Raw genomic sequence first — 57,671 nt, forward strand, 5'->3', positions numbered from 1 at the left:
ATGCCATTAGTTTACTTCACGACAAAGAAAATAACAGTGGATTAGTGGAAGCGAAACGCCAACTTGATGAAGCAACGGCAGAACAAGATCCAACACCAGGAATGACGCAAGCAACAGCAGATAATTATAGAGCGAAAAAAGCAGAGGCAGAACAAGTAAGCAGAGACGCACAAAAAGTGATTGAAAATGACAATGCAACATCTGGGGAAATTGCGCAAGCAATAGCTAAAGTAAATGAAGCTACAGTTGCATTAAAACAAGCTAAACATGATTTAATTCCAGACAAAACTTTATTGAATAATGCTAAAAACAATTTAGAAACAAGCATTAATCAGGTGCCTGAAACTAAAAATATGACTAGTGATTCTGTTGAAAATTATAGAGATAAATTAAGTCAAGCAAAAGATACATTAGCTAATGCACAAAAAGTTATTGATAACCCAACTTCAACAGTTGATGAAATTCATAAAACTATCGAAAATGTGAAACGTGCTAAAGATGAACTTGAACAAGCTAAACATGACTTAATATTAGATTATGATGCTGTCATTAAAAAAATTAAACAACAAACTGATTTAACAGAATCACAGAAGGATAAATTAATAGAAAAGACAAAAGCTTCTACAACTTCTGATGAATTAGAAAATATTAAACATAATACTGATTTATTAAATGATGCGATGAAACAATTAAAAGAAAACATCGCTGAAAAAGATAAAGTCAAAGCAAGTATTAATTATACTGATGGAGATAAAGATAAAAAAGATACCTATGATGATGCTCTAAAAGAAGCTGAAAAACTAATTAATGATGCAAAAAATCCTATTATTGATCCTAGCGTGATAAATCAACTTAAAGATAAGATAATTGATGCTAAAAATAATTTAAATGGTGTAGAAAAATTACAAAATGCTATAAATAATGTTAAACACATATTGGAAAGCTTAAAACATTTGAACAATGCGCAAAAAGATGCGTTTAACAATATGATAGATAATGAAAATTCACGTGATAATTTAGATATAATTATTAATAAAGCTAAGGAAGTGGATAAAGCTATGAAACATTTAATTGATGAAATAGCTGATAATTTAGATATCAAGCATTCTGTTAATTATTCAGAAGCTTCACCAGATAAAAAATCCGCTTACGATGAACTTATTAAAAAAGCTGAAGACTTAATAAATAAAGGTATTGGCACAAATGCATCACTTGAAGAAATTAATAAATTAATTCAAGATATTAAAAAAGCAAAATATGATTTAGATGGAAAACATCAAGTTGAATTAGCTAAACAAAAAGCTTTAGAAGAGTTAGAAAATGAAGTTAACCGATTGAAAGATGAAATTGACAACAATCCTAACCTTTCTAAAGAAGATAAAGAAAAACTTAAATCTAAATTAGAGCGTCTTCTTGAAAATGCAAAAGGTCAGATTAATAATGCAACTACATTAACAGACCTTAATAAGATTAAAGATAATACTCAAAAAGAAATCGATAAATTAAAAGCATTAATTGATGCTAAAACTTTGGCTAAACAAGAAATTATTGATTTTGCTAATAAAAAACATCAAGAAATTCTAAATAATTCTAACTTAACTGATGCTCAGAAACAAAAAGTGGTAGCTGAAATAGATAAAGCTTTACAAAAAGCGCTTGAAAACATTGATAACGCCAATGACATCAATGAAATTAACCGTAAACTTAAAGAGGGCAAAGATAATATAGCGAAAATTGTTGCAAAAGAAATTACTAATGCGTTAATAGATAATAAAATTAAAGAAATTAACGCACGCAAAGATTTAACAGATGAACAAAAAGCTAAATTAATTGATTATCTTGAAAAACTTAGACGTGATACGTTAAAAGAAATTGATAAATCACATATTGATGATATCGGTTCAATTATCCAACAATTAATGGACAAATTGAATATGCTTGATATTGATAAAATTGAAAACATCTTAAGTCATAACAATAAAGACAATAATCAAAATCAATCAAATGTTGACGGTATTCAATCTAATAACAGTCATTTATCTAAATCACATAGATTACCTGATACTGGTTCAGAAAGTACATCTATTCAATTAGAGATTGAATTAATGACACTATTAGTTGGTCTAGGATTAGTATTAAAAAATCGTAGAAAAAAACAAAAAAATAACAAGAATAAAAGATAAAAAAGATATAACTTAGTATCTTTAAAAATAAAGAGCAGGAAACCACTATAAACTGGGTTTCTTGCTCTTTTTTATTAAATAAATATGAACTATGCTTCAAAATCTATAATAATTCTTCCAGCGTTCTCATGATTAAGTACTGTCTCAATAGAATGTTTTAAATCTTTAAAAGCAATTGTATTTTTAATTTCATGTAATTTATTAGATTTTAAATCAGTTGCTAATCTTCTCCATACACGTTGACGTAATTTCATTGGTGTCATAACTGAATCAAGTCCAACGACGCTTACACCACGAAGAATAAATGGAAATACTGAAGTTTCAAAGTGGTTACCTCCAGTCATACCAATTAATGCAACACCACCACCATTTGTTAGATGCTTTGCTATATAAGGTGTCCCAGGACCACCGCAAGGATCAATAGCAGCTTGCCAAGTTCTTTTTCCTAATATTTCATTACTATCTTCAGAAATACGATCGATAACTTCTCTTGCTCCTAATTCTTTTAATTTATTCGTAGCTTTTTTATTTCCAGTACTTGCTACAACTTTATAACCAAGTTCATTTAACATCATTACAGCTAAAGACCCAACACCACCAGAAGCGCCACGTACAAGTACTTTATCGCCTTCAAGTGTCATAAAGTTAGCTTTTTCTAATTTTTCTATTGCTAAACCAGCTGTGTAACCAGCAGTCCCATAAATCATCGCTTCTTCAAGTGTTAGATTTTCAGGACATTTAACAATCCAATCTGATTTAACACGGGCATACTCACTAAATCCGCCGTAATGATTGACACCTAAATCATAGCCAGTAATAATAACTTCTTCACCTTTTTCGATTGTAGGATCATCAGATTCTACAACTGTACCTGCTAAATCAATTCCAGGAACCATTGGATATGATTTAAGTACACCGCTATCTTTAACAGTGGCTAAGGCATCTTTATAATTAATACCAGAATATTGAACTTTTATTAAAACTTCACCTTCAGGTAAATCATTGATTGATAAATCTTTGAAATCACTTGTGACAGTGCCATCATTATCTTTTTCAACCATAAACGCTTTGAAATTTACACTCATAAAATCGTACTCCTTAAAAATAAAAAATTAGATGTTAATTGCATATCCTAAATAACCATACCACATTTTAAACGAGTCATTAAGTTAAAAAGTTTATATAAATTAAATATAAAATAGTCTATATTTTGATAAAAAAATAATTACATTGACAGTAAAACAGCATAAATATATAATTTTACTGATAATGATTATCACTTGATAATAATCATGTTGATAGAGATACAAAACTGTAATTTTAAAATTTAGATGTAGAGAATATACATTTTAAAATATTTAACATCAAAAGATAATCACTAAATTTTAATGAGGTGAATTTATTATGAAGAAATTACCAACTATTTTACTAACATCATCACTACTATTAACAGCTTGTGGTCATAATAATCACGATAATGCTAATGAGAAAACTTCAAAAAAATCTACAAATGAGAATAAAGTAGCATTACAGAAAGCAGCTAAAGAATATAGAAAATATACAAATGAACAGTTAGATCAGTTTTTAAAAGGAACTGAAGAATTTGTATCTGCAATAAAAGCAGATGATATTGAAAAAGCAAAATCTTTGTATCCTAAAGTACGCATGTATTATGAACGTTCTGAACCCGTAGCTGAAGCATTTGGCGATTTAGATCCTAAAATCGATGCCCGCCTAGCTGATATGAAAGAAGAGAAAAAAGAAGATAAGTGGACAGGGTATCATAAAATTGAAAAATCTCTTTATCAAGAAAATAAAATAGATGAAATGACTAAGAAGGATGCTGATCAATTACTAAAAGATGCTAAAGAATTAGATGCTAAAGTAGATACATTAGATATTACACCTAAGTTAATGCTACAAGGATCAGTGGATTTATTAAATGAAGTATCTACATCAAAAATTACTGGAGAAGAAGAGATATACTCTCACACCGATTTATATGATTTTAAAGCAAATATCGAAGGTGCTCAAAAAATTTATGAATTATTTAAATCTGAATTAGAAAAGAAAGACAAAAAATTGAGTTCTACAATTATGGATAATTTTAATAAAGTGAATCAATTACTTGATAAATATAAAAATAATGATGGTTATAAAGATTATAGTGCAGTAACTAAAGAAGATAGAAAAGCGTTATCAGATGCAGTTAACTCACTAGGAGAACCATTAAGTAAAATGGCTGTGGTTACAGAATGAGTAATATAAATCATAAAAATCACCCTCAAATGACTAGACGTTCATTTTTAAAGTTACTAGGTATAGGAAGTGCTGGTGCTGTTATTGGAGCAAGTAGTGTAGGCAGTATCTTTTCATTTAAATCTATGTTTGATACTCCTGAAAGTGAAGAAAACGATTCATATGAATTTTATGGACATATTCAAGCTGGTATTACTACACCAACTCAAAAAAATTGTAATTTCATTGCATTAGATTTAAAGTCCAAAGATCAAACATTAATTAAAGATATGTTTAAAAAATGGACTCAAATGTCTGTTAGTATGACTGACGGTGCTATTATTGGGGAAAATAGTAACAATACACTATTACCACCTGTAGATACTGGTGAATCAATAGGATTAGATGCTAGCAAACTCACTTTAACATATGGCGTGAGTAAGTCTTTTTTGAAAAAAATAGGATTATCATCTAAAATTCCATTTGATTTTAGAGATATACCTCATTTTCCTAATGATCAATTAGATGAAGAGTATAGTGATGGAGATATTATGATTCAAGCTTGTTCAAATGATCCTCAAGTTACTTTTCATGCCATACATAACTTAATACGACCTTTTAGAGACATCATTAAAATTCGCTGGTCACAACATGGTTTTATTTCTACTAAAAAAAATGAAACACCGAGAAATTTGATGGCATTTAAAGATGGTACAGTTAATCCACGAAACAATAACGACTTAAAAAAATATGTATTTATTGATAATGGATGGGCAGAAAATGGGACGTATTGCATTATAAGACGAATCCAAATTCATATTGAGACATGGGATCGTACTGCATTAGAAGAGCAAGAAGCAACATTTGGTCGTAAACGTTCTACAGGTGCCCCTCTAACAGGTAAGAAAGAATTCGATAATATTGATTTAAAGGCTAAAAATAATAAGGGTAAGTATATTATCGATGAGAATGCGCATACCCGTTTAGCTCGTGAAGTAAAAACTTCTATTAAACGTAGAGCATATAATTATAATGATGGTACAAATGCTAAAACAGGTGACTTAGATACTGGACTCATGTTTATTTGTTTCCAAAAATCTATTCAACAGTTTATCGATATTCAAAATAATTTAGGACACAATGATAAATTAAACGAATATATCACACATCGAGGTTCTGCATCATTTCTTGTATTACCAGGGATACAAAAGGGAGGCTATATCGGTGAAGCACTATTTAGTTAAGATATCGATAATTACTCTCTTAATCATTATTACACGTTTGTTTTCATTGACTTCAGTTAGTGTTGCAAATGATAGTCAATTAAATGATGCGTATGTAGCTATCTCTGATGCGAAATCGACATTAGAGCACAAACAATTAAATTATAACGAAAAACAAAACGTGTTGAATGAAGTAAAACATAAAATAATGTCTTTAAATATTAAAGAAAATAAAAAAGGAAAAGATGTTAAATCGAAACTTCATATGATTGATCAAGCAACGACTACAAATAAACAAATCGACTCGTTATCGGAGTTAACAAAATCTCTCATCGTTTATGAAAGTTCTGTATCGACTGATGATATTGATAAAGATATTAGAAATTTAAAAAAACAAATTAACGCAAAAGATAATATCATGCAAGAAGCTGTAAAAAATAAAGATAGATCAAAATTACAGTCTATTAATAATATGTTAAATCAAATTTGGAAAAAACATGAAACGGCCATCAGAAATTATGATGAAAATAAATATGGACAAATAGAAGTATACTTGATGCAGTTACGTGTAGCTATTCAAAAAGAACCATTAGACATAAAAAAAGTAGATAATGCTTGGAAGACATTTAAAACAAGTATTGATACTGTTGATAAAAAGCAATCCAATACTGAAAAAAATCAATATAAAGTTACCCAACTTAATATTGAATTAGAGAAAGCAATCAAAGGTATCGAGAGTCATCAGTTAAAACAATCAGATGAGGCACTGACTAAATTTATACAAATATGGCCTTATGTTGAAGGCAAAATTCAAACTAAAAACAGTAGTTTATATACAAAAATTGAAGATAAAATTCCATATTATCAAAGTATTTTAGATAGTAGTAATAAAGATCGTATTAAAGAAAGTTTAATAAAAATAAATTCTGAAATTAAAGATACTGTAAGTGAAGACGCATATTCATCCATAGATGTAATGATTATATTTTTACGTGAAGGATTAGAAGTATTATTAATCATATTGACATTAACAACTATGACAAGAAAGGTTAGAGACACTAAAGGGACAACAAGTGTCATTGGTGGCGCTATATTAGGTTTGATTTTAAGTCTCGCATTAGCACTTATCTTTATTCAAGTACTAGGAAATAATGGATTATTACGTGAAGGTATGGAAGCAGCACTAGGAATAATAGCAGTTGTTTTAATGTATATTGTGGGTATATGGATGCATAGACGTTCAAGTGCTAAGCGATGGAATGATATGATTCAACAAATGTATCACCATGCAATAAGTAATCGAAACTTAGCATTATTAGGTACAATTGGATTAATATCCGTTTTGAGAGAAGGCGTTGAAGTCATTATCTTTTATATGGGAATGATGGGAAGTATAAAAACTTTAGATTTTGTTATAGGAATTATACTAGCCATTGTTATATTAAGCATATTTACATTGGTATTCAAAACAGTTATACGATTGATACCTATATATTTTATTTTTAGAGTACTTTCTATTTTAATATTTATTATGGCATTTAAAATGTTAGGAATTAGTATTCAAAAATTACAATTACTTGGAATGATAACACAACATAGTATTGAGCATATTCCAACACTTAATATCATTGGTTTTTATCCAAGTATTGAAACGATGAGTGCACAATTAATTTATATACTATTAATTGCTTATTTCACTTTAAAACATACTAAAACAAAGCATCATATCTAAATTGAAAATAAAGTCTCAAACGAGTAGATTAATTTACTCGTTTGAGACTTTTGCATTTGATTCGAATTCATTAATGTCGAGTAGTTATTTTAGTTAAAAGAATGCTTATTTCAAATAAAATAATGAGTGGTAAAGTCAAAAATAGATTCAAAGTGATATCTGGTGGTGCAAGAATACTAGCAATAATGAAACAAGTAAAATAAATATATTTGCGATATTGGTGTAATTGTTTAATATCTATTACATCCATTTTAACTAGTCCCATACAAAACATAGGTAATTGAAAGACGACACCAAATATAAATAACCACCTTATTAATTCATGTAAATAAGCATTAAAACCAATCATTGGTTGAATATACATTGTTTTCGATAATGTTAATGAAAATTTTATAATTAATGGAAATCCGATAGTATAGGCGAAACCGACACCAATGATAAATAACGCAGTACATAATAAACTATATTTATAAATAAAAAAACGTTCACGTCGATGAAGCCCTGGTGATATAAATGCCCATAATTGATAGAAAATAATAGGAAGAACTAAGCACAAAGTTACAAAACTAATGATTAGTATATAGATTTGAATCATTTCAGTGAATGAAAAAGTATGTAAAACAACTTGAGTGCGTTTAATATGGTAAACAAAAGTTGTGATCCACCATTTAGATGATATGTATACTAACGGCAAAGTAATTAAAAATGAAATAAGTATATTAATTAAACGTCGCCTTAATTCTTCAAAGTGTTCGAGTAAGGTCGAACTAGTTTGATTTGTCTCGCTGTTGTTTAGAATGTTTACTGGGTGTTTCCTCCACCTCATCTGAATCAATGTGTTCAGCTGCAGACTTAAATTCTCTTAAAGTACTGCCAATTGCTTTACCAAATTGTGGTAATTTTTTAGGACCAAAAATAATTAATGCAACAATACTAATAATGACTAAACTGGTAGGTCCAGCAATACCTAATATAAATAACTCATGAAACATCTTAAACACCTCACTTTAATATAGTCTATCTTTACTTTATACTTATTGATAATTATTATCAATACATATTTTAATTTATAAAAAAATAATTTAATATAGTGTTTGAAATGTGTTTGATAAGGAATAAGATATTATCTGGTTTTGAGAAAAATAAGTACAATAAAAAGAGGGAAAATATGAAAGAAAAAATTGAAGAAATTAAAAAAGATAATGTAAGTGAGTTAAGAAAAATTGCAGAAAAAACGTTTTATGATACTTTTAAAGGTAGTTATACTGATGAAAACTTTAAAAAATTTTTTAAAGAAAACTATAATGAAACGAAGTTATTATCAGAAATCGAACATCACCAATCATTTCACTATTTCTATAAGGTAGATGATGAGATTGCTGGTTATTTAAAATTAAATATTAATGAAACACAAACTGAACCAAAAGGTGATCAATATTTAGAAATTCAACGCATTTATTTTGATAAGGATTACCAAGGTGGAGGAAGAGGAAGTCAATTTATTCAATTAGCTATTGATAAAGCAAGGGAGTATAATAAATCAAAAATATGGTTAGGTGTTTGGGAAAATAATCCTTCTGCCATTGACTTTTATAAAAAGCAAGGATTTGAAATTACAGGACACCATGACTTTATTAATGGTAATGTAATAGACATGGATTTAATTATGGAAAAAGAAATTTAAAATAACACAATAAAGCACTAAGAGGACAGAAAAGTTCTGTCCTCTTAGTGCTTTATTATTTATCTAAAATATCTCTCATAAGTTGAGTTAGTTTTTTTAGAGATTGATTATTACGATTTATAAGTGCATGTCGATGAATGGTAGGAATCGTATCATGTATTAAATGATTTAGTAACACTTCTTCGTTTGTGTACCAAACTTTTGCTAGACTGTTCAGCACATCAATATAGACGCCACGTTCTTCTTTATATTCTTTGTGATTAGGAGTATATAAACAAACTTTTTTATCAATAGTTAAGGCATCAAAAATGATAGAAGAATAATCAGTAAGCACAATGTCTGATATTAAGATTAAGTCTTGTGTTTCGATATCTATAGGAGCCTCAATGACACCTTCTGGAATAGCATCATCACCTTCAATATGCCCCTTATATATCACATAGTATTTTTCTAGTAACTCTGGTGTCATCGTTAAAGGTGTAAATGATTCTGTATTTTTATGCCATGTTGGCGCATATAATAAAACAGGTTTTGTATGATTAAGTTTTAATTTTTCACGTATTTTTCTTTGCTGATTTTGATTATCTTTATAGTTTAGTAAATAACTTACTCTTGGATAACCAAAAGGAAGAAATTGAACCGTTTCATTAGGAAAAGCAGTCTCAAATAAACCTTCTGAAGCTTTTGAATCTAATAAGACATATGATTGGTGTTTCCATTTATTATATTTTCTTGCTCTGTAATTATAAATATTTTGATTTTGATAGGGTTCTTTACTATCTAAAAATAATTCTTTAATAGGCGTACCATGCCATAATTGAATGACTGTACCATTAGGTTGATATGCTTCAGGCATATAACTTTCAATGACTACAATTTTTGCAGTTTCAATAAGTTCTTTATTATGTTCTGCATCAATGGGAAGGAAATATGGTCCATGTCTATCGTCTGTAATGTAATAAGCTTCTGTTGTTGGATTTCGTTTTACAAAGTAATTAAAAAGGTATTTAGAGTTACCTCTATAGCCATAATCGAATCCTAAAAATACGACATGATTTTTCAATTTGGATGTATCTTTAGTATAGACATAACTTAGTTTTTTATGATTTTGAATCGCACGTTGATGAATTTTATTGTACATCCATTTAGGCAATTTAAATTTTGTTGTTACAAGCCAGCTATCAGCAAAACGAAGAGTTTCGTCAGCTAATGGATGCTTATATTTAGGAAATGGAATCGAATGGCCGTGGATATAAGCTAGTTTATTTAAATCAAAGTGATTGGTAATTTTAATTTCTCTTGTATCTAACGAATTCCAAAATGAACTAGATGTCTGTAATTCCTCAATAAAATCAAAAACAACATGTCCATCTATATCAACCTCATTTTTTAAAATAGTGATGACTGCTAGGTCCATAATAGATTGAATTTGATATTTTGAGAGGTAAATCAGCGCAGTATCAATATTATAAATGATATTTGGATAATGATTAATATTATTCATCCAAGCGAGAAAACTTAATTTATCATTCCCAAAATAACGACAATCATTAAGATAAACACCATGGATTGTGTAATCAACTGCAATAGAATGTTCACCTAATGAGACAGCATTAAGCATGTCTTGATTAATTTTTATTTCGTTAGAATAGGGGATAAAATGTGAATACCCTGCAGATTTAGCTTTATTAAGTTGTATATCTAGATGTGACATATTAGATATATTTATTTGTTTAATCATTATGCATTATCCTTTAACTCCTAAATTTCATATTTTTATTTTACCATGCACTTTTAAAAAATTCATATTTACATGAATGATAATATAAAATCATATGTTTATGAAAATTCAAATAGATCTTACTACTATTGTTGACATAAATTATTTTTACAGTATTGTCAATTGTGATAAGAAATGTTATATTATTTTTGTGAAAATATTCACAAAAATAAAAAGTGTAATATTCTAATTTTAACTTGATTACAATATGTTAATTTTTGTGAATACCTGTTAAAATTAGAAAAGTGAATTTTTAGTTGTTTAGCTAGATAATTCATCAATATAATAAAATATTAAGGAAAGAAGCGTTTAAACTATGTTAGTACATTCTTTTAACCCTTTTGGTAACTTAGCGTTATCTAGTTTAATTGCAGCAATTCCAATCATTTTATTCTTGTTATGTTTAACTGTGTTTAAAATGAAAGGGATTTATGCAGCAATCACTACTTTAGTAGTTACTTTACTTATTGCATTGCCATTCTTTAAATTACCTGGTGGTATTGCTACAGGTGGTGTAATAGAAGGATTCTATCAAGGTATTATCCCAATTGGTTATATCGTTATTATGGCCGTTTTATTATATAAAACGACTCAAGAATCTGGTCAATTTAGTACAATTCAAGATAGCATTATGAGCATTTCACAAGACCAACGTATTCAATTATTATTAATTGGTTTTGCTTTTAATGGCTTCTTAGAAGGTGCTGCAGGTTTCGGTGTGCCAATTGCAATTTGTGCATTATTACTTGCACAACTAGGTTTTAAACCTTTACAAGCAGCAATGTTATGTTTAATTGCCAACGCTGCTTCAGGTGCATTCGGTGCAATTGGTATTCCAGTTGGTATTGTGAATACACTTCATTTACCAGGACATGTTGAAGCAATGAGCGTGTCTCAAGTGTCTACACTTACTTTAGCAATTATTAACTTTATTATTCCATTCTTATTAATCTTTATTATTGATGGTTTTAAAGGTATTAAGGAAACATTACCACAAATTTTAGTAGCTTCAATTACTTATACAGTATTACAAGGCTTAATTACAGTATTTGTTGGTCCAGAATTAGCTGACATCATTCCACCATTAGTGACTATGGGTGTGTTAGCAGTATTCTCTAAAAAATTCCAACCTAAAAATATTTTTAGAATACAAAAAGATGTTAAACCAGAAGCAGTTACTCCACATAGTGGTAAAGAAATTTTATATGCATGGAGCCCATTCATTATCTTAACTGTAATTGTAATGATTTGGAGTGCAACATTCTTTAAAAACTTATTTGCACCAAATGGTCCTTTATCAGCATTGGTATTTAACTTTAATTTACCAGGAACATACAGTGATGTAGCACATAAACCTATTACATTAAGTTTTAATTTTATTGGTCAAACTGGTACAGCCATTTTACTTACAATTATTATTACAGTTTTAATGTCTAAAAAAGTTAATTTCGGTGATGCAGGACGTTTGTTCGTAGAAGCATTCAAAGAACTATGGTTACCAATTTTAACTATTTGTTTCATTTTAGCAATTTCTAAAATCACTACATATGGTGGTTTAAGTGCTGCAATGGGTCAAGGTATCGCAAAAGCAGGCGGCGTGTTCCCAATTTTATCTCCAATCCTAGGATGGATTGGTGTGTTCATGACTGGTTCTGTTGTAAATAACAACTCATTATTCGCACCAATTCAAGCTTCAGTTGCCCAACAAATTGGTACAAGTGCACCGTTACTTGTTGGAGCGAATACTGTTGGTGGTGTGGCTGCAAAACTTATATCTCCACAATCAATTGCGATTGCAACAGCAGCTGTAAAACAAGTGGGTAAAGAATCAGAATTACTTAAAATGACATTAAAATACAGTGTTGCTTTATTGATATTTATCTGTATTTGGACATTTATTTTATCAATGTTTATGTAGTTATAATAAAAAGGATTGCAATTCGGAGAATTGCAATCCTTTTTTTATTTGAAAATAGAATAAAAAGCATTATAGATTTTATCTGGAGAATAGCTTTCAAGAGTTTGATGACTCGATTTAATCATATTTTCTGAATGCGTTCTCTTTTGAATAGCAAGATCAATATATTTTGCTAATGATCGTGCATTCGCATAGTCTGCTAAATAACCATTTTGATTATGTTGAATCAGTTGTGAAGGTCCAAGTGTATCTTTAAAACTAATAACAATATTGTCTTGAGCCATTGCTTCTAATATGACCATTCCAAACCCTTCATTTCGTGAAGGAACGACAGTCATTCGACTTTGCGCTAATTTTTCATTAAGGTGTTGAGTGGCTGGATATATAGTTATTAAGTCATTAAGCTGGTAATGATTAATAGTTTCTTGTAAATTTTGATGTTCTTGACCTTCACCATATATCTCGATGTTATAGTTTTTCTGTCTAAGCGTATCTTTAATGAGTTGGACACTTTCGATTAAAATATCATAACCTTTTTCATATTCTAGACGTCCGGCACTTAAAATAATATTTTTTTTAGGTAGATTTAATTTTTTAGTTCGAATAATATTAGGAACGACATATACAGGTGTTTCAATGAATGATTCATAATGGTTTTTATCAGTATGAGTTAAAGTGGTTAGTGCGTCTAGATGTTGATAAGCATCTAATATTTCTTGTCGATACGCTTTGGGATAGGCATTTAAATTCATATGTTCCATACCTATTGTCATTGCATGTCCATGATAATATTTAGAAATAAATATATTAAAACTTGCTCTTGTACCTATGAGTACATCGGTATCTATATCATTAATTGCACGTATCAGTTTATGTTCAATATACTTGGAGAATTGATTTAAACCAGGCTCATGTTTTGAAAGGTAGATAGGCTTTAATAAAGGAGTGTATTTATTCAATCGATTCATAAAGATAGAAATCACATTTTGTGGTTTTAATCTATAATCAACTAAGGACTTTATTTTAATAGAAGAATTAAGTTTGAAGTAAGGCATATCTTTAGCTCTAAAAATAGAGATAATTTCAACGTTATGACCTTTGTCCGCTAAGGTATTTGCTAGTTCAGTCATTGCTTTAACTGTGCCACCTAAGGCGTATATATTATGCATTAAAAAAGTAAATGATTTCATGATTGTACCTCGTTATTAATAATATTATAAAAATTATAGCATGTAATAAACCAACTGTATAAATATTGTAAGCTTTATAATAAAATTAAAATATTTTTGAAAATAGAGATAAAATAATGTGATAATTCGTGTAAATACTTTTTTCAAAGAGAAATTATGTATATAATTACTATAGTAATTAAAATTTTATTTACGCTTTTAACGTCAAATTAATATTTATTTTTTTATCGATAAAAGAAAGCGTTTTAAATTAAAAATGGTCGTGTTTATTTCGACTGAAGATGTGATTATAAAAGGGGGACTGGGTTGTTATGAGTATAGAACATAGCAAAACAGATGTCATCTTAATCGGTGGCGGAATAATGAGCGCAACATTAGGAACATTACTAAAAGACTTATCTCCAGAAAAAGAAATTAAAATTTTCGAAAAATTGGAACAATCAGGTGAGGAGAGTTCTAATGTATGGAATAATGCTGGAACAGGACATTCAGCTCTATGTGAATTGAATTATACAAAAGAAAATAAAGATGGCAGTATTGATGTAACAAAAGCAATTAAAATTAATGAACAGTTCCAAGTATCTAAACAATTTTGGGCTTATCTAGTTAGAACTGGTCAACTAGAACATCCAGGTAATTTTATTCAATCTGTGCCACATATGAGCTTTGTTAAAGGTATTTTAAACGTAGACTTTTTGAAAAAACGTGTAAAAGCTTTAAAAGAAAATATTTTATTTCAAAAAATGGAAATCACAGAAGATCGAGATAAAATTGTTGAATGGGTGCCGTTAATGGTAGAAGGTAGAACATCACCCGTTCCTATTGCATTATCTCGGGATGAAACTGGTACAGATGTAAACTTTGGAGCACTTACTAAAAAATTAATTTCTAATTTAAAAGAACATAAAGTAGATGTTACGTATCATCAAGAAGTTCAAAATATTGAAAGATTAAATAATGGTTATTGGAAAGTGACTGTCAAAGATTTGAAGTCTAATACAATTCACACGTTTGAATCTGAGTTTGTGTTCATTGGTGCTGGAGGAGCAAGTCTTCCACTTCTACAAAAAACTGGAATTAAGCAGTCTAAACATGTAGGTGGTTTCCCAGTAAGTGGTCTTTTCTTACGTTGTAAAAACAAAGACGTTATTGAACGTCATTATGCAAAAGTATATGGTAAAGCAGATGTTGGAGCACCGCCGATGTCTGTACCACATTTAGATACACGATTTGTAAATGGAGAACGATCTCTATTATTTGGACCGTTTGCAGGCTTCTCACCTAAATTTTTGAAAACAGGATCCAATTTAGATTTAATTCGTTCTGTTAAACCGAATAATATTGTGACGATGTTAACAGCAGGAGTTAAAGAGTTTAATTTAACTAAATACTTAGTTTCTCAATTAATGCTTAGTCATAAAGATCGAATGAATGATTTAAGAATCTTTTTACCGAATGCTAGAGACGAAGATTGGGACGTTGTTATTGCTGGACAACGTGTTCAAGTGATTAAAGATACAGAAGATAGTAAAGGAAATTTACAATTTGGTACAGAGGTCATTACTTCTGATGATGGATCACTTGCAGCATTATTAGGTGCTTCTCCAGGAGCTTCAACAGCTGTCGATATCATGTTAGATGTATTAAAACGCTGTTACAAAAATGAATTTGATGCTTGGATTCCAAAAATTAAAGAGATGATCCCATCATACGGACTTAAACTTAATGAGCACGAAGAAGTTTATAACGCAGTAAATAAAGAAGTAAGAAAATATTTAAATGTGAAATAATCGAAAAAACAGGTAGTGTCATTTTTAACACTGCCTGTTTTTTCGATTAAGTTAAAATAGGATATGCGGAAATAGAATTTTAAATGTCGTGCCATTTTTAGAATCACTAGATACACATATTTTACCGTGATGTAAATCAATGATGGACTTAGTAATTGCTAGTCCTAAACCATTACTATTATCACTAGCATTGAGTTTATAAAAACGATCAAATAGATGTGGTATCGCTTGTTTAGAAATAGTTTGTCCTTCATTTGTGACCGCAAAAATAATATGATTATTTTCTTGATTCAAAGTAATATCGATAATGCCATTTATATCTGAATATTTAATAGCATTTTGAATTAGATTCGAAAATGCTTGATGTAAAAGGCGACGATTTCCCTGGAAATATATTTTATGCATATCAGATAATAACATCAATGATTTATCATCAATCGTGTATTGTTCATGTCGAATGATATCAGTAATGAGTGAAGATAATTCTAAATTATCGTCAACAGATAAGTGATTCGCATTATCTAATTCAGATAGTAATAGTAGTTCTTTTATTAAGTTACTAAGACGTGTAATTTCTAAATGAATATCATTGATTAAGCTATGACGTTCATCTTCTGAATGCGCAAATTGTAATTCAGTTAATAGTCTTTCAATATGTGTAAGAGGTGTTTTAATTTCATGTGAAACATTTTGAACAAAATGTTGACGCATGTCATCTAATTGTTTTAATGACTGACGCATGGTATCAAAACGAAACTGTAAAGTTCCAATTTCATCATGACGGGTATGAGAAATGGGTGTTTCAAAATTCCCATTCATTAATTGTTCGGTCGCCATTTTTAACTTTTTAATAGGTTTAATGATCGAGTATGTTGAAGCAATAACAAGTGAAATAGATATCAGCAATAAGAAAATGAGTAATACAAATAAAAATATTCTAAACTCGCCGAATGTTTTACCTATATCTGGCCGCATAAATACTGCTATAGGTTCATGGTCTTCATAAAATCTTATGCCCACCGTGTTATCTGTTTCGTTATCAAAGAAACCTGTCACAAATAATTCAAAAGGTTTGTTTTTTATACCGTGATAATCATGACCACGCATAACTTGGTTAATAGATGATGAGGACAGTGTATCTTTTCTAAAAGGTTCACCATAAAATGTTTTTTGTCCTTGTTTATCGACGGTAACGATTTGATAATTCATTTGTCCTAAATGTTGAAAATAAGACTTTACGTATTTTGAAGGAAGTTGATGTTCGTAAGTACGAGCTTCTTTTAACGTACGCATAATTTTAGTGTCATTATTTTCTTTGAGATTGAAATGATAATATATATTTGCTATGAAAAAACTAACTAATGCACTAAAAATAATCACAGTAATAGTATAAATCGCAATGCGACTATATAATGTTTTAAACATCTTTATTCACCTTGTATCCCTGGCCCCTTACTGTTTGAATTTCAATAGTTGCTTCTAATTTTTTTAAGCGTGCTCTTAAACGCTTAATATGAACGTCTATTGTTCTTTCATCGCCTGTATAATCGAAACCCCAAATTTTTTCAATAATAGACTCTCTTGTGAAAATTTGTTTTGGATGAGTACACAATAAAAATAGAAGTTGGAATTCTTTAGTAGGAAGATTCATTTTTTTAGATTCTACACTTACCTCCATAAATTCATCATTTAAACTAACATTTCCTATTTCAATCTTATTTTGTATATTAATTTGATAACGACGCAAAACGGCACGAATTCTAAATAATAATTCTTTAATTTCAAATGGTTTAGTTACATAGTCATCTGTGCCACTGACAAATGCGCGTTCTTTATCACTTAATGCATCTCGTGCTGTAAGCATAATAACTGGTAATTGATAGCGATCTTTTAATAATTGACATAATTCAAATCCATCCATACCTGTCATCATAATATCTACAACTGCGATATCCACAAGATGATGATTAAGATATTTTAAAGCTTGTTCTCCACTCGAATGTGTCACTGTTTTTATATGATCCGCTTCTAAATGTTTAGAAACATAATGCAAAAGTTTTGGATCATCATCTACAATTAAACATTTTATCATTTACTTTTCGCTCCTTTTCTTGTTATTATACGAATCTTTAAAATCTAAGACAATTTTCTTTGTTGTTCATATTCAGTTCATATTTACTCTCTATACTGTTTAATAAAGATAAATAGGGAGGAAAAAAGAAATGAATTTAGCTTGGAAAGAAATAAAATTTTATAAATTTCGATATATATTAATTATGCTAATCATCTTCTTACTAGGGAGTATGGTATTATTTATTAATGGTTTAGCTCAAGGTTTAGCGAGAGAAAATGTGTCATTTTTAAACAATCAAAATGCACAAACATATATTATTGAAAAAATGAAAGAACCTAAAATTGAAACATCACAACTTGATTCAAATCAACAAAATAAGATAGAAGATATTATAAATCAACAAGCAACACATCTTGGACCTCAAACATTAAAATTAAAACAACAAGATCAAGATATTCTTACTTTCTCTACCTCTAAAGAAGGTCGTCCCCCTTTAAAAGAAGGTCGATATCCTAATCACTCACATGAAGTTGCAATAAATGATAAATTAACAGGACAAGATGTAAAAAAAGGGGATACGATTAAGTTTAAAGGTCATAAAGAAGATTATAAAGTAAGTGGTATTATTGAAGATACAATGTATTCTCATAGCTCAATGGTTATGATGAATCATTCAGATTTTAAAGCACTTAATAAAAATTATTCTACATTCTATCCAGTTAAAGAATTAAGTAAAAAAGATAAAAATAGAATAAATGATATTTCTAATGTAACAACTGTTAATGAAAAAACATTGACTGATAACATTGCAAGTTACCAAGCAGAACAAATGCCATTGAATTTAATGATAATTAGTTTGTTCGTGATTACAGCAATTGTATTAAGTGCATTCTTTTATGTTATGACCATCCAAAAAATCTCACAAATAGGTATATTAAAAGCAGTAGGAATTAAAACGAGACATTTATTAAGCTCATTAATTATAGAGATTATTTTAACTACTATGGTGGGTGTTATTTTAGCCACAATACTTATTTTAATATTAAGTTTAATTATGCCAGTGACTATGCCATTTTATTTAGGTTACGGTACAATTTTATTAATGATTGTTATTTTTCTTATTGTAGGATGTATCGGTGCCTTACTATCATTTATCAAAGTATTAAAAGTGGATCCAATTGATGCTATTGGAGGTATGGAATAATGACATTAAAACTCGAACATATTAGTAAAACATTTGGAGAAGGTTTAGCGAAGACAAACGTATTAAAGGATATTAATTTAGAAGTTCAACCAGGAGAGTTTATTATTTTAAATGGTGCATCAGGTTCAGGTAAATCGACACTATTAAATATATTAGGTGGGTTGTTAACACCTACTGATGGTAAGATATTATATGAAGGTCATGATTTGTATTCAAATTATAAAAATAGTACAGAATTAAGACTTAATGATATTGGTTTTATTTTTCAAGCATCACACCTTGTTCCTTATCTAACTGTTGAAGAGCAACTCACTGTTATTGCTAAGGAAGCGGGAGTAAATAAAAAAGAAGCTGCTTCAAATGCTAAATATTTATTAACAGAAATTGGTCTCAAAGATCGTTTGAATGCATTTCCACATATGTTATCAGGAGGAGAAAAGCAGCGTGTAGCAATTATGCGTGCCTTTACAAATAATCCTAAAATCATTCTTGCTGATGAACCAACAGCAAGCTTAGATGCAAGTCGTGCTACGAAAGTAGTAGAGATGATTAGGGAACGTATAAAATCTGAACAGATGGTAGGTATTATGATTACACATGACGAGCGATTATTTGACTATGCTGATCGCGTCGTAAAATTAGAAGACGGCAAAATACTTAATTAAAAAGTGAGTAGTATGAATATGATGGAAAAGTCTGGGTCATATAAGAAAATGATCCAGACTTTTTATATATTAAAGTAATATCCAAATTGATACTATAAATAGTCCAACTAAATACAAAGTCAAAAGTAATTTATATTGATACATAAGTGCAAGGAAATCTCGTAAGAGCGCTTTATCTAGAAAATGATAAGGCGTTGAACTTCCTAATCCTATTACTTTTATATTTAACTTTTGTGCAAAACGTAAGGCTCTTAAAATATGAAATTGACTCGTCACGCATAAAATACTAGGGACATTTTCAAACGATGTATTAATGAAAGATTTAGAATATAAAAAGTTCTCATATGTACTGCTTGATTGTGATTCCATCAATATTGAAGAAGATGATACACCACATTTAATGAGATAATTCTTCATTGCTAAGGCCTCTGAAATTGGTTCGTCAGGACCTTGACCACCACTTACCAATATGTTGCAATTATGCGACTGTACTTTATAGATTTTTAAAGCTCTATCCAGTCTAGAGGCTAGCATAGGAGTGATTGTTTCAGTGAATATACCTGCGCCAAGTATAAGAATCACATCATATTGTTTATGGGTTTTAGCACGTCCAAATGCAGAAGAAAAAATTAAATATATAATGAAAGTGTAACAAGCACTAAATAAAATTAAAGCAATCCATAAAAACATGCCATTTAAAATAGATAATGGTATTGTACTAAGATATATAAATATACCAATAAATAAGACACCATTTATTAATCTACGAAACATTTTGTTTAAGAAACGGGTTCCTTTTTTTATTTTAAATAGATGAGAATGTTTGACAAGCAAACCGATGGTAGAAATGATAATTAATATAAACAATCCAGTTGGTAGAGTCATGGTCATGATATTAATGAGATTAATGGTGAAACATAATATCACGCTTGTAATAAAAAAAGAAAGGGAGATAAAATGTCTTATATTAAACAAAACACTTAGGATAATAATTAAAACAATAAATAATAAAATGATTGCTAGCATATTTAATAACCTCATATCTATTTATATATTTAAATGTAATGAAAGGGTCACAATTTAGCAACTATTATATTTTTCTATTTGTTTTCAACGTGGAAAATTATTGATATTATTTAACAGAGTATAAAAATTAACTACATAATATATGAAATTATTTAAGTAAGGAGATTTGTAATGAATAGAATCTCAAAAAATCATATTGAATTTATGAAACATTTCATAGACGATACAAATACATTAACGTCTAAACTTTTAAAAGATCAACAAGTAAAATATGGTGTTTCTACTGAGCAATCGAATGTACTACGATTACTTAGTCATCATCAAGCTTTATCTATAACAGAAATTACTGAAAAACAAGGGGTTAATAAAGCGGCAGTAAGTCGTCGTATAAAAAAATTAATAGAAAGTGACTTTGTTGCATTACAGAAGCCTAACGATAAAATAGATCAACGTTTAAAGTATATTGTTTTAACAGAGAAAGGGCGCCAATATACGGAAGAAAATAACGAAATTATAAGTCAAATTGTGAATGATATGGTTAAAGACTTATCTAGTAGTGATATAGAAAAAGCTCTGAGTGTGCTTTATATTATAGATGAACGTGTGAAGCAGTTTAATGCTAAGGTAAAATAAACGTTAATCGGAAGTTATCTCCACAAGAAAAAAGGGTTATAATATTTGTGTGAAAAATATAAATGACATTGCATCTTATGAGAGGAAGTTGATGAGAAAATGAAACAATGTCCTTATTGTGGACAAGAATTAAATAAAAGTGATAAGCAATGTTCTAATTGTGGAAATATGATACCAAAAGAAAAAAATAAAGCAACATCGTCCTCTCAATCAGAACAATCTAATTTAAAATTTAAAAAGTTTATTCCGTGGGTCATTATAGCTTTCATTGTTGTTTTAATTGGTATTGTTTTCATACTATTAAGAAATTTCAATTCCCCCGAAGCTCAAACTAAAATTCTTGTAAACGCAATTGATAACAACGATGCTCAAAAAGTAGCTACGTTAATTAGTACTAAAGATGTTCCTGTAGATGATGAAGAAGCAAGTGTTTATATTCAATATATTAAAGATGAAGTTGGAATGATGAAATTTATTCACGATGTCAAACACACAACAGATAAATTAAATAAAAGTAATCATGATTCTGCCTATATACAAACAAAAACAGATAAAAATGTATTAAAAATTAGTAAAAATGGAACGCGTTTTTTAATCTTTAATAATATGAGTTATAGACCACCTACAAAAACGGTTATTGTTAAGCCGAAAATAGATACAAAATATAAATTTAAAGCTGGTGGAAAACGTAGAGTCATTCATGCAAAGGCGAATCAAGCAACTTCTATTGGCAAATACATTCCAGGTGTTTATGCTATCGATGCTGAAAAAGACACGGAATATGGTCATTTTACAGGTCAAATGAAATTTGATTTTAGATATGCTAAAGGAAATACTGTGGATGTTAATGAGAACTTTAACGAAGCTGCACTTAAAGTTAAATTAAAGGGTAAAAGTGACTTAGATAAAAACACATTAAAAGTAACTATTAATGATAAAGAAATGAAATATGATGCATCAAAAATATATGGTCCATATCCTCAAAATAAAGACATTAGTGTTTCAGCTACAGGTATGGTTAAAGACAAAACATTTACGTCTACAAGTAAAACAATAAAAGCAAAAGATTTAGGAAACATTAATAGTGCCATACTGGACTTTGATGAAGATAAAATTTCTGATTATGTTTCAAAGAAAACTGAAGAAGAAAGTATACTTAGAGTTACGTTAGAACCATTTTTTAATCAATATGCTTATGCTCTAAATAATGCTATTAATCAACAAAATTTTGATATAATAAGTCCATTTCTAAAAAATAAGTCTGATGCATATATAGATATAAAAAATCATTTAAGTGATTCAAAGCATTTTGAGTTCTCACAGTTGTTAAGTGCAACTCAAAGTGGAGATATTATTAAAGCTAAAGTACAACAAATTAATCAACGCGGAGAAATAGAATATGTCACTTATGAAATAGAAGAAAATAAAGATAATGGAATATTACAAATTATAAACATTAAATAGATACTAAGGAGAATATTTAAATGGAACAAAGACATAACCAAGATAAGCATTCCTTGTTATTTATTATTATTCTAGGTATGTTGACTGCTATAGGACCTTTAGCGATTGATATGTTCTTACCCGGTTTACCTGAATTGAAAAATGATTTCAACACTACGACAGCTCATGCTCAATTAACACTATCGTTTTTTATGATTGGTCTTGGAATTGGTAATTTATTTGTAGGACCGATTTCCGATAGTTTGGGGCGTAAAAAACCTTTAATTATCGTTATGACCATTTTTACTCTTGCAAGTCTCGGAATCATATTTGTTCATAACATATGGCTTATGATTATCTTAAGACTTTTACAAGGTATTACTGGGGGAGGCGCGGCAGTTATTTCAAGAGCCATTGCAAGTGATTTATATAAAGGTAATGAATTAACTAAATTCCTATCTTTATTAATGCTAGTTAATGGTGTTGCTCCGGTTATTGCGCCTGCGCTTGGAGGTATCATTTTAAGTGTAGCAGTTTGGAGAGTCATATTTGTTATATTAACTATCTTCGGTATATTAATGGTAATGGGGAGTCTAACAAAAATACCAGAATCGTTAAGTTTAGAGTATAGAGATAGCAGTGGTATCAAAGTGATATTTCAGAATTTTAAAAGCTTATTAGGTACACCACGATTTGTGCTACCCATGCTCATACAAGGTGTTTCATTTATTTTATTATTTAGTTATATTTCTGCTTCACCGTTTTTAGTTCAAAAAATTTATGGTGTCTCTCCACTGCATTTTAGTTGGATGTTTGCTGGAATAGGAATAACATTAATCGTCTCTAGTCAATTAACAGGAAAATTAGTAGATTATATTCATACGCAAACACTTTTAAGGTTATTGACATGTATCCAAGTTATTGGTGTATGTATTGTTTCGTTAACGCTCATCCAACATGGATCATTCATTTTTTTAGTGATTGGTTTTATAACATTAGTAGCTCCAGTTACAGGTGTAGCTACTTTAGGGTTTTCTATTGCGATGGAGGAAAGTACCACTGGTAATGGTAGTGCTTCAAGTTTATTAGGACTTGTACAATTTTTATTTGGAGGTATTGTTACACCTTTGGTAAATGTAAAAGGAGAATATAACAGTATGCCTTATCTAACAATCATTATTAGTGCAATTGTAATCCTTGTTATTTTACACCTTATTAATTTTAAAGTGTTTAAAACAAAAAGATAAATAAAAAGGAGCAAAACAGAGTTTAATTTGATTCTGTCTTGCTCCCTTCTTTATTATCTCTGTAACTTAATTGTATTGGATAATAAAGAATTTGCTACTTCTTTAGGACTTTCTTGGCAACCACTTCTTAGCCAATAAAGAATTACTCCAATTTGACCGCTAACGGTATAAGAAATAAAAAGTTCTCTATTTTGAATTAAAGTTTCATTTTCAACTAAAATCTTAGCGTAATATTTCTTTGTAATATCTAAGTAGTCCATAGTTAAACTTTTATTTGGATTTGAGATGAAAATAGCGTGGAAAAAAGATTTCTTTCTATATATATATTTGAGAATAATATGGAAGAACTTAAATACTTTTTCAGGCTCTTTTTTTATATTGTGAAAATTATTAGAAAGTGCTTTTAATAATTTTTCATACTTATTTAAATGGTAACTTTGGATTGTAGACAATAAGTCGTATTTATCCTGAAAATTATCATAAAAGGTTGAACGATTAATTTTACATTTTGCACATATCATTTTAATTGAAATTTGTTCGAAAGGATAATCTTCTAGCAAATCGATCATACTTATTATAATTTTATATTTCGCTTTTAATTTCATGTATGTCACCTAAATTAAAAAGAATAACCGACAATTTTTTAAGTTTTGTTGGTGTTTTTTTTATTGATATGTCTTTATAATATATAAAGTGATTTTTAAAAGCAAATAGGAGGAAAGTTCAATGAAGAAAATGGTGTTAATCAATATCATTACTATCGTTGCTTTAGTTATTATCGGAGTAGTTGGATTTTATTTCTATCATAATGCAACTAGCTATGTAACAACTGATAATGCTAAAGTTGACGGTAATCAAATTAAAATTGCGAGTCCAGCATCTGGACAAATTAAATCTTTTGACGCAAAACAAGGCGATAAATTGAAAAAAGGTGACACAGTGGCAGAAGTAACTGCTCAAGGTCAAGATGGTCAAACTCAAGATCAAAAAATTAAAATGCCACAAGATGGTACAATTGCTAAAACTGATGGAATGGAAGGCTCTATCGCTCAAGCAGGTTCACCAATTGCTTATGCATATAATTTAGATGATTTATACATTACAGCTAATATCGATGAAAATGATTTAAGCAGCATTGAAAAAGGCGATAAAGTTGATGTAACAATCGACGGTCAAGATTCTAAAATCGATGGTAAAATTAAAGAAATCGGAAAAGCAACTGCAAATAGTTTCTCATTAATGCCATCATCAAACAGTGACGGTAACTATACTAAAGTTTCACAAGTGATTCCTGTGAAAATTTCTTTAGATTCACAACCATCTAAAAATGTTGTTCCTGGAATGAACGCTGAAGTTAAAATCCATAAAGACTAAGGAGGTCATAAAATGACAGTGACCTTCATTATTGGATATATCGTTTCAGCGGTCATTTTAGTTGGTTTAATTAATTTATTCGTGTTGAAATCACGTCATAAATCTAAATTAAATCAATCAAAGGGACAACAAGTAAATGAAGAATCTAAGAGTCAAAATAATCCATCTAAATTTAAAATGAGTGACTTAGAACAAAATAACGATGCAAAGAATGCATCCTCTTCTCAAATCAGTGAAGAGAAAAAACGTTACTTTAATAATGATCAATCTCATTATAAGGAAGATAACGATATCAATAATGATAAAAGAAAAAATCATTTTGAAGAAGAACAAGAGCAACAAGATTCATCTTCAGAACAAATTCATCCTGAGCAAAAACAAACGTCACATTCCTTACACTACTCAGATGATGAACAACGCAATACGCATTCTGAAGATACAGTAAATCATAATGATAGAGATGTTAATAATCAACATCTTTCCAAAGATTCTATTTATGAACCTATTAATCCTGATTCACAAGAAGGACGTGTGAACGAACGTATAAAAGACCAAACACAAGATTTTGTCTTCGGTGCAGGGATTACAAGAGGTAAAATTTTAGCTGCTATGTTGTTTGGTATGTTTATCGCAATTTTAAACCAAACATTACTTAATGTAGCTTTACCTAGAATTAATACAGAGTTCAATATTTCTGCTTCAACTGGGCAATGGTTGATGACAGGATTCATGTTAGTAAATGGTATTTTAATACCAATAAGTGCGTTTTTATTTAATAAGTATTCATATCGTAAGCTATTTTTAATAGCGCTTTTATTATTTACAATCGGCTCATTAGTTTGTGGTATTTCAACTAACTTCCCAATTATGATGGGAGGACGTGTTTTACAAGCAATTGGTGCAGGTATATTAATGCCATTAGGATCTAATGTAATTGTTACTATTTTCCCACCTGAAAAACGTGGTGTGGCAATGGGAACAATGGGTATTGCAATGATTCTTGCTCCAGCGATTGGACCAACATTATCTGGTTACATCGTCCAAAATTATCATTGGAATGTTATGTTCTATATGATGTTTATCTTAGGATTACTTGCTTTCTTATTTGGATTAGTATGGTTCAAAATCTATCAAAAAACAATCAATCCAAAAGCAGATTATCGTGGTATCGTCTATAGTACAATTGGATTTGGTGCTTTATTATATGGCTTTAGTGAAGCTGGTAATAAAGGATGGGGTTCAACTGAAATCATTATAATGTTTATAATTGGTGTTGTGTTCATCATCTTATTTGCTATTCGTGAATTAACAATGAAAGCACCAATGCTTAATTTAGAAGTGCTAAAATCACCAACATACACGCTTACTACTATTATAAACATGGTAGTAATGATGAGTTTATTTGGAGGTATGATTTTATTACCATTATATCTTCAAAATTTACGTGGTTTCTCAGCATTAGATTCTGGTTTACTATTATTACCAGGTTCATTATTAATGGGTGTATTAGGACCTGTTGCTGGTAAATTACTTGATACTATTGGTCTTAAACCACTTGCTTTATTCGGTATTGCAGTGATGACTTACGGAACGTATGAATTAACAAAACTGAATATGGATACTTCTTATCTTCATATTATGAGTATTTATGTAATACGTTCACTAGGTATGGCATTTGTTATGATGCCGTTAATGACTGCAGCTATCAATGCCTTACCACCTCGCTTAATTTCTCATGGTAATGCGTTCTTAAATACGATGAGACAATTAGCTGGTTCAATTGGTACTGCGATTCTCGTTACTGTAATGACAACTCAATCTACAAATCATCTGAATGCATTTTCAACTGAATTAGATAAAACTAATCCAGTCATTCAAGATCATGTACGTGAAATGGCAGCACAATATGGGGGTCAACAAGGCGCATTACAAGTTATCTTGACTTATGTAAATAAATTAGCCTCAATCGAAGGGATCAATGATGCGTTTTGGATTGCTACAGCATTAAGTGTCTTAGCATTCGTTTTAAGTTTATTCTTAAAAGGTAAAAAAGGTGCTAAAGCTGAACATGACAGATTGATGAGTAAAGAAAGTAATAAATTTTAATAAATAAAAAAGGTATTGGACATATAAAATGTTCAATACCTTTTTTTATTTTATTAAATATAAAATGAGATTACATTTCTATTTGATTCTAGGATGACGATTTCTAAAGAAAAAGCTTATAAATAATAACGCTAAACTACTTGAAAGTAAGATCAGTGCATTGTGAATAGCATCTGCTTCAGTAATAATTTGATTTGGTGGTAAATCTAAGAAAAAGTGATGCAAGTTCTGAGAGATTTGCTTTCCTAACATTTGAATTGTATAACTAAAGGAAAAAGCAATCATTAATGCAACAGCGATAATGATGAAATTAATCACTTTTAAAATCGTTCTATTAAATACAATGGTTAAAATTGAAATAATCATGCTGCCAATACATAAAACGAAAAATATATTAAAGGCTAGAATAAATTTATCGATTACACCTTGTAAGTTAGCGACTTCACTAATATTAATATTGAGTGGTCCAATCTGAGTAGTTGTATTTTGAAAATTTTTAATCTCAGAGAAATCAATCGCTTGATTTGCAAGAACAAAATTTAGAATAGGCTGTTTATACATGCTATAACAAGTAATCCCTACAAGTATAAGAATGATGATATGTATAATTAAACTTATCCACGAATTTTTCTTTTTACCATAATAAGCTTGTTGGTTAACACGATCATATGGGGGGCGGTTTGTTTGATATCTATTAGGATTTTGCATTATTATTACTCCTTTGCCGTCATTCATTTGTTTTCTATAGTTGACTCATTTATACTGAATTTAATATGCAATAGGCAATTATATGAACTAGATTGCTCATTTTTAATCATATAAATAGTATTATATCGTTTTTTAAGCTTTCTGTAATAAAGTTTGATTAATTTTATAAATTTATAAGGTAGGTAAAAATTTTATGAAAACACGTATGGTAAATAGAATCGTTAATAAATATTTACTACATAATCGCTCAATTCAGTTTAAGAGTAAAGACGAATTTGAATCGTTTATGGAGCGTAGAAAAGATATTAATAGAGCGAAACATAAGCAACCTCCAACTTTAAATGTGAAAGCAAATCTTGATAAATTATCTTTAGGAGATATGCAAGTGTTTAGATTTAATTTTCGTCACGAAACTAAAAAGAAAATTTTGTATATTCATGGTGGATACAACACATTACAACCTTCTCCATTCCATTGGAGATTAATGGACAAACTTGCACTCAACACTTTATATGAGGTCGTTTTACCGATATATCCTAAAGCACCAGAGTTTCATCTTAAAGATACATTTAAAGCAATTAATAATGTATATGAATCGTTATTAAGTGAAGTTAATAATGAAAATATTGTTATTATGGGTGATGGAACTGGTGGAGCACTTGCACTTAGTTATGTACAACAATTAGTAGAAAATGGCAAAACGTTACCATATAAAATATGTTTAATTTCTCCGATGCTTGATGCAACAATGATAAATCCTCAAATTACTGAAAATTTGGTTGAAAAAGATCGTTTTGTTAATATTCAAGGACTTCAAAATATAATGAATGTGTGGAGCGATAAAGAACCATTATCAAATCCTTTAATTTCTCCGATATATGGAATAAAACAAGGATTGCCACCAATTATAATGTTTGGTGGTGGTAAGGAAATTTATTATCCAGATATGCAACGTTTGGCATATGAATTGGAAACTTATAATCAATCTATACAATTTTTTGAGTATCCAAAAATGTTTCATGACTTTGCGTTATTCCCAATTCATGAATCTCATAAGGTGATTAAACAAATTAATAAGGCAATTCATGAATAATGATAAGGACTAAAGTAGAATTGAGTTAGATTTTACTTTAGTCCTATATTTTTTATATTGAATATTTATTGATTTGCAATAATAATTCACTAATAATATCATGCTGACCTTTACAATGATAATAAGTATCGAGAGATTGTGCCAACCTTAAGTTTTCTTCGGATTCATAAGTTGTAGTATGTAATTCTATTACATTTAAAAGTTGTTGTTCAACGTCTTGAGAATATCTTTTTAGATTAGCTATTAAATCATTTTCATCCGTAGTCGTTTTAATTTCTCTATCTAATGCTTCTATCGCTTGTTTTTGTCCTTGGTAAAAACTGATATTAAATGTTCGTTGAATGAGCTCTTGACTTGGTCCATTCATAAATAATGAACGATTTTCATTTAATTCAATTAAATGTAGTTTAAGTGTATCACTAAGATCAAATAATGTGTTTTCTAAGATTTCAGAAATAGACTCTGTCATTATGCCTCTCCTTTTTTTGGAATGCCGATTTGATGTCCTAATGATTTAGGCCAACGCTGATCATATTGAGAATCATAGTATATTTGGATATTAGATTTATAATGTGCGGGGAAAGAAGCAGGGCGGCGTGTTAAACGATTAATACCCATCATCATTATTTCGCTTGTTGCAGCTAAAGTTTCATCATTTTTAAATAATTCTAAAAAGAAGTGAACACGTTTTTCATCATAATCATAAATACGAACACGAACTGAAAACGATTCTTCGAAGTGTAATTCCTTTAAATATGTTGTATGTTCTTCGACTGTAAATGTTGTATAATTAAGCGCTTCTCTTTCTTTTAATGATAAACCATTATAATGATTAAATTCACTAATAACTTCACTGAAAACTGAATTATATTCTGCATCGTGCATATGTTGGTTAAAATCTACTTGAGAAGATACTACGCTTTTATGAATAATAAATGGATAGTTCATAATATTTTATCCTTTCTTTGAAATTTTATAAAAATACTTTACTAACATAAAATAACACATACACAATATTTAATTCATGGTAGAATGATAACCGTATGGTTAAATAGGAGGAAACAAAAAGATGACCATGACAATTCGATATCAAACTAAGAACGAACCACTAACTCAAGTTGAACAGATCAGTGATGTACCTAATGATGCTACTATTGTGTGGTTGGATTTTGAAGATGCAACATCCGAAGAAAATGATTTTTTGATTGAAAACTATAATTTTAACTATTTAGAATTAGAAGATGCTATTAAAGGGGTACCACGAGTTAAATATAAATCTTATGATGATTACCAATACATGGTATTTCATAGTATGCATAAAGATGATTTTACTCCTATAGCATTGAACGTATTTCTAGACGGAAAAACATTAATTACTTATCATCAACACCATTTTGAATCATTAATGGAAGTTGTCAATATGAATGCTCGTAAACATGATCCAGATTTAGATTGTGCTGATATCGTTATACATATCCTTGATATGATGGTAGATAAATATTTTGATTTTGTTTATGCCATTGAAGATGAGGTATACAGCTTTGAAGATGCGCATGTAGATGATACACATAGTAAAAAAGTAATGGATAATGTCTTTCAATTACGTTCTAATCTTATAAAAATAAAACGTGTATTATTCCCAATGCAAGAACTTGTGAATACAATTAAGACTGAAGGTAACTTAATTGTAGATTATAAACATTCAATGTATATTCAACATATTGATGATCATATTATTAAACAAAATAATATTATTAGAACCTCTCAAGAAATGACAAATGAAATTCGAGAAAATTTTGAATCTTATTCTTCGTTTAGAATGAATAGTATTATGCAAGTATTGACACTCGTGTCAGTTATATTTTCTCCTTTAACATTTATAGTAGGCGTATATGGAATGAACTTTGAATATATGCCAGAGTTAAAATGGCACTATGGTTATTTTATTTGTTTAACTATAATGTTACTCATTTCAATTGCATTAATTCTCTTTTTTAAAAAGAAAAAGTGGTTTTAATATAGAACATAGTTTAAGGAAAGTAGGTTGTTACATGAGAGATATCCAAAGAGAGCAAAGAAAAAATGAACATGTAGAAATTGCAATGGCACAACAAGATGTCCCTCAATCAGATTTTGACCGTATGAGGTTTGTACATCATTCAATTCCAAATATCAATGTGAATCAAGTGGATTTAACGAGTCATACTTCAAATTTTGATATGACATTTCCCTTGTACATTAATGCAATGACAGGTGGAAGTGATTGGACTAAGACAATTAATGAAAAGTTAGCAGTCGTTGCTAGAGAAACAGGCTTAGCTATGGCTGTAGGATCTACACATGCAGCTTTAAGAAATCCTAAGATGGCTGAATCATTTAGTATTGTACGTAAAACAAACCCTGAGGGCATTATATTTAGTAATGTAGGTGCAGATGTACCAGTAGATAAAGCTGTTAAAGCAGTTGAATTATTAGACGCACAAGCTTTACAAGTACATGTGAACGCACCACAAGAATTAGTGATGCCAGAAGGGAATAGAGAGTTTTCGACATGGTTAGAAAATGTGGAAGCAATTGTTCAACGCGTGAGTGTACCTGTTATCATTAAAGAAGTAGGATTTGGCATGAGTAAAGAATTACTACAATCTTTAGTAAATATAGGCGTGACGTATGTAGATGTGAGTGGAAAGGGTGGCACTAATTTTGTCACGATAGAAAATGAGCGTCGTTCAAATAAAGACATGGATTACCTTTCAAATTGGGGCCAATCGACTGTAGAATCACTACTTGAAAGTATAAGTTATCAAGATAAACTAAATGTATTTGCAAGTGGTGGATTACGCACACCTTTAGATGCAATTAAAAGTTTAGCTTTAGGTGCAAAAGCTGTTGGCATGTCACGTCCATTTTTAAATCAAGTTGAACATGCTGGTATCACTAGTACCATTGAATATGTAGAATCATTTATAGACCATATGAAATCTATTATGACAATGTTAGATGCTAAAGATATTAATGATTTAAAACAAAGTAAAATTGTTTTTGATAGTAAGTTAATGTCTTGGATAGAACAAAGACATTTAAAAGTTGAACGTGGATAATATTAATCGCTTTTGAAGAAGGATGACCTTTTCAAAAGCGATTTTTTTATTGAATGAGGTGTTACTTCCATGTTTCTTCTGGTAATAGACAATCAGATTTTCTCATTCTAGAGACATATGGATTTCCTTTAACAGTATATCTTAAGTGTTTTTCTGTCCATTCACCTTTATTTGGGATACCTATACGTGCACTTTCTTCAATCTCTCTAGGAAATTTTCTATTCCTTACATCAATAGATAAACGACATTGATTAATTGTTGAACCATCTATTGCTCTAGGAATATTAAATGCTTTAGTCCACTTTCCTGGCCCATTTGTAAGTTCGAAACCAGATTTATTTCGGTTGATTTTCATAGTTTCGATACCATCTTCAGGTTCAACTGCACGTATTAAGACACCTTCTGGGATACCTTCTTCACGTGTTACTAAATTAATAAGTAAATGCGTATGCATAACATGGCCATATATGGTTCCACCACGTTGATATAAAGAAGTGACTTTAGGCGTTTGTTTCCCACCAAATCCATGTGCTGCTTTATCTTTAAAACCTAAATAAGCTTCTGTTTCGACAATATAGCCACTATAAGTTTGTGTATGATCTTGATAACTAATTTTAACGCCTAATAAAGATTTAGCCGTTTCAATTGTTGGTTTATTTACAAAGTCCAATATAAATACCTCTTTCTTTAAATGAATCATTTGGATGCTTGTCTAAATTTTTTAATAATTTTATTATAGTGGAAAATGTTAGAGTTAGAAAATATTAAATACATTGATAGAGAATGAAAAAACATTTAATAGATAGCGTTTACATTTTTAATTTATATAAAACCTATGGAATATTAATTAAAAAAGTGTAACAATATGTATTGATGATAAAGTCAAAGTTTAAAAGTAATAGATGAAATTTAAAGCAGTTTGCTACAATGAAACTAACTTTTCAAAAGTTGGTGAATAAAGAAATGATATATTCAATATTTATTTTTGTATTATCAGGTCTCTGTGAAATTGGTGGAGGCTATCTAATTTGGTTGTGGTTAAGGGAAGGACAATCAAGTTGGTTAGGGTGTATTGGTGGACTAGTACTTGTCTTATATGGTGTGATTGTTACATTTCAAGTGTTTCCAACCTTTGGACGTGTCTATGCGGCATATGGCGGAGTGTTTATTATAATGAGTATCATATGGTCATTTGTATTTGATAAACAAATTCCAGATAAGTATGATGTCTTAGGTGCTGTTGTATGCATTATTGGTGTATTAATAATGATTTTACCAAATAGAGCCTGATCAAGCGTGTTGAGAGGGAGACGTAAGTAATGATAGTTGAAGTAGAGAAACAAAATCATGGTATAGATTTAATTAAAATAGATAATGACGATACGTATATTGTATTTACAAACTATGGAGCACGAATTGTGTGTTGGAAATATCATGATAATAATATTGTGTTAGGTAATAAAGTAGAAGCGGATGAATTTTACCCTGAAAATCCATATAAATTTGGAGCTACTATTGGACGATATGCAGGACGTATTGAAAATGCTTCTTTTAATTTGAACAATAAATATTATCAATTGGAAGCAAATGAAATGACTAATCAACTTCACGGCGGTAGTAATGGTTTAGACAGACGGTTGTTTGATTATGAAATACAAAATAATATAACAAATATTAAAGTTATATTTAAACTTCAGATACAATCAAAAGAGGATGGTTATCCTGGAGATATGATGATTAAGGTTATACATACATATGATGTTGAACATCGCTGGACGATTGAATATGAAGCAACATCAAATGAAGATACATTATTCAATCCTACAAATCATGTGTACTTTAATCTAAATAGAGATAATAATGTCATTGATAATCACTCTATAATAAGTGAACAATTAAAAATGTATCCTATTGATCAGAACCATCTTATTTCCAGTCAACAGCCTATTGATTTATTAGAACGATTTAATCATCGACCTATTCAATTTCAAGATATTTTTAATTCTGAAGATAAACAAATTAAAGAACAAATACATTTTAATAAAGGTCTCGATCACCCATTTGATATTGGTCATCATCGTCTTATCGTTGAAAATAACGAGTTTGCGTTAGATGTAGAAACAACAATGACTAATATAGTAATTTTTACTTTTAATGATACATCAGAATGGAAGAGTGATTTTAATATTTATAAACCTCATTCAGGTGTAGCGCTAGAAACACAATACTTACCTAATGATATTAATAATGAAGGCAATAAAGCTAAATCAATTCTAAAAGCTAATGTTCCATTTTATGCGAAGACAATATATCATATTTCAGAAAAATAACTTTATTTTTATTCAGAAACATACCACTATGACATTAAGTGATAGTGGTATGTTTCTATTTATTCATTGCTTTTTCTTTTAATAATTTCAATTTTTCAATACGTTTAGGAGATAAGTAAGGATTATTAATAGCTTTATTTAAACGATCTATATTTTCACGGTCATTATAATAAATATCATTCAAATTTTGAACAGATAAGCGTGTAGGAGATTCAGCAGTTTTAAGGAGTAATAAATGATCTTGTTGCTGCACATAACCTTCTTTTAAAACACGCATATAAAATCCTGTTTTACCTGAGGATGACATCCGCTTAACTAAATGTTTAATACCATACTTTCTTTGAATCTTCCAGCAAGGTTCACGTATTTCAGAAACTTCTACAATTGCCTCTCCTAATTGATATTGATTTCCAAAATACACATCATTTTCATCAAGGTCAACGAGAGTTAAATTTTCACCAAACATTGCATAATCAGGTAGTATATTAATATCATCTTTATACATTGCATAATTTTTCTTACTAAAACAACAAACAGCTTTGTGTGGACCACCATGGTCCTTATAAGCTTGTTCATCCTCACTGAACCCTGTATAAGATAACCACATTTTTCCAGAAAACATTGTTTTATTTAAAGCAGAATGCATTGGACGTTTTTGATCATAGTTTAAAGTTTTAATTTTACCAGTTGAAATAGCATATACCGGAATCATGTTATGGTCTCCTTTTTTATCATATCTGTTATTTTACTATATTTTTAAAAAGTATAAAAATATCTTTTGATAAATTAAATGAATGTAAAATAGACCTAGGTATTTTAAAAAGGCTAGTGTAAAATAATAAATGAGTATATGAAAAGGAGTTATAGTACCGATGAAGGATGCGAAAGAACTCAAATTAATGACGACAGATGATGCAGTAGCTCAAATCCAAGATAATATGATTCTTGGAATTGGAACAGGAAGTACAATTGAACTATTGATTCCTAAGATTGCAGAGCGTATTCAACAAGATAATTTAAATGTTACAGGTGTATGTACATCTAATAAAAGTGAATTTCTTGCTAAACAATATAATATTAATGTGGTTGATATTAATGATATTACTTATATAGATTTAGCTATTGATGGTGCAGATGAAATCGATTCAGATTTAAACCTTATTAAGGGAGGCGGTGGTGCCTTATTCAGAGAGAAAGTCATTGATGAAATGGCAAGACAATTTATAGTTTTAGCAGACGAAAGTAAAATGGTAAATTACTTAGGTGAAACTTTCAAATTACCTATTGAAGTTGATAAATTTAACTGGTTACTGATATCTAAAAAAATTGAAGCATATAATGATATCTCAGTCGAACGAAGAATGAATGAGGATATACCATTTATTACAGATAATGGGAATTATATTTTAGACTGTGAATTAAAAAGTAAGATAGATCCTTATCAATTACATGAATTTTTAATTCATCTCACAGGTGTGCTAGAAACAGGTTATTTTTTAGATATGACAACACAAGCGATTATTGGCACTCAAGAAGGAATTAAAGTAATTAATAAGAAGTAAAAAAGAGAGGAACATGTTTAAGTTCCTCTCTTTTCTTTTTATTTATTAGATTTATGGATATCATTGATTTCTTCTTTTACATTATCCACTACAGATGAGCGTCTATTTTCTGTATATTTAGAAGATGATTTTAAATGATGATCACCGTCTTGGACTTCAGATTCATTAGTCTGTGTATGAGTCACATTATTTTCTTGTAACGATTGATGTGACGTTTCTTTTTTATCCAATTCACTATTAGATATCTTATTTGAATCATCTATGTCATCATTTACATGGTCTAAATAATTATTAGGTTCTACTTCATCTAATGATTGGTTTGTTGTTTTATATAAGATAAAGCGAATGACTAAACTTAAAAGAATGAAAATAATACCAACAATTGTAGTACTTAAAGCAATAACTTTCATAGAGAATAAGTCGCCAGTTTCTTCGCTAAATAAGAATACTTGAGCAAATGTCATTGCAGCATGGAATAACGTTGCAATATAAATCGTACGACCTTTAGTTGCTCTAATTAATTCACCGACAATCATTGAAAACATAAATGTATATAAGAAGTGATAACCTGCATATTGCATTCCATATGTCGTGTTAATAGTCCAAATAGAATACATTAAACCTACAATGATTGAAGCAAAAAATGTATTGACTTTACTTTCAACAATATTTTGTAAATATGAACGGAATCCAAATTCAGCAAAGAAAGCCATGAAAATATGACCAATCATAATTGTAAATACAGATACTGATAAATCATTGGCTTGTAATAAAATAAAACTATCAGCAAATCTATTGAAACTCATCATTCCAATAATAAAAATAATGAGCGGCAAAATTAACGCAAGTATTATACGTTCAATAACTCTAATATCAATAGAGAAATTCAAACCAGCTAGTTGAGTACGCTTATTTTTAAATGCAATAATACAAATTATTGCAGCAATAAATGGCGCTAAATTATTAATACTAAACACAAAACGTTTAATACCAATAGATGCTTGAAAGTCTCGCAGGATTAAAGACAATGCCATTGTAACAACGAAAAATACAAAAATTGTTAAAGTCCATTGAAATCCTGAAATACGTTTCGTCTTCATGTATGTAACCTCCATTAGGGTAACCATATATATTCTTTTCTTAATATTATACATATTACAAGGGGATAAATAAATTGTCCATTTTAAATATCATTAAAATGTAATAGTATTGAATTATTTTTAAATTTTTGAAACTAATATTTAATGTCTGAATCATAAATTAAAGGGTAAATAATTTAATAAAAATGGGTATTGATTGTATAAAATATGTTATATGATTAAGATAACCTTAAATAATTAGGAGGCATCTAATATTATGTACAGTGAAAGCAATCCAAAACTATGGAAAGGAAGAGTAGATAGTCAAAATGATCCTAAGCAGTTTAAGCATTTTCAGACCGTCACATTTGCTAATTTAGAAAAAATAGAAAATCGTTTTGATAAAGTTGGTGTAGGTTTGTTAGGCTATGCCGTTGATAAAGGGATTGAACTGAATGAAGGAAGAATTGGTGCTAAAAAAGGACCAGACGAAATAAAAAAAGCGTTTGCCCAATTACCTGATTTAAGTGAATGTGAATCTCTTGTTGATTATGGAAATGTAGAATATACAAAAGGTTCTCTAAGTGAAGTTCAAGAAGAAATGGGAGATTTGGCTGCTCGAGTTATTCAACAGCATCACCAATCTTTTTTTATTGGTGGAGGACATGATATCGCATACGCACAATACCTAGCAACGAGACACACTTATCCTGATGCTTCTATTGGCATTATTAATATCGATTCACATTTTGAGACGCGTGCTGATGTACAATCTAATTCTGGTACAATGTTCAGACAAATTTTAGAAAAAGATGATAATGTTGATTACTTAGTTTTAGGCTTATCTCAAGGTAGAAATACACGTTCTCTATATGAATATGCTGAAGAAAAAGGAATTATCTATGTATATGCAGATGAAATTTTAAATGATTTGTCTCCAACCATTAAAGATAAGATTGAACGTTTTATTCATCAGCATGAAACGATTATGTTTACAATTAGTATGGACGCCATCGATAGTGCATTTGCACCTGGAGTAAGTGAACCTACTGTCCTCGGATTGAATCCTCATTCTGTATTTAATATAGGTAAACGCGTTATATTAAGTGGAAAGACATCTTCTATTAGTATTGCTGAAGTCAATCCAAATTATGATATTGATCATCGTACTGCTCAACTTGCAGCGAATTTTATTCACCATTTTATAGAGTAGTTATTTTAAAAATTGAAATGAACTTTTAGATAAGAGTAGTCCACCATTCTAAGTAATGGATATCTACTCTTATTTAGTTATAAGAAAAGTTTGATAATTATGATACTATAGACTATACAACATTTTATTGGACTTAGAGAAAGGGAAGTGACATTGATGACAAGTTTTAACGACGTTGTAAAATGGAGACGCATGTTTCATCAATATCCTGAGTTATCAAAATACGAATATAAAACGACGCAACGTATAAAAGATATATTAACTTCATACAATATTAAAATGATTGACATTCCAATGGAAACGGGCCTAATAGCAGAAATAGGACAAGGAGAAAAATGTATTGCTGTTCGTACTGATATTGATGCGTTACCTATTCAGGAGCAAGTTAGTCAAGACTTTACTTCTACTAATGATGGAGTGATGCATGCTTGTGGACATGATATTCACATGGCTAGTATCTTAGCTATTGCTACCAAGTTAAAAGAAGAAGAAGAACAATTAAATGGAAGAGTAAGGTTTTTATTTCAACCAGCTGAAGAGCTTGGGTATGGTGCTAAAGCCATGGCTAAAACCAATGCATTAGATGATGTACAAGCGATTGTTGGATTTCACAATTATCCAACATTAGATATTGGAGAATTTGCAATTAAATCTGGTCCTATTACGTCTGCTGTAGATCGTTTTGAATTTAAAATTCATGGCAAGGGAGCTCATGCTGCCAAGCCAGAGCAAGGCAATGACCCTGTAATGGCGTTAGGGCAATTAATTACAAGTTTGCAAACAATTATTAGTCGTAATTTATCTGCCTTTGATAGTGCTGTCATTACAATAGGAGAAGTGTCTTCAGGTAATACTTGGAATGTTATTGCAGATAATGCTTATGTTCAAGGCACGGTACGTTCATTCAAACCTGAAGTACAAGATTATATTGAACAACGTATGCATGATATTGCTAAAGGATTAGAACAATTATTTAATATAGAGATTGAATTAATTTATACACGTTTACCAGGCGCAGTTATTAATGACGTAGAGCTTACAAAACATGCTAAAGAAGCGGCAAAAAAAGTAGGATACACAGTAATTGATTTAGAACATCCGTATACAATTGGAGAAGATTTTTCTGGTTTATTAGAGCATCATCCAGGGGTATTTGCATTTATTGGATCGAATAGCGAATATGATTTACATCATCCAAAATACAATCCAGATGAACGTATTTTAGAAAAAACACCTGATTATTTTATAGAACTGATTTATCAATTATTAGCATAATATTTATTAGAAAATTTTTGGAATTATGATTTAATTACTATTTAATGTGGTAAAGCTGTATTGAGTGATTAAATAGGAGATGATTTTAATGGGTGCACAAGATCCAAGAACTAAATTTAAAGATTCTGATTATAAAAAACAAGAACAAGAAACACCAGGTTATCAATATAAAATGTCACCTAAACCAGATTGTGGTGAAGAATCATATGAAGGTCATGGCCGTTTACAAGATTATAAAATGCTAGTAACTGGTGGCGATTCTGGTATTGGACGTGCAGCAGCAATTGCTTATGCTAAAGAAGGCGCTGATGTAGTTCTTAACTACTTACCAAGTGAAGAACAAGATGCACAAGAAGTTAAAGAAGTCATCGAAAAAACTGGAAGAAAAGCAGTACTTATCCCTGGAGATGTGAGAAATGAGCAGTTTAACTATGATTTAGTAGAACAAGCTTATAATGAATTAGGTGGCTTAGACAACATTACTCTTGTTGCGGGTCATCAACAGTATCATGATGATATTCATGGATTTACAACTGAACAATTTGCTGAAACATTTGAAACAAATGTGTATCCAATTTTTTGGACTGCTCAAGCAGCAACTAAATATTTAAAACCAGGTGCTTCAATTACAACGACATCTTCAGTACAAGGGTATAAACCAGCTGCAATTTTACATGATTATGCCGCTTCTAAAGCAGCAATTATTTCATTAACAAAAAGTCTTTCTGAAGAATTTGGAGATAAAGGTATTAGAGTGAATAGTGTAGCGCCAGGACCATTTTGGTCACCTTTACAAATCAGTGGTGGACAACCTCAATCAGCAATACCAGAATTTGGCCAAGCTACTCCACTAGGCCGTGCAGGTCAACCTGTTGAATGTGTGGGACCATATGTATTATTTGCTTCAGAAGATGGTAGTTATTTAACTGGTCAAGTTCATAGCGTTACTGGTGGTATTCAAATCGACTAATTTAGTTAAACGTTAAGTATACTGGCGAGAGATTTTTAGAAATCTCTCGCTTTTTATTTTATAAAGGAGAATTAAAAATGAAAGGGATTAATCCAAATCAATTATCAGATATTCAAAATTATAAATTATTAAGTGGTTCAGTTATACCTAGACCTATTGCGTTTGTAACATCGGAAGATGAAAAAGGTAATTTAAACGGTGCACCATTTAGCTTTTTCAATGTAGTGAATAATAAGCCACCTATGATAGCAATTGCAGCACAAAGAAGTAATGGTAAGCGTAAAGATACTGCTATAAATATTGAAAAAACAAAAGAATTTGTTGTGCATATTACAGATGAATTCAATATTGAAGATATCAATGAGACGGCTGCACCTTTAAAATACGAAGACAATGAATTAGAACGCACATCATTGACTCTTATCAGTTCATCTATTATACAGACGCCTGCTGTGAAAGAAGCTAATATTCGTTTTGAATGTAAATTAGATCAAATGATTCAATTAGGTACTAAAAATGATGGTGCGGATTTAATTATAGGAGAAGTTGTTATGTATCATATAAATGAAGATGTCTATTTTGAGGATAGTAAAATTGATTTTAATCAGCTTAAACCCGTAGCACGTTTAGCGGGAAATAATTATTCTAAACTCGGAGACACATTTACAATTAAACGTCCAGAATCATAATAATATGAATTTTACATGTAATTGTATTGACGATGATATATGAATCTTGTACCTTTAAATATAAATTCAATTAGTATTAAGGAAAGTAGGTTAAATATGGAAGAAGGGAATAAAGGGCATGCATGGGCACTACTACCTCTTGTGCTATTTATTGCATTATTTTTAGGAATAGGAATCGCTACTGGAGATTTTAGTAATATGCCTTTAAATGTTGCGATAACGATTACTGTGATTGTAGCATTAATGATGAATAGAAAAGAAAAATTTTCAAAAAAGATTGAAATATTTACTCAAGGGGCAGGGCATTCAAATATTGTCCTAATGGTTTTCATCTTTATCTTAGCAGGTGCATTTTCAACTACTGCTGAAAAAATGGGTGGTGTCACGTCTACAGTTAATTTAGGACTATCACTCATACCACAAAATTTTATTATTGTAGGATTGTTTATAATTTGTATGTTTGTCTCTATCTCTATGGGAACCTCAGTTGGAACTATTGCAGCACTTGCACCTGTAGGATTTGGATTTTCTCAGGCAACTGATATTTCAGCTATGTTAGCGATGGGAACAGTAGTAGGCGGTGCGATGTTTGGTGATAATTTATCAATGATATCAGATACCACAATAGCAGCAGTACGTACTCAAAAAACAAAAATGAGCGATAAGTTTAAAGTTAATTTTTGGATTGTTTTACCAGGTGCAATTCTAACAATTATCATTTTATTTTTCTTAACAAATGGTGTACATATTGATCATTCTAAGCAATATGATTATAACTTAGTGAAAGTCATTCCTTATATTTTAGTGCTTGTTTTAGCCGTCATTGGTGTGAATGTTATCGTAGTTTTAATTAGTGGTACTATCCTTTCTGGAATCATTGGTCTTATTGATGGTTCTTTCAATTGGAAAGGTTTATTAACTGCTATATCAAAAGGAATTATTGGAATGGAAGATATTGCAATTATAGCTTTACTTATTGGTGGGCTTGTTGGTCTTATTCAACATAATGGCGGTGTAGAATGGTTGCTTAATTTTGTGAAATCGAAAGTGAAATCGAAACGTGGTGCTGAATTTGGTATCGCTAGTCTTGTGAGTGTAGCGGATATCGCTACAGCAAATAACACAATTTCAATTATTATGTCAGGACCATTGGCTAAAAATATTGCCGACGAGTATGAAGTAGATCCTCGTAAATCAGCAAGTCTTCTTGATATTTTTGCTGGATGTTTTCAAGGTCTGTTACCCTATAGCCCTCAACTTATTGCAGCAGCGGGTGTCGCTGGAATATCTCCTTTTAGTATGTTGCCATATTGTATTTATTCAATTTTATTAGGCATTTGTGGAATTCTAGCAATTGTATTTAGATTTCCACGTCTTAAGACGAAATAAATGATATATAACAAGTTAAAATCATCTAAATTTATATTTTTTTTAATTTCTGATAGTTGAAATTTTGGTAGTATTTATAAATGCGTTAAAATATAACTAAGAGTGAAAGTAGGTGAGATGAGTGGCAAAATATAATGTAGAAAATGAACAAGTTGAGATTCATATTGAGCGTTTATTTAAATATTCTCCAGAATTGGTTTATAGTGCTTGGACAGATATAAACTTATTAAAGCAATGGTTTATGACCTCCCAACGAACAAATAAATTATTTGATGCAGATATTCATGAAGGTGGACAATATCGAATAGTAGATGCTCGTAATGGTAAACAAAATGTAATTCAAGGTAAATATGAAGAATTAGTATCCGATGAATACATCAAAATGACTATTGGAATGCCAGAATTAAGCGATAGTCAAGATGTTATTGAAGTAGAATTTGAAGAGCGTGAATCAGGCGGTACGCAAATGTTCTTTTACTATCAATCTATAGTAGAAAAAGAACGTCGTTTAACGGCTTTAGAATATAAACATAAAAAGAAAGAATATCATGATTCTACTGCACATGGTTTAGAATTAATGTTTGATCGAATGAATGAAGTTTTAGATCAATATGTAGAGGACAATGATATGTTACTTTAATTAAAATGAAAAGACCTATTGAGTAAAAGTCAGTTATTACTTAATAGGTCTTTTTATTTATTGTAATTCACCGTTTTCTTTTCGCTCATTATATTTTCTTAGTAGCGTTTCAAAAAAGATATGATAATTAATAAAGCTAGAATAATCTATATCATTGTATAAATAAAATGTATGGCTAGAAACGTAAACATTATAATTTGCCTTTTGTGCTAATGTATTGTCTTTCATGGTTGTAACAGAAATAAAATAACGTTGGCGCAATTGAAGTAAATTAGTAATCTCAGTTAATTGGTGAGTTTCTCCAGATAAAGAAATCACAAAAAATAAGTCATCTTCATTAGAGTAGTTAAGTACCATTTTAATCTCATGTTCATCATGCAATACAATTACATTTTTATGCATAGTTAATAAGATACGTTGTGCTTCTTCAGCTACATTTTTCTGAGCTCGTCCAGTACCATATAAGTATACATTGGTAGCTTTATCAATTTTTTCAGTAATAAGGTTAAAATTTACCCTTTCTAGGTAAGTAAATGTTGTTTCAATTTCTTGTTTAAATTGTTTGATTGAATCGGTAGGAACTTCATGTAAAGATTGACTTTCAAATTTTAAATAAGATTTAAAATCACTATAGCCATCAAAGCCTAATTTACGTGTGAAACGATGAATAGTTGCGTTTGATGCATGTGTATATTGTGATAGTTCTTGTATTTTTAAAGTTTTACATTGTTCTATATGTGTATTAACAAAATGAGCTATATGAAGATCATTGTCATTTAATTTATCAAAGTTAGTATTAACTCTCTCATCTAATAACATATAAACACCTCAAGTTATAATATTGAAAATTTTTTCATCTATAGAAAATATAAACTGATTATACAAAAATATTTCAAAATGAGTCAATATCATTGTATATATGAAAGCGTTTACTATAATAGAATTAAGATATTAAGAAAGCGCTTAAAAAAGTGCAATATCATATGATTAACTATGATATTTAGATTTGGGGGTCAGCATATGAACGCAATAAAACGTTTTGGGAGCGCAATGATAGTTCCAGTATTAATGTTTGCATTCTTCGGGATTATATTGGGGTTTGCAACACTATTTAAAAACCCAACAATAATGGGTGGTTTGGCAGACAGTCACACATTTTGGTTTAAATTTTGGTCAGTCATTGAATCTGGTGGTTGGGTTATCTTTAATCACATGGAAATTGTATTTGTAGTAGGTTTACCAATTTCACTTGCTAAAAAAGCACCAGGTCACGCAGCATTAGCAGCTTTAATGGGTTACTTAATGTTTAATACATTTATCAATACCATTTTAACGCAATGGCCACATACGTTTGGTGCAAACTTACAAAAAGGTGTTGAAAATGTTACAGGTTTAAAAGCAATTGCAGGTATTCCAACATTAGATACTAATATTTTAGGTGGTATCATTATTTCAGCTATTGTAACTTGGATACATAATAGATATTACAGTAAGAAATTACCTGAAATGCTTGGTGTTTTCCAAGGTTTAACATTTGTAGTCACTATTTCATTCTTTGTTATGTTACCTGTAGCAGCCATTACATGTGTAGTGTGGCCAACGATTCAAAGCGGAATTGAATCATTACAACACTTCATTATTGCTTCTGGTTATATAGGCGTATGGTTATACCATTTCTTAGAACGTGTATTAATACCTACTGGACTTCACCATTTTGTTTATGCACCAATTGAAGTAGGTCCAGTTGTAGCAAAAGATGGTTTAAAAGCAGAATGGTTTAGACATTTAAATCAATTTGCCGAAAGTAGCAAACCATTAAAAGATCAATTCCATTATGGTTTCATGCTTCAAGGTAATGGTAAAGTATTTGGCGCAATTGGTATTGCTTTAGCAATGTATTCTACAACACCTAAAGAAAATCGTAAAAAAGTAGCTGCATTATTGATACCTGCTACATTAACTGCTGTTGTAGTTGGTATTACAGAACCATTAGAATTTACATTTTTATTTATTGCACCATTCTTATTTGTTATTCATGCATTATTAGCTGCAACAATGGATACAATCATGTATGGTTTTGGAGTAGTTGGTAATATGGGTGGAGGACTACTTGACTTTATTGCAACAAACTGGATTCCACTTGGACAAAATCACTGGATGACTTATGTAGCTCAAGTTATTATTGGTTTAATTTTCTCAGCAATTTACTTCTTTGTATTTAGATATCTTATTTTAAAATTTGATATTCCATTACCAGGACGTCGTGCTGAAGAAGAAGTGAAACTATTTTCTAAAAAAGATTATAAAGAGAAAAAAGGTGAAGATAGTACAGACACTTCAGGTTTTGAGCCTAGTAATGAATATGAAGAAAAAGCATATTATTATTTAGAAGGTTTAGGTGGAAAAGAAAATATTAAAGATGTGACAAATTGTACAACACGTTTACGCTTAACTGTTAATGACGAATCAAAAGTAGAAGATACTGCATATTTTACACATCAACAAATGTCACATGGACTTGTAAAAAGTGGTAAGAATGTACAAGTAGTTGTAGGGATGACCGTACCACAAGTACGAGAAGCATTTGAACACTTAGTATTTGATGAAAATGACAAAAAATAAGATACTAAAAGGGTCGAAACATTTTGTTTCGACCCTTTAACTATTCTAAGAAATACGTGCATTATGTAATGCGCGAGCTTTATATGTGGCTGATAAAATATCAATATTTCGACAAGCAATAAACTGAATGAGTTTCGAGAATATTTCTGGTTTACAACATACGCTAGCATAATTATTGTTTAATGTATAAGTTAAATCATATTGATTAGAGAAATATGTCATTATATCAATAACTTTATCTTTAATAAAAGCATCTTGTAATCCATCTATACATAAATTAAAGCGTTTAGAAGAAGAATAATATTGTCCAGAATCCAATAAGATGTGTGTATTTCTAGAAGAAAGAATTTGGTAAATAGAAATTTGGTAAAAACTTAAAAAACTAATGAAATAGGGTAATTGTTGTTTAGGCAAGCTGATTTCAAGGGCTGGAGTATTGTTATATTTAATAATGTTGTATTGAAATGATTCGCAAAATTGAACATTTCTGCAAATTTTCATTAATTGTCTTTTAGTCGATCTTGATTGCAAACCTACAATATTTAGAATGTAAGTTTCAAATTTATCTATCCACATGCAAGAACCTCCCAATTCTTAATAATATGTAGTCTTCATGTCATTATCATTCTTAAAATGAAACACGTCGTTCCCATATACAGTCTGATTGTATCACTCTTTATTATGATTATCACTACGACTTTTGAATGAATTTTAATTTAATATTTTTGTAATATATTCGTAACTCTATTTAAAAAAGAAAAAATAAAGACATACATATTTTAAATATTCTGAAAATTCATTGTTTTACTTTTTCTCCTGTGATACTCTTATTTCATTATTTAAAATAAGAGGGTGACATCATGTTAAGTAAAGTAAGTGAATTTGCAACTAAGACATTTTTATTATGGATGTTTATTGCTGCTATTATAGGTTTTATATTTCCAACTCAACTAGCGACGATGGGTCAATTCGTCCCATGGCTATTAGGAATTGTGATGTTAGGCATGGGAATGACAATTAAACCTAGTGACTTTAAATTAGTTTTTAAAGAGCCGAGGTCTGTTATTATCGGAGTGATCTTACAATTCACTATTATGCCTACCTTGGCCTATACTATTGCTAAAATATTTAATTTACCAGCTGAGTTAGCAATTGGAGTGATTTTAGTTGGATGTTGTCCTGGCGGAACATCAAGTAATGTCATGAGTTATCTAGCTAATGCTAATGTCGCGTTATCTGTAGCGATTACAAGTGTATCTACTTTATTAGCACCATTTGTAACACCGGCTTTAATTTATTTATTTGCTCATGAGTGGTTACATGTATCATTTTTAAGTATGTTATGGTCGGTCATTCAAGTTGTTTTATTACCAATAATCATAGGATTCCTTTTACAACTTGCTTCCAAAAAAGTAACTCGGGAAGCTACTAAAATTTTACCAATTATTTCTGTAGTAGCGATTTCATTGATTTTAGCGGCTGTTGTTGGAGGGAGTAAATCACAAATTCTTAAAACTGGATTCCTTATTTTTATTGTAGTCATTTTACATAATGTAGTGGGCTATTTATTAGGTTATGTTTTAGCGCATGTATTCAAACTTGATAGAAGAGACAAAAAGGCCGTTTCTATTGAAGTTGGAATGCAAAATTCAGGTTTAGCTGTGTCTTTGGCAACTGTACATTTTAGTCCACTAGCAGCAGTGCCAGGAGCTGTATTCAGTTTTGTTCATAATATTTCTGGACCTATTCTTGCCAAATATTGGTCTAAACGTTAATGTAATATGTTAAACTTACCTATAATATTAAGTTTAAAGGAGAAATATCATGTATAAAGCAATAGTATTCGATTTTGATGGTACAATTGTCGATACTGAACAACATTTATTTAATATTATTAATAAGCATTTAATTAGTCATAAAGCAACACCAATTACACTCGATTTTTACCGTGAAAATATTGGTGGAGAAGCAAAGGATTTACACGAATATTTGGAACAGACGATTGGAAAAGATAATAAAGAAATTATTTATAAAGAACACCATCAAACAAGTAATCAATTAGAAATTAATCCTACGATTAAACAATTAATGAAATACTTGAAGCAACGTCATATTCCTATGGCAATTGCGACAAGTAGTTATAAAAAGGATATTTTTCCAGTATTTAAGAGTTTAGGTTTAGATGAATATATAAATATTATTGTTGGGAGAGAAAGTGTAGAATATGTAAAACCAGATCCAGAACTTTATTTGACTGCGGTTCAGCAGCTTAATTATTCTCCAACTCATTGTTTAGCTATTGAAGACTCTGTAAATGGTGCTACAGCTGCTTTTCGCGCTGGATTAGATGTTATAGTAAATACAAATGATATGACTCAAAAACAAGATTTCTCAACTATTCCATATATTGGTAAAGATTTAAATGGCGAAGAAATTATAAATCGTTTTTTTGAAAAGGGTCATGTGTGAATGACATGTCGTGGCAATTAATCATCTTCTTTTTAGCTGGACCCATTATTATCGGAATAGGAAATCTTGTTTTAGGTCCAATATTTAATAAACGTATTCCTTTTAGAGTTCGTATACGTTCATTCATGATAGGATCAATGATATATCTTATACTTGCTTTTATAGCGTATTTCTTTTTGTTACAAGGCAAATTATAAAGTGATTGACCAATATAAGAATAAAAAAGGAACCTTTTTCTAAGGTTCCTTTTTTATTAAATAATTATTTTTAGAATAATTGTAAAGACTAATAAAACAATTAAAATCGCATCAATACCTACCATTACGGTAAATCTAGTGCTTTTAGATCCTTGAGATTTAGCTTGTTTCATTGCATTATAATTTGGTATGAGACTTAAAAATAATAAAACAATAATTAATATTATACCAATAGTGACTGACATATATATTTATTCTCCTTTTCTTTTTTCAATCCATTCCCATATAAATCCCGCAATAATACCTACACAGATTCCTGTTAAAACACCGAACTTTGGAGAAGATAATAATGTTCCTATAATTAAAAAGATTATAACAGCGATAGATAAAGTAATACTAAATTTTATTTTACGTTGATCAGAATTAAAGATTGAAAATACAATTAAGTATAGTAAGAAAAATACTAAAGTTGCTAAAAGCGTTCGTAGTATAAGCAAACTTACCATGTGTTGTTGTTCACTAAAAAAGTTCAGTAAAAAGAACACAATAGCAAAAATAATAGATACCTTCATATCCTTTTTTAATACATGCTGCATAAGGTTAAACTCCTTTAAGTCTATATAAGCAGTATAGCATACTGCTAAAGTATCAATTAAATATATTAATTTAGTAATATGATTCTCAACTAAAAATAACCCAATAACACAAATATTAAATTATTCATTTTTGCAAAAAAGTAAAAAAATCTGATTAAATTGACGAGAGCGCTTTCGACAGAATTTAAAAAATATATTTTATTTTCTGAAAATTATAGTATAATAACTTCAATAAGGTAAAGGATATGTCGACTAAGAAAACGTAATAAATATTTTCTAAAGGTTAAAAGTATCGCACCTTAGTCCAAATAGAGATGGGGTATTTTTATGGATAATAATGAATTACATAGGGGACTGAGTGCACGTCAAATTAGAATGATTGCGCTGGGTGGGACAATCGGTGTAGGTTTATTTATGGGGGCAACAAGTACAATTAAATGGACTGGACCATCAGTTATTTTTGCGTATTTAATCGCAGGGATATTCTTATTTTTAATAATGAGAGCAATGGGAGAAATGATTTATTTAAATCCAACAACAGGTTCATTTGCAACATTTGCTAGTGAATACATACATCCAGCTGCTGGCTATATGACAGCGTGGAGTAATATATTCCAATGGATTGTCGTTGGGATGAGTGAAGTCATTGCCGTAGGTGAGTATATGAATTATTGGTTCCCTCATTTACCACAATGGATACCAGGCGTGATTGCAGTAGTATTATTATTAATAGCAAACTTAGCTTCAGTTAAAGCGTTTGGAGAATTTGAGTTTTGGTTTGCAATGATAAAAGTGGTAACAATTGTATTAATGATTATTGCTGGATTAGGATTGATTTTCTTTGGAATTGGTAATGGAGGACACCCTATCGGTATTTCTAACTTATGGAAACATGGTGGATTTATGCCAAATGGATTAGTTGGTTTCTTCTTTGCACTTTCAATCGTTATTGGTTCTTATCAAGGGGTTGAGCTAATTGGTATTACTGCAGGTGAAACAAAGAATCCTCAAAAGAATATTAAAAGTGCTGTAAATGGTGTTATATGGCGTATATTAATTTTTTACATAGGTGCTATTTTTGTTATTGTTTCAATATACCCTTGGAATCAATTAGAAAGTATTGGTAGTCCTTTTGTAGCTACATTCTCTAAAATTGGTATTACATTTGCCGCAGGTTTAATCAACTTTGTTGTATTAACTGCTGCATTATCAGGATGTAACTCTGGTATTTTTAGTGCAAGTCGTATGATATATACACTTGCTCAAAAAGGGCAAATGCCTAAAATCTTTACACGTGTAATGAAAAATGGTGTGCCATTTTATCCTGTATTAACTATTGCAATTGGTATTTTAATTGGAGCATTATTAAATGTTATTTTACCTTTATTTATAAAAGGCGCTGATAGTATTTTCGTGTATGTTTATAGTGCATCTATTTTACCAGGTATGATTCCATGGTTTATGATTTTAATCAGTCATATTCGTTTCAGAAAATTACATCCAGAACAGGTTGAAAATCATCCATTTAAAATGCCAGGAGGCACAATTTCTAGTGTTATGACAATTATCTTTTTACTCATTGTTTTAATTGGTATGTTATTTAATAAAGACACAGTTATTTCAGTGGTTATAGGTATTATTGTCTTAGCAGGGGTTACAGTGTATTACTTTATTCGCGGTCATCACAAAAATGATGCTATAAAAAGAGTAAAATAACGATAAAAATATATAATAAAAAATCTGAGACGTGCATAAACGTCTCAGATTTTTTAACGTTTGGATAGTAAATCCCTAAATTAAACATAGACTAATATCAAGTTTTTTTAATTGTAGACCGAGACCCCAACATAAAGTCATTCAAAAAGAACGTCGACGCCCAACATAAGTTGGGAATGAAGTGGAACAATGAGTTTTATCCCACTCCTTTTTTATTAATGTTTAAATTCAATTTTTGATAAATACTTGTGGTAATTATCTAATGAAATCTTTGACTGTGTCATATAGTCTAAAGAAGCGTGATAATTACGTGCTATAAAGCGGTAAAATATAATATCAATCGTATATAATTGTGCAAATAATGCAGTTGTCGCACTCATACACAGTTCGTTTTTATAATCTTCATTATACGTTAAAACTAAATCAGAATCTTTTGCAATTGAATTATTGTTAGAACTTGTAATTGTAATCATTGAAAGGTTAAAATCTTTAACGACTTTTACCATTGCTTGTAGTTCGCTCTGTTCACCACTATGGGTAATAAAAACGACACAATCATTTTTATTATGTGTAGACAACATTGTAGTTAGTAAATGTGTATCTTGAACTAATTGAATATTGAGACCAATACGGGATAATTTCTGATAAAATTCAAGCGCACACACGTATGAACTCCCATAACCATATAGAAAAATGGTATGTGCCTGTTTAAATGTTTCGCAAATAGCGTCAATAGTTTGGTGATCTATAAAATGATTACTTTGTTTTAACGACGCTTTAGTTTGAAAATATAATTTTTGTTTTAAGCTTTCTACTGATTCATTTTCTACTAACTTGATATTATACGGTGTGACTTGTTTAGGAAACCATTGCTTAATTTCATCGCGTATAGCTTTAAAATTTTGATTAATTAATTTTTGACTATAACGATTCATAGTAGACACACTAATATTAAGCTCATCTGCAATCGCTTCATTAGACATTGAAACTAATTTATGTGGAGAATTTAATATGAAACGTGAAAGTTTCTGTTCACTTTTAGAAGACGAAGCGTAGACTTCATCTATCCTACTTAAAATATTTGTCATCCAATCACCTAATTTATTAAAAGTTTTTCTTTCATCATAAATAGATAGATGAAAATGAAAACATCTCTATCTAGGCATGTGAATACATCATATATTACATCTAAATTCCCACAAATATCGATAAATAACTGTAAAGTGATTAAGTTAAGTAAAGGTTTACGTAACAGGATTACCGAAATAATGTGATATTCTCCCACCAATATGACATTATTTCGTGAATTAAAAAACAGTATGCAGTTTTTACTTAATATTAATCAAGCATTATTATACATACTATAAATTACAATGACAATTTACCTACTAAACTTATCGAAAAAATAAGGTTATTGATAATTATTAATTTGATTATAAACTTTATAAATATGATTTTGACGTTCTTGCAAATCGACGATTAAATTTCCATTTTTAAAATTTTGAAGAGGGATTTGTTTTAAATGAGTCATCAATTCATTGTATTGTTCGAAGCAATACGTTTGTGAATCAGAACAATGAGATGAAATACTATTTATTTGATTATGTTTAAAATGCGCACGACAATGATTAATAAAATTATTGTAATCTTTAATTCCCAAAGATAAATGTGCTATGTCCATAAAATAATAATATTTAGCTTTTTCTAGTAAAATTAATAATTGAATTAAAATGTGTTGATCGTATATTAAGGTTTTATAATGCATGGTATACTCATCCTTTAAAAGAGGGTGTTAAGGATATTTGGTATGTAAGCATTTAGTATTTGAGAATACACGAAAATTTCTTCAATACTCACTTTATTCATTGTTTTTAGGTTGTAGAAATTCCTTATAGTTATGAATAGTAATATCGTATGTTTGAATTTTTTTTTCAAATGAATAAGAAATATCAACAATATTTAATATTGATAATTCACGAGTTCTACCGAATCCAATTTCATAAACAATAGCAAACCATTGACCGTTACGGCACAGTAAGCCGATGAATATCACATTTTCTGCAGTAATTTCATTATTTTCTGAAAAGTCAACAAGCATAACATGTCTTTCGTTACTATAAATTAAAATATCTGAAAACAAATGTGGTAATGTTAGAGAATGTGTATCTTCTAATTTAATATTATTGGAGATATGTTTCAGTATTTTTAGCATTTGTGTATTAGGTGTTTTTAAACATTGGTTCATAATTGAATGAATGTCTTGAGTGTAAGGTAATGTAGAGTGAGATTGACTTTCTTGCAAAGTTAAAAATAGTGCAATAAGTTCGGATTCATTTAATTTAAGATGAAAATAATGATCAGTATTTTGAATTTCATATCCACCGCGTTTTCCTTTATGAGCGTATATATGAACTCCTTTAGATTCTAAATCATCAATATCTCTAGTAATTGTACGAGTAGAGACATTAAATTGTTTTGCTAAATCAGACGCATTGATTTTATGTCCTTGTTGAATTAATGAAATAATTTGATTTTGTCTTTCCATTTTATTCAATATACTCACCACCTATGAACATTACATATTACATTAATTATAACATAAGACTGAGATTCAAGACATTTTTAGTAATAAGTTGATTGGAAGTGTAATAATAAACTATTTTTATTTAGAAAACGCTTACAATTATTAGGTGATTATGCTAATATAGTATTTGTAACAGGGTAGAACGATTTCAAACAAAGGGGTAGGGGCTGTATAACAGATAGCTCAAGGTGAATCGTTCGGGTTACATCGAAACATCTTCAATATTTATTACTTACTTTCCTTTCTATTTTGTCGGCTAGCAAATGACTAGCCGATTTTTTATTTTAAAAAAATAATATGTTATATGATAAGATGAATAAAAACGTTGAGGTGACATCATGCAAAAACAACAACTTCAATTTATAGATAAACATATTACGGATTGGTTCCAACATTTAGATGATATTATTCCTAATTTAATTAAAAACATGGTTACAGAAACAAAAGAAAATCGATTCGATTTAGTTACAAATGTAGATAAACAAATACAAAATGATTTCGAGGCCTATCTGGAAAAGTATTTTCCTACACATCAGTTATTAGCTGAAGAAAAAAATAATGAGGGTATTGAACCCTATCAGGGACACCTTTGGATTATGGACCCTATTGATGGAACAGCCAATTTAGTGAAACAACAAGAAGATTATTGTATTATTTTAGCTTACTTTGAAAATGGACAACCTAAATTATCTTATATTTATGACTACGCTCATAAAATAATATATAAAGCAATTGAAGGTAAGGGTGCCTTCATGAATAATGTCAAACTTGAGTCTCCAGAAGTATTATCGCTTAAAGATACTATTGTTTCATTTGGTTCAGAATACGTGAATGAAAAATTAAGTAAAGCTCTGTATCAATCGTCTTTTAGTGTGAGATATATAGGAGCTTGCGGATTAGATTCAGTGCGAGTGATAAAAGGACAATTTGGAGCACATTTTAATACTAATCCTAAACCTTGGGATATTGCAGCACAGTTTTTATTCGCTAGAGAATTAGGATTAGTGATGACACAGATGGATGGACAACATCTTGATTTCGCTAAAGGTGGCCCTTTTATTATTAGTAATAAAGGCTGCTACGAGGAGATATTAGCTATTATTAATGATAACCACTAATTCTTCTATTTTTAGTTATTTAATATATTTCCTACTAAAGTTGTATAGTAAATTAAATCATTTAATATATAATAATGGAGATATATTTTAATATAAGTAGAATAGGAGGAGGAAGATGCAACGTCTTGATAGAAAAAAACGTTCCTCTAGTAAAATAATCAAATGGATTATTAGTATACTTGTTATGTTAGCTGTCGTTACTGTAGCTGTTATCGCAGCAACGATATTGATAACAGGTAATAAAATTCATAACCCGCTTCATCGTCAACAATCTGAATTGCGTTCTCATAATGTTAATTTAAGAAATGGAGATCCATTTACAATTGCCTTATTTGGTGTTGACTCTAATGCACAACGTAAAAGCACAAATGATGGTGAACGTAGTGATACAATAATGATTTTATCAGTGAATCCAAAGAAAAAAACGACTGAGCTTGTAAGTATTCCACGTGATACTCAAGCAGAAATCGTAGGAAGAGGTACAACTGAAAAAATTAATCATGCTTACGCTTATGGGGGGCCTACCATGGCTGTTAAATCATTAGAAAAACTAATGAATGTGCCAATAGACCACTACGCTACTATTGATATGGATGGATTACACAACATGATTGATTCGGTAGGCGGTGTTAACATAGTAAGTAATGATACATTTACAGTTCAAGGTACAACATTTACTAAAGGGCAATCTACTCATGTTGATGGAGATACAGCCATGGCATTTATTAGAAGTCGTAAAGAAACAGGTGCAGGTGGTGACTTTGGACGTCAAGAACGTCAACAACTAGTTTTACAAGCTATGGCAAATAAAATGGTTAGTTCTTCAGCGATTACACATTTGCCATCATTAATTACTCAAATTCAAAAGAACGTCACAACTGATTTAACATTAGGGGATTTAAATGAAATTAGAAGTCATTATAAAGAGGCTAATGATACAGTTAATCGTCATCAGCTAGAAGGGACAGGTAGTATTCAAAATGATGGATTATGGTATTTTATTCCTAATGAAAGTTCAAAAGTGCAAATGACAGAGGTATTAAATAATAATTTGAAAAAATAAAAAAATATATAGCAATTAAAAAATCTGAGACTAATTTATATGTCTCAGATTTTTTATTTAAAGATATAAAAATTTAAAAGTATATTCTTTATTTAAAAGAATAAAGAAAGGTCAATAGATATGATTGAAAGCCTTAACATTATATGATTTTAGTTATACAATAATATTAATTCTGTATTGAATATGGGGAAATAATACAGAATCTTAACGAAATTGGTTGTTTATGGAATATAAATATAAGGTGGGGAAAGCAATGCAAGAACATTTAGTTTTAACCCTAGATGATGTGGATTACCTTGTAGAACCTGGAACAAATTTACTTGAATTTATTAAATCTCGTGATACTTTCGTTCCTTCAATTTGCTATAACGAATCCATGGGTCCAATTCAAACCTGTGATACTTGCATGGTTGAAATTGATGGTAAAGTTGAACGAGCGTGTAGTACAGTAGTTGACCGTCCGATGTCAGTCAATACTCAAAATAAACGAGTGAAAGCTAGCCAAAAAGAAGCATTAGATAGAATTTTAGAAAAACATATGCTGTATTGTACAGTATGTGATTATAATAACGGTGATTGTGAGATTCACAATGCAATGGATGCATGGGGATTACAAGAACAATCATATGAATATAAAACAAAGCCTTATGAGAAAGATTATGGTCCTTTCTATCGTTATGACCCAGACCAATGTATCCTATGTGGTAGATGTGTAGAAGCATGTCAAGATGTGGAAGTTAACGAAACACTTTCTATAGATTGGGATCGTGAGCACCCACGTGTGATTTGGGATAATGATGTTCCAATAAATGAATCGTCTTGTGTATCATGTGGTCAATGTGCGACAGTGTGTCCATGTAATGCAATGATGGAAGTCAATATGGAGGGCAATGCAGGATATTTAACTGATACAGAACCGGGTTCATTAGCAGCTATGATTGATTTAACTAAAAAAGCTGAACCAGGTGATGGATTGTTATTTGCTGTGTCGGATTCTGAAGCAGAGATGCGTAAAGAAAGAATTAACAAAACTAAAACAGTATGTACATATTGTGGTGTAGGATGTTCATTTGATGTATGGACAAAAGATAGAGAAATCTTAAAAGTTCAACCATCACACGACTCTCCAGCAAATAAAATCTCTACTTGTGTAAAAGGCAAATTCTCGTGGGGACACATTAATTCGGATCAACGTTTAACTAAACCTTTAGTACGTAAAAATGGTGAATTTCATGAGGTTGAATGGGAAGAAGCCCTCGATGTTATAGAAAAGAACTTTAAGCGCATTAAAAATGAATATGGTGGCGATCACCTAGCATTTATCGCCTCTTCAAAAGGTACAAACGAAGAGTCATACTTAATGCAAAAACTTTCTCGCCAAGTATTTGGTTCAAATAATATTGATAATTGTTCGAGATATTGTCAAGCACCTGCTACAAAAGGATTATTTAGAACGGTAGGACATGGCGGGGACTCAGGTTCTATTGATGACTTGGAAAAAGCAGCTATGACGGTACTTATTGGTACAAATACAGCAGAAGCACATCCAGTTATTGCTTCAAGAATTAAACGTGCACAGAAATTGTTTGGACAAAGAATGCATGTCTTTGATATTCGTAAACATGAAATGGCTGAACGTGCAGATGAATTTTATCAACCTAAACCTGGTACGGACTTAGTATGGTTGAGCGCTGTGACAAAATATATTATCGATCATCATTTACATGATATTGAATTTATTAAAGAG

The 57,671-nt window shown here is 30.0% G+C and carries 55 protein-coding genes and 1 pseudogene (1 of these 56 running past the window's edge); 34 read left to right on the plus strand and 22 right to left on the minus strand.

Features of this window, described 5'->3' with window-relative positions; genetic code table 11:
- The coding region (locus HMPREF2629_RS09415) for a DUF1542 domain-containing protein (protein WP_070813321.1) at positions 1 to 2,183 on the plus strand (2,183 nt) is incomplete at its 5' end.
- Between the two features lie 89 nt (positions 2,184 to 2,272).
- Here the strand turns inward: HMPREF2629_RS09415 and HMPREF2629_RS09420 are convergent.
- Positions 2,273 to 3,268, minus strand: coding sequence for an acrylyl-CoA reductase family protein (locus tag HMPREF2629_RS09420; protein ID WP_002448474.1), 996 nt, complete (start codon positions 3,266 to 3,268; stop codon positions 2,273 to 2,275).
- Between the two features lie 319 nt (positions 3,269 to 3,587).
- Here HMPREF2629_RS09420 and efeO point away from each other — a divergent pair, with 319 nt between their 5' ends.
- From efeO to HMPREF2629_RS09435, 3 genes are read left to right on the plus strand one after another with little or no spacing between them, the layout of a single operon-like run.
- Positions 3,588 to 4,442 (plus strand): iron uptake system protein EfeO, encoded by an 855-nt coding sequence (gene efeO, locus HMPREF2629_RS09425; RefSeq protein ID WP_049334640.1) that lies wholly within the window; start codon positions 3,588 to 3,590, stop codon positions 4,440 to 4,442.
- Positions 4,439 to 5,665, plus strand: a complete 1,227-nt coding sequence (efeB, locus tag HMPREF2629_RS09430; protein WP_049417685.1) for an iron uptake transporter deferrochelatase/peroxidase subunit — start codon at positions 4,439 to 4,441, stop codon at positions 5,663 to 5,665. The genes efeO and efeB overlap by 4 nt, the downstream gene beginning before the upstream one ends.
- Positions 5,646 to 7,376, plus strand: coding sequence for an FTR1 family protein (locus HMPREF2629_RS09435; RefSeq protein WP_070813322.1), 1,731 nt, complete (start codon positions 5,646 to 5,648; stop codon positions 7,374 to 7,376). Before efeB ends, HMPREF2629_RS09435 begins: the two co-directional genes overlap by 20 nt.
- A 70-nt stretch (positions 7,377 to 7,446) precedes the next feature.
- On the opposite strand, the gene tatC is transcribed toward HMPREF2629_RS09435, so the two are convergent.
- Positions 7,447 to 8,202 carry a twin-arginine translocase subunit TatC gene (gene tatC / locus HMPREF2629_RS09440; protein ID WP_256325173.1) on the minus strand — a complete coding sequence of 252 codons (756 nt, stop codon included), beginning with the start codon at positions 8,200 to 8,202 and terminating at the stop codon, positions 7,447 to 7,449.
- Positions 8,144 to 8,368, minus strand: a complete 225-nt coding sequence (locus HMPREF2629_RS09445; protein WP_017174935.1) for a twin-arginine translocase TatA/TatE family subunit — start codon at positions 8,366 to 8,368, stop codon at positions 8,144 to 8,146. Before HMPREF2629_RS09445 ends, tatC begins: the two co-directional genes overlap by 59 nt.
- A gap of 176 nt (positions 8,369 to 8,544) precedes the next feature.
- On the opposite strand from HMPREF2629_RS09445, the gene HMPREF2629_RS09450 reads away from it, so the two are divergent.
- Positions 8,545 to 9,060 (plus strand): GNAT family N-acetyltransferase, encoded by a 516-nt coding sequence (locus HMPREF2629_RS09450; RefSeq protein ID WP_019834770.1) that lies wholly within the window; start codon positions 8,545 to 8,547, stop codon positions 9,058 to 9,060.
- A 55-nt stretch (positions 9,061 to 9,115) separates the two neighbouring features.
- Here the strand turns inward: HMPREF2629_RS09450 and HMPREF2629_RS09455 are convergent, their stop codons facing one another.
- Entirely contained in the window at positions 9,116 to 10,801 is a 1,686-nt protein-coding gene (locus tag HMPREF2629_RS09455; RefSeq protein ID WP_070443401.1) for a CDP-glycerol glycerophosphotransferase family protein, read from the minus strand.
- A gap of 355 nt (positions 10,802 to 11,156) precedes the next feature.
- Here HMPREF2629_RS09455 and HMPREF2629_RS09460 point away from each other — a divergent pair, with 355 nt between their 5' ends.
- Positions 11,157 to 12,758: an L-lactate permease gene (locus HMPREF2629_RS09460; protein ID WP_002448432.1), complete on the plus strand. Its 1,602-nt coding sequence runs from the start codon at positions 11,157 to 11,159 to the stop codon at positions 12,756 to 12,758.
- 44 nt (positions 12,759 to 12,802) lie between these two features.
- Here HMPREF2629_RS09460 and HMPREF2629_RS09465 read toward each other — a convergent pair whose 3' ends face one another.
- Positions 12,803 to 13,948: a glycosyltransferase family 4 protein gene (locus HMPREF2629_RS09465; protein WP_070813324.1), complete on the minus strand. Its 1,146-nt coding sequence runs from the start codon at positions 13,946 to 13,948 to the stop codon at positions 12,803 to 12,805.
- Between the two features lie 311 nt (positions 13,949 to 14,259).
- Between HMPREF2629_RS09465 and mqo the strand changes: the two genes are divergently transcribed.
- Entirely contained in the window at positions 14,260 to 15,738 is a 1,479-nt protein-coding gene (gene mqo / locus HMPREF2629_RS09470) for a malate dehydrogenase (quinone) (protein ID WP_049417695.1), read from the plus strand.
- A gap of 51 nt (positions 15,739 to 15,789) precedes the next feature.
- Here mqo and HMPREF2629_RS09475 read toward each other — a convergent pair whose 3' ends face one another.
- Positions 15,790 to 17,163, minus strand: coding sequence for a sensor histidine kinase (locus tag HMPREF2629_RS09475; RefSeq protein WP_070813325.1), 1,374 nt, complete (start codon positions 17,161 to 17,163; stop codon positions 15,790 to 15,792).
- Positions 17,156 to 17,830 (minus strand): response regulator transcription factor, encoded by a 675-nt coding sequence (locus HMPREF2629_RS09480; protein ID WP_070813326.1) that lies wholly within the window; start codon positions 17,828 to 17,830, stop codon positions 17,156 to 17,158. Before HMPREF2629_RS09480 ends, HMPREF2629_RS09475 begins: the two co-directional genes overlap by 8 nt.
- 130 nt (positions 17,831 to 17,960) lie before the next feature.
- Here HMPREF2629_RS09480 and HMPREF2629_RS09485 point away from each other — a divergent pair, with 130 nt between their 5' ends.
- Together HMPREF2629_RS09485 and HMPREF2629_RS09490 are read left to right on the plus strand one after the other, a co-directional pair.
- A complete protein-coding gene (locus HMPREF2629_RS09485; protein ID WP_070813327.1) occupies positions 17,961 to 19,016 on the plus strand; it encodes an ABC transporter permease in 1,056 nt (351 codons plus the stop codon).
- Entirely contained in the window at positions 19,016 to 19,681 is a 666-nt protein-coding gene (locus HMPREF2629_RS09490; protein WP_017174927.1) for an ABC transporter ATP-binding protein, read from the plus strand. The genes HMPREF2629_RS09485 and HMPREF2629_RS09490 overlap by 1 nt, the downstream gene beginning before the upstream one ends.
- A gap of 69 nt (positions 19,682 to 19,750) precedes the next feature.
- Here HMPREF2629_RS09490 and HMPREF2629_RS09495 read toward each other — a convergent pair whose 3' ends face one another.
- The gene (locus HMPREF2629_RS09495; protein WP_070813328.1) at positions 19,751 to 20,707 is read right to left on the minus strand and encodes a YdcF family protein; all 957 of its coding nucleotides are present in this window, start codon (positions 20,705 to 20,707) and stop codon (positions 19,751 to 19,753) included.
- A 171-nt stretch (positions 20,708 to 20,878) separates the two neighbouring features.
- Here HMPREF2629_RS09495 and HMPREF2629_RS09500 point away from each other — a divergent pair, with 171 nt between their 5' ends.
- The 3 genes from HMPREF2629_RS09500 (at position 20,879) to HMPREF2629_RS09510 (ending at position 24,030) form a co-directional block, all read left to right on the plus strand.
- Positions 20,879 to 21,340 carry a MarR family transcriptional regulator TcaR gene (locus HMPREF2629_RS09500; RefSeq protein ID WP_017174925.1) on the plus strand — a complete coding sequence of 154 codons (462 nt, stop codon included), beginning with the start codon at positions 20,879 to 20,881 and terminating at the stop codon, positions 21,338 to 21,340.
- 99 nt (positions 21,341 to 21,439) lie between these two features.
- Complete coding sequence (locus HMPREF2629_RS09505; RefSeq protein WP_019834778.1) at positions 21,440 to 22,804, plus strand: membrane-associated protein TcaA; 1,365 nt, start codon at positions 21,440 to 21,442, stop codon at positions 22,802 to 22,804.
- A gap of 20 nt (positions 22,805 to 22,824) precedes the next feature.
- Positions 22,825 to 24,030, plus strand: a complete 1,206-nt coding sequence (locus HMPREF2629_RS09510) for a putative multidrug effflux MFS transporter TcaB (RefSeq protein WP_049417324.1) — start codon at positions 22,825 to 22,827, stop codon at positions 24,028 to 24,030.
- A 53-nt stretch (positions 24,031 to 24,083) separates the two neighbouring features.
- Here HMPREF2629_RS09510 and HMPREF2629_RS09515 read toward each other — a convergent pair whose 3' ends face one another.
- A complete protein-coding gene (locus HMPREF2629_RS09515) occupies positions 24,084 to 24,635 on the minus strand; it encodes a TetR/AcrR family transcriptional regulator C-terminal domain-containing protein (RefSeq protein ID WP_049413638.1) in 552 nt (183 codons plus the stop codon).
- Positions 24,636 to 24,756: 121 nt separating this feature from the next.
- On the opposite strand from HMPREF2629_RS09515, the gene HMPREF2629_RS09520 reads away from it, so the two are divergent.
- Both HMPREF2629_RS09520 and HMPREF2629_RS09525 read left to right on the plus strand, forming a co-directional pair.
- A complete protein-coding gene (locus tag HMPREF2629_RS09520; RefSeq protein WP_002448529.1) occupies positions 24,757 to 25,404 on the plus strand; it encodes an HlyD family secretion protein in 648 nt (215 codons plus the stop codon).
- 12 nt (positions 25,405 to 25,416) lie between these two features.
- On the plus strand, positions 25,417 to 27,510 hold the full coding sequence (locus tag HMPREF2629_RS09525) for a DHA2 family efflux MFS transporter permease subunit (RefSeq protein WP_070813329.1): 2,094 nt from the start codon (positions 25,417 to 25,419) through the stop codon (positions 27,508 to 27,510).
- A 78-nt stretch (positions 27,511 to 27,588) separates the two neighbouring features.
- On the opposite strand, the gene HMPREF2629_RS09530 is transcribed toward HMPREF2629_RS09525, so the two are convergent.
- On the minus strand, positions 27,589 to 28,218 hold the full coding sequence (locus HMPREF2629_RS09530) for a hypothetical protein (RefSeq protein WP_049334621.1): 630 nt from the start codon (positions 28,216 to 28,218) through the stop codon (positions 27,589 to 27,591).
- 193 nt (positions 28,219 to 28,411) lie between these two features.
- Here HMPREF2629_RS09530 and HMPREF2629_RS09535 point away from each other — a divergent pair, with 193 nt between their 5' ends.
- The gene (locus HMPREF2629_RS09535) at positions 28,412 to 29,311 is read left to right on the plus strand and encodes an alpha/beta hydrolase fold domain-containing protein (RefSeq protein WP_070813330.1); all 900 of its coding nucleotides are present in this window, start codon (positions 28,412 to 28,414) and stop codon (positions 29,309 to 29,311) included.
- A gap of 52 nt (positions 29,312 to 29,363) precedes the next feature.
- Here the strand turns inward: HMPREF2629_RS09535 and HMPREF2629_RS09540 are convergent, their stop codons facing one another.
- Positions 29,364 to 29,780, minus strand: coding sequence for a hypothetical protein (locus tag HMPREF2629_RS09540; RefSeq protein WP_070813331.1), 417 nt, complete (start codon positions 29,778 to 29,780; stop codon positions 29,364 to 29,366).
- Positions 29,780 to 30,259 (minus strand): thioesterase family protein, encoded by a 480-nt coding sequence (locus HMPREF2629_RS09545; RefSeq protein ID WP_070813332.1) that lies wholly within the window; start codon positions 30,257 to 30,259, stop codon positions 29,780 to 29,782. The genes HMPREF2629_RS09540 and HMPREF2629_RS09545 overlap by 1 nt, the downstream gene beginning before the upstream one ends.
- Positions 30,260 to 30,380: 121 nt before the next feature.
- Between HMPREF2629_RS09545 and corA the strand changes: the two genes are divergently transcribed.
- A complete protein-coding gene (corA, locus tag HMPREF2629_RS09550; RefSeq protein ID WP_070813333.1) occupies positions 30,381 to 31,328 on the plus strand; it encodes a magnesium/cobalt transporter CorA in 948 nt (315 codons plus the stop codon).
- 34 nt (positions 31,329 to 31,362) lie between these two features.
- Positions 31,363 to 32,412 (plus strand): type 2 isopentenyl-diphosphate Delta-isomerase, encoded by a 1,050-nt coding sequence (gene fni, locus HMPREF2629_RS09555; RefSeq protein ID WP_061544284.1) that lies wholly within the window; start codon positions 31,363 to 31,365, stop codon positions 32,410 to 32,412.
- A gap of 61 nt (positions 32,413 to 32,473) precedes the next feature.
- On the opposite strand, the gene HMPREF2629_RS09560 is transcribed toward fni, so the two are convergent.
- A complete protein-coding gene (locus tag HMPREF2629_RS09560; RefSeq protein WP_070813334.1) occupies positions 32,474 to 33,082 on the minus strand; it encodes a DNA-3-methyladenine glycosylase in 609 nt (202 codons plus the stop codon).
- Positions 33,083 to 33,375: 293 nt separating this feature from the next.
- Between HMPREF2629_RS09560 and HMPREF2629_RS09565 the strand changes: the two genes are divergently transcribed.
- The gene (locus HMPREF2629_RS09565; RefSeq protein WP_070813335.1) at positions 33,376 to 33,702 is read left to right on the plus strand and encodes a YnfA family protein; all 327 of its coding nucleotides are present in this window, start codon (positions 33,376 to 33,378) and stop codon (positions 33,700 to 33,702) included.
- A 29-nt stretch (positions 33,703 to 33,731) separates the two neighbouring features.
- Positions 33,732 to 34,742, plus strand: coding sequence for an aldose epimerase family protein (locus HMPREF2629_RS09570; RefSeq protein ID WP_048680392.1), 1,011 nt, complete (start codon positions 33,732 to 33,734; stop codon positions 34,740 to 34,742).
- Between the two features lie 55 nt (positions 34,743 to 34,797).
- Here the strand turns inward: HMPREF2629_RS09570 and HMPREF2629_RS09575 are convergent, their stop codons facing one another.
- Positions 34,798 to 35,454 (minus strand): MOSC domain-containing protein, encoded by a 657-nt coding sequence (locus HMPREF2629_RS09575; protein WP_049434493.1) that lies wholly within the window; start codon positions 35,452 to 35,454, stop codon positions 34,798 to 34,800.
- A gap of 160 nt (positions 35,455 to 35,614) precedes the next feature.
- Here HMPREF2629_RS09575 and HMPREF2629_RS09580 point away from each other — a divergent pair, with 160 nt between their 5' ends.
- The gene (locus HMPREF2629_RS09580) at positions 35,615 to 36,304 is read left to right on the plus strand and encodes a ribose 5-phosphate isomerase A (protein WP_049382599.1); all 690 of its coding nucleotides are present in this window, start codon (positions 35,615 to 35,617) and stop codon (positions 36,302 to 36,304) included.
- 271 nt (positions 36,305 to 36,575) lie between these two features.
- Here HMPREF2629_RS09580 and HMPREF2629_RS09585 read toward each other — a convergent pair.
- Positions 36,576 to 37,404, minus strand: a pseudogene (locus HMPREF2629_RS09585) (lysostaphin resistance A-like protein); the annotation flags it as partial.
- Between the two features lie 256 nt (positions 37,405 to 37,660).
- Between HMPREF2629_RS09585 and hutG the strand changes: the two are divergent.
- The 6 genes from hutG to HMPREF2629_RS09615 all read left to right on the plus strand — a co-directional run bounded on the left by hutG (position 37,661) and on the right by HMPREF2629_RS09615 (position 43,559).
- Positions 37,661 to 38,596 (plus strand): formimidoylglutamase, encoded by a 936-nt coding sequence (gene hutG / locus HMPREF2629_RS09590; RefSeq protein ID WP_054105729.1) that lies wholly within the window; start codon positions 37,661 to 37,663, stop codon positions 38,594 to 38,596.
- A 156-nt stretch (positions 38,597 to 38,752) separates the two neighbouring features.
- A complete protein-coding gene (locus tag HMPREF2629_RS09595; protein ID WP_054105728.1) occupies positions 38,753 to 39,871 on the plus strand; it encodes an amidohydrolase in 1,119 nt (372 codons plus the stop codon).
- An 88-nt stretch (positions 39,872 to 39,959) separates the two neighbouring features.
- The gene (locus HMPREF2629_RS09600; protein ID WP_017174905.1) at positions 39,960 to 40,841 is read left to right on the plus strand and encodes an SDR family oxidoreductase; all 882 of its coding nucleotides are present in this window, start codon (positions 39,960 to 39,962) and stop codon (positions 40,839 to 40,841) included.
- A 77-nt stretch (positions 40,842 to 40,918) separates the two neighbouring features.
- Positions 40,919 to 41,530 (plus strand): flavin reductase family protein, encoded by a 612-nt coding sequence (locus HMPREF2629_RS09605; protein WP_017174904.1) that lies wholly within the window; start codon positions 40,919 to 40,921, stop codon positions 41,528 to 41,530.
- A 96-nt stretch (positions 41,531 to 41,626) separates the two neighbouring features.
- Complete coding sequence (locus tag HMPREF2629_RS09610) at positions 41,627 to 42,919, plus strand: Na+/H+ antiporter NhaC family protein (protein ID WP_017174903.1); 1,293 nt, start codon at positions 41,627 to 41,629, stop codon at positions 42,917 to 42,919.
- Positions 42,920 to 43,040: 121 nt separating this feature from the next.
- Positions 43,041 to 43,559, plus strand: coding sequence for an SRPBCC family protein (locus HMPREF2629_RS09615; protein WP_002448616.1), 519 nt, complete (start codon positions 43,041 to 43,043; stop codon positions 43,557 to 43,559).
- A gap of 57 nt (positions 43,560 to 43,616) precedes the next feature.
- Here the strand turns inward: HMPREF2629_RS09615 and HMPREF2629_RS09620 are convergent, their stop codons facing one another.
- Positions 43,617 to 44,378, minus strand: a complete 762-nt coding sequence (locus HMPREF2629_RS09620; protein ID WP_048679170.1) for a MurR/RpiR family transcriptional regulator — start codon at positions 44,376 to 44,378, stop codon at positions 43,617 to 43,619.
- Between the two features lie 201 nt (positions 44,379 to 44,579).
- Here HMPREF2629_RS09620 and HMPREF2629_RS09625 point away from each other — a divergent pair, with 201 nt between their 5' ends.
- A complete protein-coding gene (locus HMPREF2629_RS09625; protein WP_017174901.1) occupies positions 44,580 to 46,181 on the plus strand; it encodes an alpha-glucoside-specific PTS transporter subunit IIBC in 1,602 nt (533 codons plus the stop codon).
- A 45-nt stretch (positions 46,182 to 46,226) separates the two neighbouring features.
- Here HMPREF2629_RS09625 and HMPREF2629_RS09630 read toward each other — a convergent pair whose 3' ends face one another.
- Positions 46,227 to 46,757 carry a hypothetical protein gene (locus tag HMPREF2629_RS09630; protein ID WP_017174900.1) on the minus strand — a complete coding sequence of 177 codons (531 nt, stop codon included), beginning with the start codon at positions 46,755 to 46,757 and terminating at the stop codon, positions 46,227 to 46,229.
- Between the two features lie 284 nt (positions 46,758 to 47,041).
- Between HMPREF2629_RS09630 and HMPREF2629_RS09635 the strand changes: the two genes are divergently transcribed.
- The 3 genes from HMPREF2629_RS09635 to HMPREF2629_RS10960 are packed head-to-tail and all read left to right on the plus strand — an operon-like array spanning position 47,042 to position 48,847.
- A complete protein-coding gene (locus HMPREF2629_RS09635; protein WP_017174899.1) occupies positions 47,042 to 47,956 on the plus strand; it encodes a bile acid:sodium symporter family protein in 915 nt (304 codons plus the stop codon).
- Between the two features lie 49 nt (positions 47,957 to 48,005).
- A complete protein-coding gene (locus HMPREF2629_RS09640) occupies positions 48,006 to 48,650 on the plus strand; it encodes an HAD-IA family hydrolase (RefSeq protein ID WP_048762122.1) in 645 nt (214 codons plus the stop codon).
- A gap of 5 nt (positions 48,651 to 48,655) precedes the next feature.
- Entirely contained in the window at positions 48,656 to 48,847 is a 192-nt protein-coding gene (locus tag HMPREF2629_RS10960) for a hypothetical protein (RefSeq protein ID WP_071560670.1), read from the plus strand.
- A 56-nt stretch (positions 48,848 to 48,903) separates the two neighbouring features.
- Here the strand turns inward: HMPREF2629_RS10960 and HMPREF2629_RS09645 are convergent, their stop codons facing one another.
- Positions 48,904 to 49,092, minus strand: coding sequence for a hypothetical protein (locus HMPREF2629_RS09645; RefSeq protein ID WP_002448560.1), 189 nt, complete (start codon positions 49,090 to 49,092; stop codon positions 48,904 to 48,906).
- Between the two features lie 6 nt (positions 49,093 to 49,098).
- A complete protein-coding gene (locus HMPREF2629_RS09650) occupies positions 49,099 to 49,443 on the minus strand; it encodes a hypothetical protein (RefSeq protein WP_048762120.1) in 345 nt (114 codons plus the stop codon).
- Positions 49,444 to 49,770: 327 nt separating this feature from the next.
- Between HMPREF2629_RS09650 and HMPREF2629_RS09655 the strand changes: the two genes are divergently transcribed.
- Entirely contained in the window at positions 49,771 to 51,159 is a 1,389-nt protein-coding gene (locus HMPREF2629_RS09655) for an amino acid permease (protein ID WP_019835274.1), read from the plus strand.
- A 215-nt stretch (positions 51,160 to 51,374) separates the two neighbouring features.
- Here HMPREF2629_RS09655 and HMPREF2629_RS09660 read toward each other — a convergent pair whose 3' ends face one another.
- From HMPREF2629_RS09660 to HMPREF2629_RS09670, 3 genes are all read right to left on the minus strand, one after another.
- Positions 51,375 to 52,247 carry a MurR/RpiR family transcriptional regulator gene (locus HMPREF2629_RS09660; RefSeq protein WP_017174895.1) on the minus strand — a complete coding sequence of 291 codons (873 nt, stop codon included), beginning with the start codon at positions 52,245 to 52,247 and terminating at the stop codon, positions 51,375 to 51,377.
- 323 nt (positions 52,248 to 52,570) lie between these two features.
- Positions 52,571 to 52,924, minus strand: a complete 354-nt coding sequence (locus tag HMPREF2629_RS09665) for a hypothetical protein (RefSeq protein ID WP_017174894.1) — start codon at positions 52,922 to 52,924, stop codon at positions 52,571 to 52,573.
- Positions 52,925 to 53,017: 93 nt separating this feature from the next.
- Entirely contained in the window at positions 53,018 to 53,713 is a 696-nt protein-coding gene (locus HMPREF2629_RS09670; protein WP_054105724.1) for a helix-turn-helix transcriptional regulator, read from the minus strand.
- 368 nt (positions 53,714 to 54,081) lie between these two features.
- On the opposite strand from HMPREF2629_RS09670, the gene HMPREF2629_RS09675 reads away from it, so the two are divergent.
- The 3 genes from HMPREF2629_RS09675 to fdhF form a co-directional block, all read left to right on the plus strand.
- Positions 54,082 to 54,861, plus strand: a complete 780-nt coding sequence (locus HMPREF2629_RS09675) for an inositol monophosphatase family protein (protein WP_070813336.1) — start codon at positions 54,082 to 54,084, stop codon at positions 54,859 to 54,861.
- A 115-nt stretch (positions 54,862 to 54,976) separates the two neighbouring features.
- The gene (locus HMPREF2629_RS09680; protein ID WP_070813337.1) at positions 54,977 to 55,924 is read left to right on the plus strand and encodes an LCP family protein; all 948 of its coding nucleotides are present in this window, start codon (positions 54,977 to 54,979) and stop codon (positions 55,922 to 55,924) included.
- A 253-nt stretch (positions 55,925 to 56,177) separates the two neighbouring features.
- Positions 56,178 to 57,671 carry the 5' portion of a formate dehydrogenase subunit alpha gene (gene fdhF / locus HMPREF2629_RS09685; protein ID WP_017174890.1) on the plus strand. Its footprint extends 1,458 nt past the window's final position, so 1,494 of the gene's 2,952 nt are visible here — the first part of the coding sequence; it begins with the start codon at positions 56,178 to 56,180; its stop codon lies beyond the right edge, outside the window.

The organism is Staphylococcus sp. HMSC034C12 (assembly GCF_001835895.1).
Taxonomy (GTDB): Bacteria; Bacillota; Bacilli; order Staphylococcales; family Staphylococcaceae; genus Staphylococcus; species Staphylococcus hominis.

Coding starts and splice junctions, on each gene's coding strand:
- HMPREF2629_RS09420 (WP_002448474.1), bottom strand. CDS start 3,268: ATGAGTGTAAATTTCAAAGCGTTTATGGTTGAAAAAGATAATGATGGC.
- efeO (WP_049334640.1), top strand. CDS start 3,588: ATGAAGAAATTACCAACTATTTTACTAACATCATCACTACTATTAACA.
- efeB (WP_049417685.1), top strand. CDS start 4,439: ATGAGTAATATAAATCATAAAAATCACCCTCAAATGACTAGACGTTCA.
- tatC (WP_256325173.1), bottom strand. CDS start 8,202: ATGAGGTGGAGGAAACACCCAGTAAACATTCTAAACAACAGCGAGACA.
- HMPREF2629_RS09445 (WP_017174935.1), bottom strand. CDS start 8,368: ATGTTTCATGAGTTATTTATATTAGGTATTGCTGGACCTACCAGTTTA.
- HMPREF2629_RS09450 (WP_019834770.1), top strand. CDS start 8,545: ATGAAAGAAAAAATTGAAGAAATTAAAAAAGATAATGTAAGTGAGTTA.
- HMPREF2629_RS09455 (WP_070443401.1), bottom strand. CDS start 10,801: ATGATTAAACAAATAAATATATCTAATATGTCACATCTAGATATACAA.
- HMPREF2629_RS09460 (WP_002448432.1), top strand. CDS start 11,157: ATGTTAGTACATTCTTTTAACCCTTTTGGTAACTTAGCGTTATCTAGT.
- HMPREF2629_RS09465 (WP_070813324.1), bottom strand. CDS start 13,948: ATGAAATCATTTACTTTTTTAATGCATAATATATACGCCTTAGGTGGC.
- mqo (WP_049417695.1), top strand. CDS start 14,260: ATGAGTATAGAACATAGCAAAACAGATGTCATCTTAATCGGTGGCGGA.
- HMPREF2629_RS09475 (WP_070813325.1), bottom strand. CDS start 17,163: ATGTTTAAAACATTATATAGTCGCATTGCGATTTATACTATTACTGTG.
- HMPREF2629_RS09480 (WP_070813326.1), bottom strand. CDS start 17,830: ATGATAAAATGTTTAATTGTAGATGATGATCCAAAACTTTTGCATTAT.
- HMPREF2629_RS09485 (WP_070813327.1), top strand. CDS start 17,961: ATGAATTTAGCTTGGAAAGAAATAAAATTTTATAAATTTCGATATATA.
- HMPREF2629_RS09490 (WP_017174927.1), top strand. CDS start 19,016: ATGACATTAAAACTCGAACATATTAGTAAAACATTTGGAGAAGGTTTA.
- HMPREF2629_RS09495 (WP_070813328.1), bottom strand. CDS start 20,707: ATGCTAGCAATCATTTTATTATTTATTGTTTTAATTATTATCCTAAGT.
- HMPREF2629_RS09500 (WP_017174925.1), top strand. CDS start 20,879: ATGAATAGAATCTCAAAAAATCATATTGAATTTATGAAACATTTCATA.
- HMPREF2629_RS09505 (WP_019834778.1), top strand. CDS start 21,440: ATGAAACAATGTCCTTATTGTGGACAAGAATTAAATAAAAGTGATAAG.
- HMPREF2629_RS09510 (WP_049417324.1), top strand. CDS start 22,825: ATGGAACAAAGACATAACCAAGATAAGCATTCCTTGTTATTTATTATT.
- HMPREF2629_RS09515 (WP_049413638.1), bottom strand. CDS start 24,635: ATGAAATTAAAAGCGAAATATAAAATTATAATAAGTATGATCGATTTG.
- HMPREF2629_RS09520 (WP_002448529.1), top strand. CDS start 24,757: ATGAAGAAAATGGTGTTAATCAATATCATTACTATCGTTGCTTTAGTT.
- HMPREF2629_RS09525 (WP_070813329.1), top strand. CDS start 25,417: ATGACAGTGACCTTCATTATTGGATATATCGTTTCAGCGGTCATTTTA.
- HMPREF2629_RS09530 (WP_049334621.1), bottom strand. CDS start 28,218: ATGCAAAATCCTAATAGATATCAAACAAACCGCCCCCCATATGATCGT.
- HMPREF2629_RS09535 (WP_070813330.1), top strand. CDS start 28,412: ATGAAAACACGTATGGTAAATAGAATCGTTAATAAATATTTACTACAT.
- HMPREF2629_RS09540 (WP_070813331.1), bottom strand. CDS start 29,780: ATGACAGAGTCTATTTCTGAAATCTTAGAAAACACATTATTTGATCTT.
- HMPREF2629_RS09545 (WP_070813332.1), bottom strand. CDS start 30,259: ATGAACTATCCATTTATTATTCATAAAAGCGTAGTATCTTCTCAAGTA.
- corA (WP_070813333.1), top strand. CDS start 30,381: ATGACCATGACAATTCGATATCAAACTAAGAACGAACCACTAACTCAA.
- fni (WP_061544284.1), top strand. CDS start 31,363: ATGAGAGATATCCAAAGAGAGCAAAGAAAAAATGAACATGTAGAAATT.
- HMPREF2629_RS09565 (WP_070813335.1), top strand. CDS start 33,376: ATGATATATTCAATATTTATTTTTGTATTATCAGGTCTCTGTGAAATT.
- HMPREF2629_RS09570 (WP_048680392.1), top strand. CDS start 33,732: ATGATAGTTGAAGTAGAGAAACAAAATCATGGTATAGATTTAATTAAA.
- HMPREF2629_RS09575 (WP_049434493.1), bottom strand. CDS start 35,454: ATGATTCCGGTATATGCTATTTCAACTGGTAAAATTAAAACTTTAAAC.
- HMPREF2629_RS09580 (WP_049382599.1), top strand. CDS start 35,615: ATGAAGGATGCGAAAGAACTCAAATTAATGACGACAGATGATGCAGTA.
- hutG (WP_054105729.1), top strand. CDS start 37,661: ATGTACAGTGAAAGCAATCCAAAACTATGGAAAGGAAGAGTAGATAGT.
- HMPREF2629_RS09595 (WP_054105728.1), top strand. CDS start 38,753: ATGACAAGTTTTAACGACGTTGTAAAATGGAGACGCATGTTTCATCAA.
- HMPREF2629_RS09600 (WP_017174905.1), top strand. CDS start 39,960: ATGGGTGCACAAGATCCAAGAACTAAATTTAAAGATTCTGATTATAAA.
- HMPREF2629_RS09605 (WP_017174904.1), top strand. CDS start 40,919: ATGAAAGGGATTAATCCAAATCAATTATCAGATATTCAAAATTATAAA.
- HMPREF2629_RS09610 (WP_017174903.1), top strand. CDS start 41,627: ATGGAAGAAGGGAATAAAGGGCATGCATGGGCACTACTACCTCTTGTG.
- HMPREF2629_RS09620 (WP_048679170.1), bottom strand. CDS start 44,378: ATGTTATTAGATGAGAGAGTTAATACTAACTTTGATAAATTAAATGAC.
- HMPREF2629_RS09625 (WP_017174901.1), top strand. CDS start 44,580: ATGAACGCAATAAAACGTTTTGGGAGCGCAATGATAGTTCCAGTATTA.
- HMPREF2629_RS09630 (WP_017174900.1), bottom strand. CDS start 46,757: ATGTGGATAGATAAATTTGAAACTTACATTCTAAATATTGTAGGTTTG.
- HMPREF2629_RS09635 (WP_017174899.1), top strand. CDS start 47,042: ATGTTAAGTAAAGTAAGTGAATTTGCAACTAAGACATTTTTATTATGG.
- HMPREF2629_RS09640 (WP_048762122.1), top strand. CDS start 48,006: ATGTATAAAGCAATAGTATTCGATTTTGATGGTACAATTGTCGATACT.
- HMPREF2629_RS10960 (WP_071560670.1), top strand. CDS start 48,656: ATGTCGTGGCAATTAATCATCTTCTTTTTAGCTGGACCCATTATTATC.
- HMPREF2629_RS09645 (WP_002448560.1), bottom strand. CDS start 49,092: ATGTCAGTCACTATTGGTATAATATTAATTATTGTTTTATTATTTTTA.
- HMPREF2629_RS09650 (WP_048762120.1), bottom strand. CDS start 49,443: ATGCAGCATGTATTAAAAAAGGATATGAAGGTATCTATTATTTTTGCT.
- HMPREF2629_RS09655 (WP_019835274.1), top strand. CDS start 49,771: ATGGATAATAATGAATTACATAGGGGACTGAGTGCACGTCAAATTAGA.
- HMPREF2629_RS09660 (WP_017174895.1), bottom strand. CDS start 52,247: ATGACAAATATTTTAAGTAGGATAGATGAAGTCTACGCTTCGTCTTCT.
- HMPREF2629_RS09665 (WP_017174894.1), bottom strand. CDS start 52,924: ATGCATTATAAAACCTTAATATACGATCAACACATTTTAATTCAATTA.
- HMPREF2629_RS09675 (WP_070813336.1), top strand. CDS start 54,082: ATGCAAAAACAACAACTTCAATTTATAGATAAACATATTACGGATTGG.
- HMPREF2629_RS09680 (WP_070813337.1), top strand. CDS start 54,977: ATGCAACGTCTTGATAGAAAAAAACGTTCCTCTAGTAAAATAATCAAA.